This is a genomic window from Amycolatopsis sp. La24, assembly GCF_029087445.1.
In the GTDB taxonomy this organism is placed as follows: domain Bacteria; phylum Actinomycetota; class Actinomycetes; order Mycobacteriales; family Pseudonocardiaceae; genus Amycolatopsis; species Amycolatopsis nivea.
In genome coordinates this window covers 1-56,125 of sequence record NZ_JARACH010000022.1, presented here as the reverse complement: position 1 = coordinate 56,125, position 56,125 = coordinate 1, and the positions used below count along the sequence as shown (strand labels likewise).

General features: G+C 69.5%; 57 protein-coding genes and 1 pseudogene (1 of these 58 cut by a window edge). 36 read left to right on the top strand and 22 right to left on the bottom strand.

All coding sequences use genetic code 11. The annotated features are described in order from the left end of the window. The 11 genes from kdpB to PUT80_RS21675 form a co-directional block, all read left to right on the top strand. Positions 1–1,884 carry the 3' portion of a potassium-transporting ATPase subunit KdpB gene (gene kdpB / locus PUT80_RS21725; RefSeq protein ID WP_275293274.1) on the top strand. Its footprint begins 210 nt before the window's first position, so 1,884 of the gene's 2,094 nt are visible here — the last part of the coding sequence; its start codon lies beyond the left edge, outside the window; it ends in the stop codon at positions 1,882–1,884. A 1-nt stretch (position 1,885) separates the two neighbouring features. Next, complete coding sequence (locus PUT80_RS21720; protein ID WP_275293273.1) at positions 1,886–2,497, top strand: potassium-transporting ATPase subunit C; 612 nt, start codon at positions 1,886–1,888, stop codon at positions 2,495–2,497. Between the two features lie 4 nt (positions 2,498–2,501). Further along, positions 2,502–5,060, top strand: a complete 2,559-nt coding sequence (locus PUT80_RS21715) for a sensor histidine kinase KdpD (RefSeq protein ID WP_275293272.1) — start codon at positions 2,502–2,504, stop codon at positions 5,058–5,060. After that, positions 5,057–5,755, top strand: coding sequence for a response regulator (locus PUT80_RS21710; RefSeq protein ID WP_037810222.1), 699 nt, complete (start codon positions 5,057–5,059; stop codon positions 5,753–5,755). Before PUT80_RS21715 ends, PUT80_RS21710 begins: the two co-directional genes overlap by 4 nt. Positions 5,756–5,832: 77 nt before the next feature. Continuing rightward, the gene (locus tag PUT80_RS21705) at positions 5,833–6,099 is read left to right on the top strand and encodes a hypothetical protein (RefSeq protein WP_275293271.1); all 267 of its coding nucleotides are present in this window, start codon (positions 5,833–5,835) and stop codon (positions 6,097–6,099) included. Between the two features lie 18 nt (positions 6,100–6,117). Next, positions 6,118–6,399 (top strand): hypothetical protein, encoded by a 282-nt coding sequence (locus PUT80_RS21700; protein WP_078870323.1) that lies wholly within the window; start codon positions 6,118–6,120, stop codon positions 6,397–6,399. Positions 6,400–6,670: 271 nt separating this feature from the next. Next, a complete protein-coding gene (locus PUT80_RS21695; RefSeq protein WP_063697666.1) occupies positions 6,671–6,967 on the top strand; it encodes an acylphosphatase in 297 nt (98 codons plus the stop codon). A 179-nt stretch (positions 6,968–7,146) separates the two neighbouring features. Next, a complete protein-coding gene (gene smc, locus PUT80_RS21690) occupies positions 7,147–10,749 on the top strand; it encodes a chromosome segregation protein SMC (protein ID WP_275293304.1) in 3,603 nt (1,200 codons plus the stop codon). Positions 10,750–10,885: 136 nt separating this feature from the next. Beyond that, the gene (locus PUT80_RS21685) at positions 10,886–11,428 is read left to right on the top strand and encodes a hypothetical protein (RefSeq protein WP_275293270.1); all 543 of its coding nucleotides are present in this window, start codon (positions 10,886–10,888) and stop codon (positions 11,426–11,428) included. Positions 11,429–11,589: 161 nt separating this feature from the next. Beyond that, entirely contained in the window at positions 11,590–11,931 is a 342-nt protein-coding gene (locus PUT80_RS21680; protein WP_134668037.1) for a beta/gamma crystallin domain-containing protein, read from the top strand. 135 nt (positions 11,932–12,066) lie between these two features. After that, a complete protein-coding gene (locus PUT80_RS21675; protein WP_275293269.1) occupies positions 12,067–12,570 on the top strand; it encodes a hypothetical protein in 504 nt (167 codons plus the stop codon). Between the two features lie 53 nt (positions 12,571–12,623). On the opposite strand, the gene PUT80_RS21670 is transcribed toward PUT80_RS21675, so the two are convergent. Together PUT80_RS21670 and PUT80_RS21665 are read right to left on the bottom strand one after the other, a co-directional pair. After that, positions 12,624–14,189 carry a sodium:solute symporter gene (locus tag PUT80_RS21670; protein WP_134727895.1) on the bottom strand — a complete coding sequence of 522 codons (1,566 nt, stop codon included), beginning with the start codon at positions 14,187–14,189 and terminating at the stop codon, positions 12,624–12,626. A 9-nt stretch (positions 14,190–14,198) separates the two neighbouring features. After that, the gene (locus tag PUT80_RS21665; RefSeq protein WP_275293268.1) at positions 14,199–15,413 is read right to left on the bottom strand and encodes an anhydro-N-acetylmuramic acid kinase; all 1,215 of its coding nucleotides are present in this window, start codon (positions 15,411–15,413) and stop codon (positions 14,199–14,201) included. Between the two features lie 140 nt (positions 15,414–15,553). On the opposite strand from PUT80_RS21665, the gene ftsY reads away from it, so the two are divergent. From ftsY to PUT80_RS46310, 9 genes and pseudogenes are all read left to right on the top strand, one after another. Next, entirely contained in the window at positions 15,554–16,909 is a 1,356-nt protein-coding gene (gene ftsY, locus PUT80_RS21660) for a signal recognition particle-docking protein FtsY (RefSeq protein ID WP_275293267.1), read from the top strand. Positions 16,910–17,006: 97 nt separating this feature from the next. Then, complete coding sequence (locus PUT80_RS21655; protein WP_275293266.1) at positions 17,007–17,636, top strand: hypothetical protein; 630 nt, start codon at positions 17,007–17,009, stop codon at positions 17,634–17,636. Continuing rightward, positions 17,636–19,039, top strand: a complete 1,404-nt coding sequence (locus PUT80_RS21650) for a putative T7SS-secreted protein (protein ID WP_275293265.1) — start codon at positions 17,636–17,638, stop codon at positions 19,037–19,039. The genes PUT80_RS21655 and PUT80_RS21650 overlap by 1 nt, the downstream gene beginning before the upstream one ends. Positions 19,040–19,067: 28 nt before the next feature. Continuing rightward, entirely contained in the window at positions 19,068–19,568 is a 501-nt protein-coding gene (locus PUT80_RS21645) for a hypothetical protein (protein ID WP_275293264.1), read from the top strand. Beyond that, positions 19,565–20,086, top strand: a complete 522-nt coding sequence (locus PUT80_RS21640; RefSeq protein WP_275293263.1) for a YbaB/EbfC family nucleoid-associated protein — start codon at positions 19,565–19,567, stop codon at positions 20,084–20,086. The genes PUT80_RS21645 and PUT80_RS21640 overlap by 4 nt, the downstream gene beginning before the upstream one ends. Then, on the top strand, positions 20,083–20,826 hold the full coding sequence (locus tag PUT80_RS21635) for a hypothetical protein (RefSeq protein ID WP_275293262.1): 744 nt from the start codon (positions 20,083–20,085) through the stop codon (positions 20,824–20,826). The genes PUT80_RS21640 and PUT80_RS21635 overlap by 4 nt, the downstream gene beginning before the upstream one ends. A gap of 9 nt (positions 20,827–20,835) precedes the next feature. Beyond that, complete coding sequence (locus tag PUT80_RS21630; protein WP_275293261.1) at positions 20,836–21,144, top strand: DUF4333 domain-containing protein; 309 nt, start codon at positions 20,836–20,838, stop codon at positions 21,142–21,144. Continuing rightward, positions 21,141–21,344, top strand: a pseudogene (locus PUT80_RS46315) (GNAT family N-acetyltransferase); the annotation flags it as partial. The gene PUT80_RS21630 and the pseudogene PUT80_RS46315, both read left to right, overlap by 4 nt. Then, positions 21,329–21,634 carry a GNAT family protein gene (locus PUT80_RS46310; RefSeq protein ID WP_343076894.1) on the top strand — a complete coding sequence of 102 codons (306 nt, stop codon included), beginning with the start codon at positions 21,329–21,331 and terminating at the stop codon, positions 21,632–21,634. The pseudogene PUT80_RS46315 and the gene PUT80_RS46310, both read left to right, overlap by 16 nt. Here the strand turns inward: PUT80_RS46310 and PUT80_RS21620 are convergent. Then, entirely contained in the window at positions 21,627–22,391 is a 765-nt protein-coding gene (locus PUT80_RS21620; RefSeq protein ID WP_275293260.1) for an IclR family transcriptional regulator, read from the bottom strand. The two genes, PUT80_RS46310 and PUT80_RS21620, sit on opposite strands and share 8 nt — an antisense overlap. A gap of 108 nt (positions 22,392–22,499) precedes the next feature. On the opposite strand from PUT80_RS21620, the gene aceB reads away from it, so the two are divergent. Next, positions 22,500–24,074 (top strand): malate synthase A, encoded by a 1,575-nt coding sequence (gene aceB / locus PUT80_RS21615; RefSeq protein WP_275293259.1) that lies wholly within the window; start codon positions 22,500–22,502, stop codon positions 24,072–24,074. After that, entirely contained in the window at positions 24,074–25,270 is a 1,197-nt protein-coding gene (locus PUT80_RS21610; protein WP_134668043.1) for an aldolase/citrate lyase family protein, read from the top strand. The genes aceB and PUT80_RS21610 overlap by 1 nt, the downstream gene beginning before the upstream one ends. 31 nt (positions 25,271–25,301) lie before the next feature. Here the strand turns inward: PUT80_RS21610 and PUT80_RS21605 are convergent, their stop codons facing one another. Then, complete coding sequence (locus PUT80_RS21605) at positions 25,302–25,727, bottom strand: nuclear transport factor 2 family protein (protein WP_275293258.1); 426 nt, start codon at positions 25,725–25,727, stop codon at positions 25,302–25,304. Positions 25,728–25,854: 127 nt separating this feature from the next. Here PUT80_RS21605 and htpG point away from each other — a divergent pair, with 127 nt between their 5' ends. Beyond that, positions 25,855–27,741, top strand: coding sequence for a molecular chaperone HtpG (gene htpG / locus PUT80_RS21600; RefSeq protein ID WP_043833106.1), 1,887 nt, complete (start codon positions 25,855–25,857; stop codon positions 27,739–27,741). A 69-nt stretch (positions 27,742–27,810) separates the two neighbouring features. Continuing rightward, positions 27,811–29,148 carry an 8-oxoguanine deaminase gene (locus PUT80_RS21595; protein WP_275293257.1) on the top strand — a complete coding sequence of 446 codons (1,338 nt, stop codon included), beginning with the start codon at positions 27,811–27,813 and terminating at the stop codon, positions 29,146–29,148. A 4-nt stretch (positions 29,149–29,152) separates the two neighbouring features. Here the strand turns inward: PUT80_RS21595 and PUT80_RS21590 are convergent, their stop codons facing one another. Then, entirely contained in the window at positions 29,153–30,547 is a 1,395-nt protein-coding gene (locus tag PUT80_RS21590; RefSeq protein ID WP_275293256.1) for an FtsW/RodA/SpoVE family cell cycle protein, read from the bottom strand. 162 nt (positions 30,548–30,709) lie between these two features. On the opposite strand from PUT80_RS21590, the gene PUT80_RS21585 reads away from it, so the two are divergent. Next, on the top strand, positions 30,710–31,384 hold the full coding sequence (locus PUT80_RS21585; protein WP_275293255.1) for a DUF998 domain-containing protein: 675 nt from the start codon (positions 30,710–30,712) through the stop codon (positions 31,382–31,384). Here the strand turns inward: PUT80_RS21585 and PUT80_RS21580 are convergent, their stop codons facing one another. The 7 genes from PUT80_RS21580 to PUT80_RS21550 form a co-directional block, all read right to left on the bottom strand. Next, complete coding sequence (locus PUT80_RS21580; protein WP_275293254.1) at positions 31,385–31,744, bottom strand: Sec-independent protein translocase TatB; 360 nt, start codon at positions 31,742–31,744, stop codon at positions 31,385–31,387. Positions 31,745–31,780: 36 nt separating this feature from the next. Beyond that, positions 31,781–32,389: a TetR/AcrR family transcriptional regulator gene (locus PUT80_RS21575; protein WP_275293253.1), complete on the bottom strand. Its 609-nt coding sequence runs from the start codon at positions 32,387–32,389 to the stop codon at positions 31,781–31,783. After that, the gene (locus PUT80_RS21570; RefSeq protein WP_275293252.1) at positions 32,386–33,732 is read right to left on the bottom strand and encodes a nucleobase:cation symporter-2 family protein; all 1,347 of its coding nucleotides are present in this window, start codon (positions 33,730–33,732) and stop codon (positions 32,386–32,388) included. The genes PUT80_RS21575 and PUT80_RS21570 overlap by 4 nt, the downstream gene beginning before the upstream one ends. A 25-nt stretch (positions 33,733–33,757) precedes the next feature. Next, on the bottom strand, positions 33,758–34,648 hold the full coding sequence (gene pucL, locus PUT80_RS21565; protein WP_275293251.1) for a factor-independent urate hydroxylase: 891 nt from the start codon (positions 34,646–34,648) through the stop codon (positions 33,758–33,760). Position 34,649: 1 nt separating this feature from the next. Then, a complete protein-coding gene (gene uraH, locus PUT80_RS21560; RefSeq protein ID WP_275293250.1) occupies positions 34,650–34,967 on the bottom strand; it encodes a hydroxyisourate hydrolase in 318 nt (105 codons plus the stop codon). Beyond that, positions 34,964–35,449: a 2-oxo-4-hydroxy-4-carboxy-5-ureidoimidazoline decarboxylase gene (gene uraD, locus PUT80_RS21555; RefSeq protein WP_275293249.1), complete on the bottom strand. Its 486-nt coding sequence runs from the start codon at positions 35,447–35,449 to the stop codon at positions 34,964–34,966. Before uraD ends, uraH begins: the two co-directional genes overlap by 4 nt. 81 nt (positions 35,450–35,530) lie before the next feature. After that, positions 35,531–36,007, bottom strand: a complete 477-nt coding sequence (locus tag PUT80_RS21550; protein WP_043833120.1) for a helix-turn-helix domain-containing protein — start codon at positions 36,005–36,007, stop codon at positions 35,531–35,533. A gap of 108 nt (positions 36,008–36,115) precedes the next feature. Between PUT80_RS21550 and allB the strand changes: the two genes are divergently transcribed. Next, the gene (allB, locus tag PUT80_RS21545) at positions 36,116–37,444 is read left to right on the top strand and encodes an allantoinase AllB (protein ID WP_275293248.1); all 1,329 of its coding nucleotides are present in this window, start codon (positions 36,116–36,118) and stop codon (positions 37,442–37,444) included. A 4-nt stretch (positions 37,445–37,448) separates the two neighbouring features. Continuing rightward, positions 37,449–38,468, top strand: a complete 1,020-nt coding sequence (gene alc / locus PUT80_RS21540; protein WP_037810253.1) for an allantoicase — start codon at positions 37,449–37,451, stop codon at positions 38,466–38,468. Positions 38,469–38,538: 70 nt separating this feature from the next. On the opposite strand, the gene PUT80_RS21535 is transcribed toward alc, so the two are convergent. The 3 genes from PUT80_RS21535 to PUT80_RS21525 all read right to left on the bottom strand — a co-directional run bounded on the left by PUT80_RS21535 (position 38,539) and on the right by PUT80_RS21525 (position 41,051). Continuing rightward, the gene (locus tag PUT80_RS21535) at positions 38,539–40,407 is read right to left on the bottom strand and encodes a hypothetical protein (RefSeq protein ID WP_275293247.1); all 1,869 of its coding nucleotides are present in this window, start codon (positions 40,405–40,407) and stop codon (positions 38,539–38,541) included. Then, positions 40,404–40,736, bottom strand: coding sequence for a type VII secretion target (locus PUT80_RS21530; protein WP_051171583.1), 333 nt, complete (start codon positions 40,734–40,736; stop codon positions 40,404–40,406). Before PUT80_RS21530 ends, PUT80_RS21535 begins: the two co-directional genes overlap by 4 nt. 138 nt (positions 40,737–40,874) lie before the next feature. Next, on the bottom strand, positions 40,875–41,051 hold the full coding sequence (locus PUT80_RS21525; protein ID WP_167441866.1) for a hypothetical protein: 177 nt from the start codon (positions 41,049–41,051) through the stop codon (positions 40,875–40,877). Between the two features lie 69 nt (positions 41,052–41,120). Between PUT80_RS21525 and PUT80_RS21520 the strand changes: the two genes are divergently transcribed. Genes PUT80_RS21520 through PUT80_RS21510 form a run of 3 tightly spaced genes read left to right on the top strand, consistent with a single transcriptional unit; the run spans position 41,121 to position 42,431 of the window. After that, a complete protein-coding gene (locus tag PUT80_RS21520; RefSeq protein WP_134668052.1) occupies positions 41,121–41,285 on the top strand; it encodes a ribbon-helix-helix protein, CopG family in 165 nt (54 codons plus the stop codon). A 1-nt stretch (position 41,286) separates the two neighbouring features. Further along, positions 41,287–41,613, top strand: coding sequence for a glyoxalase (locus PUT80_RS21515; protein WP_037810255.1), 327 nt, complete (start codon positions 41,287–41,289; stop codon positions 41,611–41,613). After that, a complete protein-coding gene (locus PUT80_RS21510; protein ID WP_275293246.1) occupies positions 41,610–42,431 on the top strand; it encodes a class I SAM-dependent methyltransferase in 822 nt (273 codons plus the stop codon). The genes PUT80_RS21515 and PUT80_RS21510 overlap by 4 nt, the downstream gene beginning before the upstream one ends. A gap of 201 nt (positions 42,432–42,632) precedes the next feature. Here the strand turns inward: PUT80_RS21510 and PUT80_RS46305 are convergent, their stop codons facing one another. Genes PUT80_RS46305 through PUT80_RS21485 form a run of 5 tightly spaced genes read right to left on the bottom strand, consistent with a single transcriptional unit; the run spans position 42,633 to position 45,960 of the window. Beyond that, positions 42,633–42,830, bottom strand: coding sequence for a hypothetical protein (locus PUT80_RS46305; protein WP_134668054.1), 198 nt, complete (start codon positions 42,828–42,830; stop codon positions 42,633–42,635). 19 nt (positions 42,831–42,849) lie between these two features. Then, the gene (locus PUT80_RS21500) at positions 42,850–43,326 is read right to left on the bottom strand and encodes a CoA-binding protein (RefSeq protein WP_037810257.1); all 477 of its coding nucleotides are present in this window, start codon (positions 43,324–43,326) and stop codon (positions 42,850–42,852) included. Then, the gene (locus tag PUT80_RS21495) at positions 43,323–44,609 is read right to left on the bottom strand and encodes an O-acetylhomoserine aminocarboxypropyltransferase/cysteine synthase family protein (RefSeq protein ID WP_275293245.1); all 1,287 of its coding nucleotides are present in this window, start codon (positions 44,607–44,609) and stop codon (positions 43,323–43,325) included. Before PUT80_RS21495 ends, PUT80_RS21500 begins: the two co-directional genes overlap by 4 nt. 11 nt (positions 44,610–44,620) lie before the next feature. Further along, a complete protein-coding gene (locus tag PUT80_RS21490; RefSeq protein ID WP_275293244.1) occupies positions 44,621–45,130 on the bottom strand; it encodes a GNAT family N-acetyltransferase in 510 nt (169 codons plus the stop codon). Further along, complete coding sequence (locus PUT80_RS21485; RefSeq protein ID WP_275293243.1) at positions 45,127–45,960, bottom strand: putative RNA methyltransferase; 834 nt, start codon at positions 45,958–45,960, stop codon at positions 45,127–45,129. The genes PUT80_RS21490 and PUT80_RS21485 overlap by 4 nt, the downstream gene beginning before the upstream one ends. Before the next feature lie 174 nt (positions 45,961–46,134). Between PUT80_RS21485 and PUT80_RS21480 the strand changes: the two genes are divergently transcribed. The 4 genes from PUT80_RS21480 to PUT80_RS21465 all read left to right on the top strand — a co-directional run bounded on the left by PUT80_RS21480 (position 46,135) and on the right by PUT80_RS21465 (position 50,702). Further along, complete coding sequence (locus PUT80_RS21480) at positions 46,135–47,502, top strand: ammonium transporter (RefSeq protein WP_238607822.1); 1,368 nt, start codon at positions 46,135–46,137, stop codon at positions 47,500–47,502. After that, positions 47,499–47,837 carry a P-II family nitrogen regulator gene (locus tag PUT80_RS21475; RefSeq protein WP_043827775.1) on the top strand — a complete coding sequence of 113 codons (339 nt, stop codon included), beginning with the start codon at positions 47,499–47,501 and terminating at the stop codon, positions 47,835–47,837. The genes PUT80_RS21480 and PUT80_RS21475 overlap by 4 nt, the downstream gene beginning before the upstream one ends. 3 nt (positions 47,838–47,840) lie before the next feature. Continuing rightward, positions 47,841–50,144: a [protein-PII] uridylyltransferase gene (locus tag PUT80_RS21470; RefSeq protein WP_275293242.1), complete on the top strand. Its 2,304-nt coding sequence runs from the start codon at positions 47,841–47,843 to the stop codon at positions 50,142–50,144. A 180-nt stretch (positions 50,145–50,324) separates the two neighbouring features. Then, the gene (locus tag PUT80_RS21465; protein WP_037810443.1) at positions 50,325–50,702 is read left to right on the top strand and encodes a hypothetical protein; all 378 of its coding nucleotides are present in this window, start codon (positions 50,325–50,327) and stop codon (positions 50,700–50,702) included. 199 nt (positions 50,703–50,901) lie between these two features. On the opposite strand, the gene PUT80_RS21460 is transcribed toward PUT80_RS21465, so the two are convergent. Both PUT80_RS21460 and PUT80_RS21455 read right to left on the bottom strand, forming a co-directional pair. After that, on the bottom strand, positions 50,902–51,354 hold the full coding sequence (locus PUT80_RS21460; RefSeq protein WP_275293241.1) for a MarR family transcriptional regulator: 453 nt from the start codon (positions 51,352–51,354) through the stop codon (positions 50,902–50,904). Positions 51,355–51,363: 9 nt separating this feature from the next. Beyond that, positions 51,364–53,157 (bottom strand): ABC transporter ATP-binding protein, encoded by a 1,794-nt coding sequence (locus tag PUT80_RS21455; protein ID WP_275293240.1) that lies wholly within the window; start codon positions 53,155–53,157, stop codon positions 51,364–51,366. 209 nt (positions 53,158–53,366) lie between these two features. Between PUT80_RS21455 and ffh the strand changes: the two genes are divergently transcribed. Further along, positions 53,367–54,908: a signal recognition particle protein gene (ffh, locus tag PUT80_RS21450; protein ID WP_037810264.1), complete on the top strand. Its 1,542-nt coding sequence runs from the start codon at positions 53,367–53,369 to the stop codon at positions 54,906–54,908. Further along, positions 54,905–55,978: an amidohydrolase family protein gene (locus PUT80_RS21445; RefSeq protein WP_106961147.1), complete on the top strand. Its 1,074-nt coding sequence runs from the start codon at positions 54,905–54,907 to the stop codon at positions 55,976–55,978. The genes ffh and PUT80_RS21445 overlap by 4 nt, the downstream gene beginning before the upstream one ends. The last annotated feature ends 147 nt before the right edge of the window (positions 55,979–56,125 follow it).

The window sequence follows — 56,125 nt, the reverse complement described above, 5'->3', positions numbered from 1 at the left end:
ACCGACCCGAGCGTGTTCTCGATCCTCATCGCGGTGTGGCTGTGGTTCACCGTCGTGTTCGCGAACCTGGCCGAGGCCGTCGCCGAAGGACGCGGCAAAGCGCAGGCGGAATCGTTGCGGCGGAACAAAAAAGAGACCGTCGCGCGGCGGCTCACCGAGGACGGTTCCGAGGAGCAGGTGCCCGGGGTGGACCTGCGGGTCGGCGACCGCGTGGTGGTCGAGGCCGGGGAGGTGATCCCGGGCGACGGCGACGTCGTCGAAGGCATCGCCACGGTCGACGAATCGGCCATCACCGGCGAGTCGGCCCCGGTGATCCGCGAGTCCGGCGGCGACCGTTCGGCGGTCACCGGCGGCACCACGGTGCTGAGCGACCGGATCGTCGTGCGGATCAGCACCAAGCCCGGCGAGTCCTTTGTGGACCGGATGATCGCGTTGGTGGAAGGCGCTTCCCGGCAGAAGACGCCGAACGAGATCGCGCTGACCATCCTGCTGTCGACGCTGACCATCATCTTCCTGCTCGCCGTCGTGGCGCTGCAGCCGATGGCCGCGTACTCCGGCAGCCAGCAGTCGGTGATCGTGCTGAGCGCGCTGCTGGTCTGCCTGATTCCGACGACGATCGGCGCGCTGCTGAGCGCGATCGGCATCGCCGGAATGGACCGGCTGGTGCAGCGCAACGTCCTCGCCACCTCCGGCCGTGCGGTCGAAGCCGCCGGCGACGTCTCGACGCTGCTGCTCGACAAGACTGGAACGATCACCTTCGGCAACCGGCGCGCGACTGAGCTGATCCCGGTCGGCAAGTCCACTATGGACGATCTGGCGCGCGCGGCCCGGCTCTCCAGCCTCGCCGACGGCACGCCGGAAGGACGCAGCATCGTCGAGCTGATCGCCGAGCAGCACGGGCTTCCGGGCGCGGCGGACGACAGCGAGATGCTCGCCGAGTTCGTGCCGTTCACCGCCCAGACCCGGATGAGCGGCGTGGACCTGGACGGCCGCGAGGTGCGCAAGGGTGCGACGTCGGCGGTGCGCCAGTGGGTGCGCGACCGCGGCGGCGACGTCCCGGACGAGACCGAACGCGTCGTGGACGAGATCAGCCAGCAGGGCGGAACCCCGCTGGTGGTCGCGGAAGCGGCGAACGGGACGGCGTTCGTGCGCGGGGTCATCCGGCTGTCGGACGTGGTGAAGCCGGGCATGAAGGAGCGGTTCGAGGAACTGCGCTCGATGGGCATCAAGACGGTGATGATCACCGGCGACAACCCGCTCACCGCACGCGCGATCGCCGAGGACGCGGGCGTCGACGACTATCTCGCCGAGGCCAAGCCCGAGGACAAGATGGCGCTCATCAAGAAGGAACAGGAGGGCGGGCGGCTCGTCGCGATGACCGGCGACGGCACGAACGACGCGCCCGCGCTCGCACAGTCCGACGTCGGCGTGGCGATGAACACCGGGACCATGGCGGCGAAAGAGGCCGGGAACATGGTCGACCTCGATTCGAACCCGACGAAGCTGATCGAGATCGTCGGCATCGGCAAACAGCTGCTGATCACCCGCGGCGCGCTCACCACGTTCAGCGTGGCGAACGACCTGGCGAAGTACTTCGCCATCCTGCCGGCGATGTTCACCGGCATCTTCGCCCAGCTCGGCGCGCTCAACATCATGCACCTGGCGACGCCGAAGTCGGCGATCCTCTCCGCGGTGATCTTCAACGCGCTGATCATCGTCGCGCTGATCCCGCTCGCCCTGCGCGGCGTGCGGTACCGGCCGTCGTCGGCGTCCGCGCTGCTGCGCCGCAACCTGCTCGTCTACGGCCTCGGCGGGATCGTCAGCCCGTTCCTCGGGATCTGGGTGATCGACCTGATCGTGCGCCACATTCCAGGGATTGGCTGACATGAACGTCTTGCTCAAGCAGACCTGGGCGGGCCTGCGCCTGCTCCTCGCGATGACCGTGCTGCTCGGCGTCGTCTACCCGCTCGGCGTGTGGGCGGTGTCCCGCGTCCCCGGCCTCCAGGGGCACGCGGAGGGTTCGGTGGTGACGCTGCACGGCCAGGCCGTCGGCTCGTCGCTGATCGGGATCGACCCGGTCGCTGCCGACCCGGCGCGCGACCCGTGGTTCCACAACCGGCCCTCGGCCAGTTCGAAGGACGTGCTCGGGCCGGGCGACCCGTCGACGTCGGGGCCGTCCAACAAGGGGCCGTACAACGAGGATCTGACCAAAGCCATCGCGCAGCGGCGGGCGCTGATCGCCCAACGCGAGGGCGTCACTCCGGCGGAGGTGCCCGCGGACGCGGTGACCGCTTCGGGCTCGGGCCTCGACCCGGCGATCAGCGTCGCGTACGCCGATCTCCAGGTGCTTCGCGTGGCCCGCAACACCGGGTTGAGCGAGGAGAAGGTGCGGCAGCTGGTCGCGGACAACACGAGCGGCAACGGGATCGGGGTGCCGGGCGTGAATGTGCTCCGGCTCAACCTTGCCGTGCATTCGGCCGCTCCTGGCGCACACTGACACAGTGAGCACCCCTGACACACCCCCGAAGCCGCGCCGAGGCGAACTGCGCATCTACCTCGGCGCGGCTCCGGGCGTCGGCAAGACCTTCGCCATGCTCGGCGAAGCCCGCCGTCGTCTGGACCGCGGCACGGACGTGGTCGTCGGCCTGGTCGAAACGCACGGCCGCGAGAAGACCGCCGACCTGCTCGACGGGCTGGAAGTCGTGCCGCGGCGCACGGTCAGCCATCGCGGGCACGAGTTCGCCGAGATGGACCTCGACGCGGTGCTCGCCCGCGCGCCCGAGGTCGTCGTCGTGGACGAGCTGGCGCACACGAACGTGCCCGGCGGACGGCACGAGAAGCGCTGGCAGGACATCGACGAACTGCTCGACGCGGGCATCGACGTGCTGTCCACGGTCAACGTGCAGCACCTGCAGAGCCTCAACGACGTCGTCGAGCGCATCACCGGCGTCACCCAGCAGGAAACCGTGCCGGACGAGGTCGTGCGCCGCGCGGAGCAGCTGGAGCTGGTCGACATCACGCCGGAGGCGCTGCGGCGGCGGCTCGCGCACGGCAACGTGTACCCGGCCGAGCGCATCGACGCCGCGCTGGGCAACTACTTCCGGCCCGGCAACCTCACCGCTTTGCGCGAGCTGGCGCTGCTGTGGGTGGCCGACCAGGTCGACGTCGCGCTGCAGCGTTATCGCGCCGAGCAGAAGATCACCGATACGTGGGAAACGCGCGAACGGGTGGTCGTGTCGATCACCGGCGGTCCGGAAAGCGAGACGCTGATCCGGCGCGCCAGCCGGATCGCCACCCGGGCGGGTGCGGAACTGCAGGTCGTGCACATCCTGCGCGGCGACGGCCTGGCCGGGCTCGGGCCGACCGCGATGGCCCGCTGCCGCACGCTGGCCGAGGAGGTCGGCGCGACCTTTCACGCGGTGGTCGGCGACGACGTGCCGACGGCGCTGCTCGACTTCGCGCGCGGGGTCAACGCGACTCAGTTGGTCATCGGCACCTCGCGGCGGTCCCGGATCGCGCGGCTTTTCGACCAGGGGATCGGCGCGACGGTGGTGCAGCAGTCCGGGCCGATCGACGTGCACATGGTCACGCACTCCTACGCCGGCGGACGGCTGCGGGCGCGGCTGGGCACGAGCCCGCTGGCCCCGTCGCGGCTCGTGCTGGGCTGGGTGCTGAGCATCGTGGCACCGGTCATCGCGACCGGTCTCGGCGTGCTGTTGCGCGACGCGGTCGAGTTCTCCACCGACGTGATCCTTTACGTGCTGGCCACCGTCATCGTCGCGCTGGTGGGCGGGCTCGGTCCGGCGCTGGTGGCCGCGATTTTCGGGGCCGGGCTGCTGAATTTCTTCTTCACGCCGCCCCTGTACACGCTGAATGTGCACAGTCCGCAGAATGTCGTGACGCTGATCGTGATGATCGTCGTGGCGGTGATGGTGGCGCTGGTCGTCGCTTCCGCCGCGCGGCGGGGGGTGGCGGCGGCGCGGGCTCGCACGGAGGCGTCGTTGCTGGCGTCTTATGCGCGCACGGTGCTGACCAACCCGAACCCGATCGAGCGGTTGCTGGAGAAGGTGCGAGAGAACTTTGGCCTCACTTCCGTGACGCTGCTGGAGAAACGCAATGGCAAGTGGGACAAGGTCGCGCTGTCCGGCGGCGAGCCGTGTGCGGATCCGGATGAGGCCGATGTGGACATTGCGGTGACGGCTGACGTCCACCTGACATTGCGCGGTCGCGCATTGCCCGCGGCGGACCGCCGGGTGCTCGAAGCCGTTGCGGGACAAGCGTTGCTCGCTTTGCGGCAGCAGCGAATGGCAGCGGCTGCGGCGGCCGCCGAACGAAAAGCCGAGGCGACCGAGTTGCGCACGACGCTGCTGTCCGCGGTCGGACATGACCTGCGGACGCCGCTCACGTCCATCAAGGCGGCGATCGGCAGCCTGCGCGCGCCGGATCTTTCGCTGTCCGATGAGGACACTGAGGAACTGATGGAAGCGGTGGAGCTTTCCGCGGACCGGCTCGCCGGGCTGATCGACAACCTCCTCGACTCGTCGCGGCTGGCGACCGGCGCGGTCACCCCGCACTTGCGGCCGGTCGGTTACGACGAAGTGGTCGCGCATGCGCTGTCCAATGTGGACAACTCGCAAAACGTGCAGGTATCGGTGGACGCACGATTGCCGTCGGTGCAAGCAGATCCCGGCCTGCTGGAACGGGTGATCGCGAACGTGCTCGACAACGCTCTCCGACACGGCGGCGGCGACGTTTCCGCGCGGGCCAGCGCGCATTCGGAGTTCGTGGAACTGCGGATTGTCGATCACGGAAAGGGCTTGCGGAAGGGGACCGCGGAGTCCGCGTTCGCGCCGTTCCAGCGGCTGGGCGGCGACCGGGACTCGACGCCGGGCGTCGGGCTCGGCTTGTCGGTCGCGAAGGGGTTCACCGAGGCGATGGGCGGTACCGTTCGCGCGGAGGACACTCCTGGTGGAGGGTTGACGGTGGTGATCTCGCTGCCGGCCTGTACCGGCCGGGAACTCGTGGAAGCCGAACCGGCGGAGGAGGGGGTGGCGCGATGACTGCCGATCCAGCGGCGACGGTGCTGGTCGTCGACGATGAACCGCAGATCGTGCGGGCGTTGCGGATCAACCTCAACGCACGCGGGTACAAGGTGATCACCGCGCACGACGGGACCGCTGCGCTGAAAGCGGTCGCCGAAACGAAACCCGACGTGGTGGTGCTCGATCTCGGCCTGCCTGATCTTGATGGCACCGAGGTGATCGCAGGCCTGCGCGGCTGGACGACGGTGCCGATCATCGTGCTGTCCGCGCGCGGTGATTCGGCGGACAAGGTCCAGGCACTGGACGCCGGTGCGGACGATTACGTCACCAAACCGTTCGGCATGGACGAACTCCTGGCCCGCCTGCGAGCCGCGGTCCGCCGCTCGTCGGTCGGCGGCACGGACGGTGCGGAAGCGGTGGTGGACACCGGCTCGTTCACGATCGACCTGGCCGCGAAGAAGGTGCTGCGCGAGGGACGCGAGGTGCACCTGACCAAGACGGAATGGGGAGTGCTGGAACTGCTGGTCCGCAACCGCGGCCGGCTGGTGGCACAGAAACAGCTGCTGCACGAGGTGTGGGGGCCGTCGTATGAGACGGAATCCCATTATCTGCGGGTGTATCTGGCGCAATTGCGGCGGAAGCTGGAGCCGGAGCCTTCACGGCCGCGGCACTTGCTCACCGAACCTGGGATGGGGTACCGCTTCGAGGCCTGAGCTGCCAGAAAAGCCGTGAGGGGAACCCTGAGGGAATCAGATTCCCTCAGGGTTCCCCTCACGTACTTCAGCGGCTGGTGGAACTCGTCGGGTTGGTGTCCGAAGTGGACGCGCTCGGCGACGAGGACGACGACGGCTGGCCGCCGGTCGAACTGCTGCCAGAGCTGGGCGGCGGGCTGTCCGGAGGCGGCGACGAGGGGGTGCTCGGCGGGGTGGACGGCGTCGTCGAGGCCGTGGAGCTGGTCGGCGGTTTCGGCGTCGTCGGGTGGCTGGTCGGCGGGTCGCTGCGGTCCGACGTCGTGCCCGGCACCGGTTGCCCGCCACCAGGCTGGCCGCCGGGCTGACCGGCGTTCGGCGGAGGAGTGATCACGCTCGTCGTCGGCTTCCCGTCCGGGCCCACCGCCACCACCGTGGTCGGGGTCGGCGGGGAGGTCTGGCCGGGGGTCGGCGAGCCGGGGACGGTCATCGGGCCGCCGGGGACGGCGTTGCCCGGCACGACTACCTGGGAGCTGCCCTGCAGTCCGCCCTGGCCGCCGCCGGTGGTGTTCGTCGCGGTGTCGGTGACCGAGCCGGGGCCGGCGAGTTCGGCGACCGCGGCGAAGGCCGTCGCGACCACGAGGCCGCTGACGCCCAGGATCGCGTAGCCGGAGCGGCTCAGCCTCCCGCTCGCGCCCTTCGGCGGAGCGGTGGGGGCAGCGCTCACCGCGATCTCGGGCGACGCTGAGCTTGGTTCAGGCCCGTCGGGACGGGACATGCAGGCTCCTTAGAAGGGGTCAACGCTCAAGTCGAGGGGCGGCAACGGGGGAGCGGGGCTCCGGCCCCGGATGCCAGGCGGGAGGTTATCACTGCTCAGCACCCGTTCGCGCGACCGAGGGACGGGGCCGTCACCGTCCGCAGCCGGGGGTGTGCGGCAGGATGGGGCCGGTGAACGAGCAGGAATCGCCCGTCCGGCTGGCCGCCTGGGTGCACGGGCAGGTGCAGGGTGTCGGTTTTCGCTGGTGGACCCGGAGCCGGGCGCTGGAACTCGGGCTGACCGGATTCGCCAGGAATCTCCCGGACGGCCGTGTCGAGGTGGTCGCGGAGGGTAGCCGGGGCAACTGTGCGCAGTTGCTGAGCGCGCTGCGCTCCGGAACCTCACCCGGAAGAGTGGATCAGGTAGTTGAACGCTGGACCGCCGCCAAGGGCGGGCTGGACGGGTTCGCCGAACGCTGAGGCGGGTGGGGCGGCTGCGGCTGACGGGGTGCTTGGGGTTGCCGGGGCGGTCGGTCCTGTGCTAGGCGCGCCCGGGCGGCCCGGCCTCCCACGGCGCCGGAGAACCCCCGGGTAGCCTGTCCCGAACCGGGGGAACCGGTAGCCATCCAGTACCCGTGGCCAAGAGGGGTCGGCAGCACGTGCACCTGAAAAGCCTGACGCTCAAGGGCTTCAAGTCCTTCGCCTCGGCGACCACGCTGCGCTTCGAACCCGGCATCACCTGCGTGGTCGGCCCGAACGGCTCCGGAAAGTCGAACGTCCTCGACGCGCTGCGCTGGGTCATGGGCACCCAGGGCGCGAAGGACCTGCGCGGCGGCAAGATGGAAGACGTCATCTTCGCCGGCACCGCGGGACGCGCCCCGCTGGGCCGCGCCGAGGTCACGCTCACCATCGACAACGCCGACGGCGCGCTGCCCATCGAGTACGCCGAGGTCTCCATCACCCGCCGGATGTTCCGCGACGGCGCGAGCGAGTACGAGATCAACGGCGACCGCTGCCGGCTGATGGACGTCCAGGAACTGCTGTCGGACTCCGGCATCGGCCGCGAGATGCACGTCATCGTCGGGCAGGGCCAGCTGTCGGCGATCCTGGAATCCAAGCCCGAGGAGCGGCGCGCGTTCATCGAGGAGGCCGCGGGCGTCCTCAAGCACCGCAAGCGCAAAGAGCAGACCCTGCGCAAGCTCAACAACATGCAGGGCAACCTCGACCGGCTCACCGACCTCACCACCGAACTGCGCCGCCAGCTCAAACCGCTGGGCAAACAGGCCGAGATCGCCCGCAAGGCCCAGTCGGTGCAGTCCGACCTGCGCGACGCCCGGCTCCGGCTGCTCGCCGACGACCTCGTCACCCAGCGCGAGTCCATCCAGCGGGACGAAGCCGACGAGCGCACCGCCCGCCAGCGCCGCGCCGAGGTCGAGCAGGCGTTGGAAATCGTGTCCGCGGAAGAAACCGAGCTGGAGGCTTCGCTCGCCGAGGACGCGCCGCGGCTGCAGATCGCGCAGGAGACTTGGTACAAGCTGTCCGCGCTCACCGAGCGGTTGCGCGGCACCGTGCGGCTGGCCGTCGAACGGCAGCGGCACCTTTCTTCCGACGTCTCCGCGCCTACCGGTGGCCGCGACCCGGAGGAGCTGCTCGCCGAGGCCGAACAGGTCGCGGAGCGCGAGCAGGAGCTGACCGAAGCGGTCATGGAGGCCCGCGAACTTCTCGCGGAAACCGTGCTGCGCCGGGAAGATCTCGAACAGCGGGTGCAGGCCGCGGAGCGCGCGCACTGGGCCGCGGTCCGGGCGATCGCCGACCGTCGCGAGGGCATGGCGAAGCTGACCGGTCAGGTCGAAGCGTTGCGCAGCAAGAACGGCGCGACCGCGGAAGAGGTCGACCGGCTCACCGTCGGGCTGCAGGAAGCCGCCGAGCGCGCGGAAATCGCGGTCGAGGAGCTGGAAGAAGCCAAAGCCGTTGGCGGCACGGAAGAATCCGACGACGCCGAGCTGCAGCAGCGCCACGACCGCGCGGTGGAGGCGAACAACGCCGCCAAGGCTCGCGTCGAAGAACTGGTGAAGGCCGAGCGCGGTTCCGAGCGCGAGATCGCGTCGGAGAAGGCCCGCGTCGAGGCGTTGTCGATGGGGCTCAAGCGCAAGGATGGCGCGGGCGCGCTGCTCGGCGCGTCCGCGGAATTGCCGGGCCTGCTCGGTTCGGTCGCCGCGTTGCTGACCGTGCAGCCGGGGCACGAGGTCGCGCTGGCCGCCGCGCTCGGACCGGTGGCCGACGCGGTCGCGGTGTCCGGCGGCGAGAACGCGCTGTCCGCGCTGAAGTACTTGAAGGAAACCGATTCCGGCCGCGCCGGGATCGTGCCGGCCGGTGCTGGGTCCACTGTGGACACCAGCTCGTGGCCGCCGCTGCCCGAGGGCGCCCGCTGGGCTCGCGAGGTCGTCAGCGCGCCGGAGCAGTTGCGTCCCGCCGTCGAGAAGGCGCTGGACCGCCTCGCGCTGGTGCCGGACCTGGAAGGCGCGCGTCAGCTCGTGGCGCAGCACCCGCAGGTGCGGGCGGTCACCGCTGAGGGCGATGTCTTCGGGGCCGACTGGATCGCCGGTGGTTCCGCCGCTCGCGAGAGCGTGATCGAGGTCCAGGCGGCGGTCGACGAGGCGCAGGAACGTTTGCGTACGGCGGAACGCGCGCTGGAGCAGTACTCCGCCGAACTGGAAGGCGCCCGCGCCGAGCAGCAGTCCCGGCGCGAAGAGGTCGGGCAGGCGAAGGACGCGCTGGGCGAAGCCAAGGTGCGCAAGGCCCGTTCCTCCGAGCGGCTCAACCGGTTGCAGCAGGCGGCGCGGTCCGCGCAGGCCGAGGTCGAACGGCTCACCCAGCAGCGTGCGAAGGTCGAGCAGAGCCGCGAGCAGGCGCTGGAACAGTTGGCAGAGCTGGAAGAACGCCTCGCCGCGGTCGCCGAGCAGCCGGTCGAAGACGACCCGGACACTGCCGAGCGCGACGAGGCTGCCGAGCAGCTTGCCGTGGTGCGGCAGGAAGAAGTCGAAGCGCGGCTCGCGCAGCGCACCGCCGAGGAACGCGCGCGCAGCATCGCCGGGCGCGCGGAATCGTTGCGCCGCGCGGCCTACGCCGAGCAGCAGGCCCGCGAGCGCGCGGCCAAGGCCCGGGAAGCGCGCGAGCGTGGCGCGGAAATCGCGAACGCGGTCGTCAACGCCGGTGAATTCGCGCTGGAGCGGATCGAGCTGTCCGTGCAGCGCGCGGCTGCCGAGCGCGACGAAGCCCAGGCGCAGCGCCAAACCCGCGAAACCGCGCTCACCGCGGTGCGCGCGAAGGTGCGCGAGCTGTCCGGTGAACTCGAGAAGCTGACCGACGCCGTCCACCGCGACGAGGTGCTGCGCGCCGAGCAGAAGCTGCGGCTGGAAACGCTGGAAGCGAAGATCGCCGAGGACTTCGGCATCGGGCTGGCGGACCTGGTCGAGGAGTACGGGCCGAACGTGCCGGTGCCGCCGAGCGCGGGCGAGATGGCCGAGTACGAGGCGGCCAAGGAGCGCGGCGAGGACGTCACCCCGCCGCCGCCGATGCCGTACGACCGCGACACCCAGGCCCGCCGCGCCAAGCGCGCGGAGAAGGACCTGACCCTGCTGGGCAAGGTGAACCCGCTGGCGCTGGAGGAATTCGCGGCGCTGGAGGAGCGGTACAAGTTCCTCTCCACCCAGCTGGAAGACCTCAAGGACACCCGCAAGGACCTCGAGGCCGTCATCAAGCAGGTCGACGAGAAGATCCTGGAGGTCTTCACCTCGGCCTACGCCGACGTGGCGCGCGAGTTCGAGACCGTCTTCGGCGTCCTGTTCCCCGGCGGCGAGGGCCGGATGGTGCTCACCGAGCCGAACGACCTGCTCGCCACCGGCGTCGACGTCGAGGCGCGCCCGCCGGGCAAGAAGGTCAAGCGGCTGTCGCTGCTGTCCGGCGGCGAAAAGTCGCTGGTGGCGGTCGGCATGCTGGTGGCGATCTTCCGCGCCCGCCCTTCGCCCTTCTACGTGATGGACGAGGTCGAGGCGGCGCTGGACGACACCAACATGCGCCGGCTGATCGGCCTGCTGGAGCAGCTGCGCGATTCGTCGCAGCTGATCATCATCACGCACCAGAAGCCGACGATGGAGATCGCCGACGCGCTGTACGGCGTGAGCATGCAGGGCGACGGCATCACGAAGGTGATCTCGCAGCGGCTGCGCACCGCGGAAGAGGAACCCGTCCCGGCTTCCTGAGCGGGGTTGCGCCGTTCAGCCGATCCTGCCCGAACGGGCAGGCCTTGCCGGACTGCTGTCCGATCGGCCAACTGCTGCCGGATCCGTGCGTCTTCAGGGGTGTTCGCAAGCACCACATCCTGGAGGGGATTCGACAATGCGCACCATCGTGGCCCGCACCCTGATTTCCGGTTCGCTGCTCGGCGCCGCCCTCGCGGTCGCCGCGTGCGGCGGCGGCTCGCCGACCGGGCAGGCCGCAGCCGCGCCGACTGCGCTCTCGGCCGCGCCGACCGCTTCTTCCGTGGCCGCACCGACTTCTTCTGCGACGCCCACGCCGTCCGCCCAGGCCCCGGCGCACCAGAGCAAGCCCAAGCCGCACTCGACCCCGGCCAAGGAGCAGCCCGGCGACCGCTTGCCGGGCAAGGGAGAACTCGGCAACGGCGCGGACTGCGGCCCCATCGACGGCCCCGGCGGCAAGGTCGACGTGGTGACCGAGGCGATGCCCGCCGGCACCGTCGGCTGCACCGAGGCGATCAACGTGATGTCCGACTATCTGGCCCAGGCGCCGACCAAGGCCGAGGGCAGCGGGCGTTTCCTCGACGTCGACGGCTGGAACTGCGGATACGACGGCGGAAACGGCGGCAGCAAGCAGATTTTCTGCGGCAGCAAGGGGCTTTCGTTCCACGGCAAGGCGGTGTGAGCGCGGCACTTTTCCCTCGCGCCCCGGGTACGAACGGGTAGAAGCGGGCACCGTGGCTGTCCGCTCGCCGTCCGGGGCTGGCACGGTCGGTCTTGTCCGGCGGCGCGGTTGAGCCGGGCGCACCTTCAAGGCAGCACTGGGAGAAAGGTTCCACAGCGATCATGCCTTCACTCGTCAAGAGACTCGCGATCGGCGGCGCCGCGGCGCTCGCGCTGGCCGTCACCGTTCCGGCCGGTCAGGCGTTCGCCATCGACCGGGTCGCGTGCAACGGCCGCACCGACTTCGTCCAGCTGCGCCTCGCGGGCGGAAGCCCGTGGGACGGCAGCGATGTCGCCTGCTTCGCCAACAGCGGCGCGACGTACGTGGACCTGGGCGGCGTCACCCGGGTCGACTCCGGCAACAACTCCGTCACCCTGTACTGGGACGGCGGCCGGACCGACCTCGGCCGCTGGCAGGGCGGCGACCTGAACTTCGTGCACGTGCGGCAGGTCGTGATCCACTAAGCGATTCCGCCGGCGGCCCGGCTTTCCCGCATCGAGGGGAGGCCGGGCCGTTCGCTGTCACACTGCCGACCCGGCGTTGGCCCCATAGAGTGAATCCGGCCGAACGGCGGCCGAGAGCCGGGGAGGTACTTCTTCATGCGCGCGATGGTGCCCAAAGCCGTTGTCACGGCGTCGATTCTCGCGTTCGGCGCCCTGCTCTCGGCTTGCGGCGGGAGCAGCGACCCGGCGGCCGCCGTCTCGTCCCCGCCGTCGGTCGCGCTCACTGTCACGTCCGTGCCGGCGAGCCCCCTGCCGAGCAGCAAAGCAGCGCCGTCGAGCAAGACGCACAGCCCGGGCGAATCCCAGGACAGCAGCTCGGACGCCGGGGAAACGGTCGGCCCGCCGGTCGACTGCGGCCCGATCGACGCGCCCAACGGAAAGGTCGGCCTGGCCGCCGCCGAGACCAAGGCCGGTCGCCCTGGCTGCACCGAGGCGATCAACGTGATCACCCAGTACTTCGAGGACGCGCCGAAAAAGGCCGAGGGCACCGCGCACGTGCTGAACGTGAACGGCTGGCGGTGCATGGCCGACACCGGCGCGCAGGGCAGCGGCCGGATCGGCTGCGACAAGGACGGCATGGTCTTCTACACGCAGCCGTAAACGTCGTGAGTGGCGTTGCCGGTTCTAACCGGCAACGCCACTCACGAGCCTTGCTAGGCAGGGGTTTCCGCGGGCTCCTCGACCTGCTCGACGTTCGGGTCGGCACCGCGCCGCCGCAGCGACAGCAGCCCGCCCACGATCAGCGTGATCAGCACGCCGGCGAAGGTGTACCAGTAGGTCGCCAGCGGCACGAGCGTCTTCGTCGCCGCGCCGAACTGGATGTGCACCTCGGTGGTCGCCTTGTCGAATTTCACGAACAGGATCAGGAACGCCATCCCGACCACCGAGCAGGCGAACGCGATCACCGCGTCGGACTGGCGGGCCTTGCGCACCAGCAGTCCGAGGAAGAACGACCCGAGCAGCGCGCCGTAGGTGTAGCCGACGATTCCGAGGCCCTGCTGGATCACCGGGTCCTTCGAGTTGGTGAACATCGAGGCGAACACCGCGAACACGGCCGCCCAGATGAGTGTCCACATGCGACCGTGCCGGAGCAGTTTCGCGTCCTCGATCGATTTGTGCGTGAACCGCTGGTAGAGGTCGGCGATCGTGGAGGTGGACAGCGCGTTGAGCGCGGACGCGAGCGCGCCCATGGTCGACGCGAGAATGCCGGCGATCAAGAGCCCGGCGAGGCCGACCGGAAGGTCGTTGACGATGAAGTTGGAGAACACGTCGTCGCCGGACATCTTCCCGGCCGCGACCGCGGTGGCCGTCGAGCCGGTCTTGCCGCCGGTGTAGACCCACAGCATCGCGCCGACGAGCAGGAACAGCGCGAACTGGATGAACACGACGATGGACGAGCCGATCAGCGCGCGCTGGCCGTCGCGCAGGTTCCGGCAGGAGAGCAGGCGGCCGACGATCAGCTGGTCCGCGCCGTGCGAGGCCATCGACAGGAACGCGCCGCCGACTACCGCGCAGAGGAACGCGTACGGGTTGGTGAGCAGGTTCGACGCGAAGTCGGTGAGCTGGAACCTGCCCTGGCTCGAAGCGATCTGCGTCCAGCCGGACGGCAGCTTCGTGGACAGGAAGATCACCGCGCCGATCGCGCCGAGGATGTAGAGCGACCACTGGATGACGTCCACCCAGATCACCGACTTGATGCCGCCGACGAACGCGTAGACCACGGTCAGCGCGGTCAGCAGCACGACGATGTGCCAGTACTCGGTGTGGATGCCGTAGTGGCCGAGGATCGCCTTGATCGGGATCGCCCCGGCGAACAGCCGCAGCCCCTCGGCGAGCAGCCGCGTCACCACGAAGGTGACCGACGCGGTGCCCTGCAGCCCGCGGCCGAAGCGGCGGCCGAGGAATTCGTACGCGCTCACGTAGTTGCCGCGGAAGTAGCGCGGCAGCAGCACGAACGCGGCGATCACGCGGCCGATGATGTAGCCGAACGCGACTTCGAGGAACAGGAAGGCGCTGCCGAACACGAGCCCGGGCGTCGAGATGACGGTGAGCGTGGACGTCTCGGTGGCCACCACCGAGAGCGTGACCGCCCACCACGGCATGCTGCGCTCGCCGACGAAGTAGTCGTTCGCGGACTTCTGTCTGCGTCCGACCAGCACGCCGATGACCGGCATCGCCGCGAGGTACACGATGACGATCACCAGATCGACTGGATTCATGGGGTTCTCCTACCGTGGTTGCCCGGATTCCGCGACCCGGAGCCGGGTCGCGGCGCCCCCCAGCGGGGCGGGGAGATTCAGGGGCGCCGCACCCGGCGTCAGCGCGCCGAGCAGGCGGGGACCGCTCGCGCCGGTGGCCGAGGGCAGCGTCGCCGGGACGCCGCACCAGCTCAGCCAGCCGAGCAGCGCGGTCAAGTAGGCCTCTTTGCCGGAGCCGGGGAGGCCGAGGTCGTCGCTGGTGCGGAGCGCGCCTTCGGGAAGATGCCGCGCCAGCGCGGCCATGGTCGCCGGGTTCGCGACGCCGCCGCCGGACGCGACAACGGTCGCGACGTCGTGCCGCCGGCATTCCGCGGCGACCGTCGCGGCGGTCAGTTCGGTGAGCGTCGCCAGCAGGTCCTCCGCGGACAACGACGGCAGGCCGGACAGGGCTGCGTTCAGGTATCCGCCGTGGAAGTGCTCTTTTCCAGTGGATTTCGGCGGAGGGGCGGCGAAATAGGGGTCGGCGAGCAACCGGTCGAGCAGGTCCTTCCGGACCGAGCCGGCTAGCGCGAGCCGTCCGTCGACGTCGGCGGACAGCTTGCCGTCGCTGACGTGGGCGGCGGCGAGATCGAGCAGCGCGTTGGCCGGGCCGGTGTCGTACGCGAGCACCTTGTCCGACTGCGTGACCACGGTGATGTTCGCGATGCCGCCGAGGTTGAGCGCGGCCACCGGACGTCCGGTGTCCTCGGCGAGGCCGCGCAGCCACATCGCGTCGAGCGTGCTCGCCAGCGGCGCGCCCTGACCGCCCGCGGTGATGTCGCGGATGCGGAGGTCGGCGATCACCGGCACGCCGGTGCGCTCGGCGATCCACGCCGGCTGGCCGAGCTGGAGCGTGCCGAGCGCGACGCCGTTTTCGACCCAGTGGTAGACGGTCTGGCCGAGCGAGGCGATCACGTCCACCGGCCCGTACGCGGCGATCCCGCGCGCGGCCGCGTCCGCGAACGCCTGGCCGACCCGGGTGTCGAGGACGGTCAGCTGCCGCGCGCTGCTCGGCCGCGGCGGGAACGCGTCGAGGAGGTCCGCGCGGAGGTCGGCGGGATAGGGCACGTCGAGCTCGCCGAGCGGGGTGAGGACGACGGTCCCGTCGTCTTCGCGGATTTCGGCGACCGCGACGTCGATCCCGTCCACGGACGTGCCCGACAGCAGCCCGAGGACGCGGAAACAGTGGCCGGCGGGGGTGGTCATCCGATGTGGTCTAGTCAACGCGGAAGGGGTGGCGCAAGACGCTTCGTGGAGTCTTGGCCGAATCGGAACCGTTCGCGTTACTCGTTGGCCTCGCGGTGGGGTGTCCGGTGGCTTGTGCACGCGGATGACAGGATGGTGGCGTGTCGAGCACCTGGTTCTGGATCGTTGTCGTCGCCGTCGTCGTCCTGGTCGCCGTGCTGGTGTCCGGGCTGCTCATCGCGCGCAAGCGGCGGATCAGCATCGCCGAACAGCGCAAGGTCGAGGAGAAGCCGAAGGGCGGCGGGTACGCCGCGAGCGGCGGGATCTCCTTCGCGTCCGGCGGAACGGCCGTCGAGGCGAAACCCGAGCCTGCTCCTTCGCCGGAGCCTTCGCCCGATCCGGTGGTCGAGCACCCCGTCGAGGACCGGCCGGAAGTCGACGGCCAGCCCGCGGTCGGCGACGACGCCGCGGTCCCGCGCGACTCCGACCAGCGCACGGTGCGCGACGTCAAGCTCCCCGAACCGGTCGAGGAAGAAGCTCCCGAAGCGGTCGTGCCGGGAACGGTCGAGCCGATCGAGGAGATCGAGTCCCCGACCGGCCGGCTCGAGCGTCTGCGCGGCCGCCTGTCGAAGTCCCGCTCGGTGTTCGGGCAGAGCCTGCTGGGCCTGCTCGGCGGCGGCGACCTGGACGAGGACTCGTGGCAGGACGTCGAAGACACGCTGCTCATGGCGGACCTCGGCGCCGCCACGACGACCCAGATCGTGGACCGCCTGCGCGACGAACTGAACCGCCGCGCGGTGCGCACGTCGGACGAAGCCCGCGAACTGCTGCACGAGGTGCTGACCGCGGCGCTGTCCACGGACGCCGAGCGCTCGGTCCGGGCCCTCCCGCACGAGGTAGACGGCAAGAAGCAGCCCGCGGTGGTCCTCGTGGCGGGCGTGAACGGCACCGGCAAGACCACGACGACCGGCAAACTCGCGCGAGTGCTGGTGGCCCAGGGCGGCACCGTGGTGCTGGGCGCGGCCGACACGTTCCGCGCCGCGGCCGCCGACCAGCTGCAGACCTGGGGCGAACGCGTGGGCGCCTCGGTGGTGCGAGGCAAGGAAGGCGCAGACCCGGCGGCAGTCGCGTTCGACGCGGTCAAGCAGGGCATCAGCGAGGGCGTGGACACAGTCCTGGTCGACACCGCGGGCCGCCTCCACACGAAGACCGGCCTGATGGACGAACTCGGCAAGGTGAAGCGAGTCGTGGAAAAGCAGGCGCGAGTGGACGAGGTCCTGCTCGTGCTGGACGCGACGACCGGACAGAACGGACTCGCGCAGGCCCGGGTGTTCGCCGAGGTCATCGACGTGACGGGCATCGTCCTGACCAAACTGGACGGCACCGCCAAGGGCGGGATCGTGTTCCAGGTCCAGAAGGAACTGGGAGTGCCGGTGAAGCTGGTGGGGCTGGGCGAGGGGCCGGATGACCTGGCACCGTTCGAGCCTGGGGCGTTCGTGGACGCTTTGCTGGGCTGATTCCCCCAGACGGGTGAAGATCGGCTAAAGCGGACATTCCCTGCAGGGTGGCCTGCCACGGTGGGTAGCGGCGCAGCTACGACCACGAGGGGTGGGCATGTCGGGCGGGTTTGGCGCGGTCCCGGAAGAACTGTTCCGGACGGCGAATTCGATCGGGGATGTGATCGGCAGCGCCGCGGGCCTGCTGTGGCAAGGGCCGAGCGGCGACTACGGGCATCGAGGGGTCCAAGCTGGGTGGGCCGGGTTCGTCGAAGAAATCCAGGCCGAGGTCGCCCGGCTGACCGAGATCGCCGAGGGGCACGGCGACGACCTGCGGACGGCGGCGGGGAAGTACGCGGAGTCCGACGCCGCCGCGACCGGGACGATCGGCAAGTTCGGCTCGGGGCTCGGCGACCTCTTCGGCGACACTGCCGGAGGCGTGACCCCCTTCGCCGGAGCCGAAGCGCAAGCCGAAGCCAAGATCGGCAGCAGGCTCGAGGGCGCTCCGGGCGGAGGGTTCACCGGAGGCCTCACACCGAGCCAGCTGGACGAGCGTCTCGGCGAGCCCGAAGGCGGACTGCACGACGTTCCCGGAGGCGGCTGGACCGGCGGCGCGACCGGACGGATCAGCGGGTCGATCGACGACGACGGGCCGATGCGGATCATGAGCCCGGAGCGTTCCCGGCAGCTCTTCCCCGATTCCTCGGGCAAGCCCGCCGGCCGCGACGAGATCGGGCCGGTCTTCTGATGGGCGCGGAACTCGGGCAGACCACCGACCCGAAAGCCTTGATCCCCGGCGAGCCGCAGCTGCTCTCCGGCGACCTGAAAGACCTGGTGCGCAACATCGACAAGATGGCCGGGATTTCCGAAGGGCTCGGCGGGATCGCCCCTCGGGAGTGGTCCGGCGACGCGGCGGACCGCTTCCGGGAGATCTTCGGGCAGGAGCCGAAGAACTGGATCGAGACGATCGGCGTCCTCGGCAAAGGCGCGACCGCGCTCGCCGACTACGGCGACGCGCTGACGTGGAGCCAGAGCGAGGCGCAGCGGGCGATCGAACTCTTCACCCAGGCGCAAGCGGCCTCGCGGGCCGCGGCCGCGGACCACCAGGTGCAGATGCTGCAGGCCAGCTCGATCGGAGAGGCGATCGCTCCGCTCGTGGATCCCGGCCGGGCCGCCATGTCCGAGGCGCAGCAGATCCTCGAGAACGCGCGCGGCAAGCTCGAACAGGTCGGCGGCATGACCGCGGAGGCCCTCGGCTTCAGTCGCGACGAGGACGGCTCGTACTCGAAGGACGTCGGCAAGGGCAAGGAATTCGGCGCCGACCACCGAAAAATGGTCGACCAGTGGAACGACGAGAAGGGCAAGTTCGAGGAAAAAGACCCGGGCGGGTGGCAGAAGAGCCGCTTCGGCAAGAGCTTCAAGGGCGAATTCGGCAGCCAGTCGGACGGGATGTTCGGCGACAAGATCGGCAGCCTCCTGGAGTCGCTCGGGATCGACACCCACGAATCCACTGTCTCGGCCGAGGCGGGCGTGGACCTGCTCGACGGTTCGCTCGAAGGCAAATTCGGGTCCGAGCAGTTCGGCGGCAGCGGGAAGATCGGGGGCGCGGTGCTCGGCGCGAACGCCGAGGCGCACGCGGGCGCGAGCATCCTGGGCGTCAACGCCGGCGCCTCGGCCGAGGCGTATCTGGCGAAGGGCAGCGCCGAGGGCGAACTGCACCTGTCCGACCACGCGGGCTTGAAGGGCTCCGCCGAAGGCGAGATCGGGGCCAGCGCTTCCGCGGAAGGTTCGATCGGCGTGACCGGAGCCCAGGGCAATGCCGAGGCATTTGTCGGCGCCAGGGTCGAAGGCGACGTCAGCGCCGAAGTCGGCGGCGTGTCGGCCGGTGTGCACGGCGAAGCCTGGGCCGGTGCGGGCGTGGAAGCGAGCGGCCAGGTCGGCATGGGCGACGACGGCAAGTTCCACCTCGGCGCCTCCATCGGCGTCGGTCTCGGCATCGGCGGCAAGATCGGATTCGACATCGCGATCGATCCGGGCGAGGTCGTGGACACGGTGAAGGACGTCGCCGACGATGTCGGCGAGGTGGTTTCCGACGTGGGGAATGGCATCTCCAACGCGGCGGGGGCCGTCGCCGACTTCCTAGGCTTCTGAAAACCAGACCCAGATTCGGAGAAACGCAGTGGCATCCACTATTCCGGTTCCGATCCAGTTCTCGTTGCCCGAGGGCTGGCAATCGGTGCCGCCGGACGAGGTCGGAGCCCCGGGCGCGGCGTTCGTCGCGCTGAAGGCGTCCTCGGCGCGGGACGGGTTCACTCCCAACATCTCGATCACCGGCGAGATCCGGGAAAACGCCGTCCTCACGGAGATCGGCGACGAAGCGGTCGAGAAACTGCGCGCGGCCGGCGCTGCCGACGTCCGGCTCGGCAGGCGGAACGAGGTCGGCTCGGACTCGGATCCCGCTTTGACCCAAGCGGTGAAGCTCACGATCCCGTTGCGGGGCAAACCCGCCGACCTCGTGCAGTTCCAGGTGTTCATGCTGATGCGGGACCAGCGGGAGCCCGAGCGGAGCGCGGTGCTGCACGTGGTGCTGTCCGCGTTGCTCGAGGACCAGTTCGAGCACGTGATCGGCGATTTCCAGAAGTTCCTTGCCACCATCGAACCGGAGAAGCCCACCCGATGAACGAAACAGCCCGGCAGCTGCTCGCCCGGATCGAAGCGATCGATTCCGCGGCGACGGACAACCGGCTGCGCGCCGAGGCCTATCAGCGCATGAACGACGAACTCAAGGAAACTCAAGGACAGGCGACGTCTCCCGACGGCGCGGTGACGGTCGTGGCCGGACCCGGCGGCGGGATCACCTCGATCACCTTCAGCGAGGGTTCGTCCGAAACCGCCAGGGAGGTGCTCGCCGCGGACGTGCTGCGGGCGATTTCCGAAGCGCAGGCGAACGTCGCGAGGGCTCAGGCCGACGTCGTTCGCCGAGGGCTCGGCGACACCGAATTGCTCGACCGCGTCCTGGACTCGGACGAGGAGTTGTTCGGCGCCTCCCGCCCTTCGTCACTCGGCGCCGTGCCCGAGCCGGTCGCTGCGCCGGGCAGTCGGCCGCTGCCTGCTTTCGCCGGCCGGGGCCCGCGCGTGGCGGACGACGAGTTCGAACCGGTCGACATCTTCGATGACGGGGACGAGCGGCGGCGATGAGCGTCGCGCTGATTTTGGTGATCGTCATCGGCGGCACGCTCCTCATGGCCGGGGCGCTCGTCTGGTTCCTGGTCTGGAACAGCCGTTCCTACAAACGCGACCAGGAACAAGCCATGGCCCGGCTGCAGCAGGAGATCCAGCGGCGCGGGTGGCGGTACGAGGAACGCAACGACGCCTATTGCGCCTATTTCGACGAGGGCGACCGCTACATCGAGCGAAACGCGGTGGAGCAGGCGATGAACCCGCTCGGGCCGTACTTGAACCGGCGGGAGATCTACGAGGCGCGCGAGATCGTCACCGGGACTCATCGCGGCAGGCCGTTTCTCGCCGGGGCTTTCCGGGTGCGGACGCCGATGCAGGGCGAGACCAACACCCTTCGCGTGATTTGGGTGCGCGGCCCGGGAACCGGCCCGGCGTTGCAGATCAGCCGCGTCGCTGAGTTGTCCAGCCGGGTCAACGCGCAGATCGGGCAGGGCGACGTGCAGACCGGCGACGCCGAGTTCGACCTCCGGTACGAGGTGCGCAGCGGGAACGCCGATTTCGCCCGTGCCGTACTGAATCCGGTCGTCACCGCGTTCCTCAAAACCGATCCGCGCAAGTTCCGCGGGTTCGCGCTGGTCGGCGGGAAGCTCGACTTCTTCGACCAGGTCAGCGATCACCGAGACCCGAAGGTCCTGCTCCCTGCCCTCGATCTCCGCTGCGACCTTCTCGACCGCATCCCGAATTCCGTCTGGCACTAGGAGAAATCCATGCGTTCCTGGATCCTGCTCGCCGCCTGCGCGCTGGTTCTCGCCGGTTGTTCCGCGCACGTGAGCGTCGGCAAGGAGGTCTCCAAGGAGAACTTCGAAAAGGGCATCTCCGACGCTCTCCAGCAGTCCATCGGCAAGCGGCCGGACACCGTCGCCTGCCCGGGACCGATCAAGGCTGTCGAGGGGGAGTCGATGCGCTGTGTCCTCACCGCGGGTGGACAGAAAGTCGGGCTCACCGCGAAAATCGGCGCGGTGAACGGCACCGAGGTGAAGTACAACGTCCAGGTCGATCAGAAACCCATGCAGTGACCCGCGTAACCCTCCGCCCGCTCACCGAAGCCGACCGGTCGCGAGTGCACGAGATCCTCTCCGCCCCGGAAGTTTCGCAGTGGTGGGGCGATCCCGACGAGGAAACCGACGGGCTTCTCGCCAAGGACGAGGAACACGCCTACGCCATCGAGCACAACGGCCAGACCGTCGGCATCATCCAGAGCTGGGAAGAAACCACCCCCCGCTACCGGCACGCCGGGATCGACCTCGCTGTGCACCCTGGCCACTACGGGCTCGGCTCGGTTCGGAGGCGATCCGGGTCCTCGCCCAGCGTCTGTTCGACCAGGGGCACCATCGGATCACCATCGATCCGGCGGCGGCCAATCACCGTGCGATTCACGTGTACGAGAAGCTCGGTTTCCGCCGCGTCGGGATTCTCCGCGACTACGAGCAAGGGCCGGACGGCACCTGGCACGACGGTCTGCTGATGGACCTCCTCAAAGGCGAACTCAAAAGCGAACTCAAGTAACCGGCAGCTGCTGCGAAAGCTGGTCCGCCACCTTCTGCACCACCGGCGCGATGTGGCTCACCGCGTCCGCTGTCAGGCGGCCGGACGGGCCCGACACCGACACCGCGGCGGGCACTGGCGCGCCGGGGATCGCGACGGCGATGCAGCGCACACCCAATTCCTGCTCTGCCTCGTCGAGGGCGTAACCCTGTCCGGCGATCTTCTTCAGCTCCACCGCCAGCGCGTCCGGGTCGGTGAAGGTGTGCTCGGTGTACGCGGGCATCCCGGTGCGTTCCAGCAGCGACGCGACCTCGTCGGCGGGCAGTTCCGCCAGCATCGCCTTGCCCACGCCGGTGCCGTGCGGCAGGAGACGCCGGCCGACCTCGGTGAACATGCGCATCGAGTGCTTCGAGGGCACCTGTGCGACATACACCACCTCGTCGCGTTCCAGCACCGCCAGGTTCGCCGTCTCGCCGACCTCCTCGACCAGCTCCACCAGCAGCGGCCGTGCCCACGCGCCGAACTGCATGCTGGCGTTCTCGCCGAGCCGGATCAGCCGGGCGCCCAGCGCGTAGTGCCGGTTGGTGTTCTGCCGGACGTAGCCCAGCGACACCAGCGTGCGGATCAGCCGGTGGATCGTCGGCATCGGCAGCCCGGACAGGGTCGCCAGCTCCGACAGGCTGGCCTCGCCGCCGGTGTCCGCCAGGTGCTCCAGCAGCTCGAACGCGCGCTGCAGGGACTGGACGCCGCCGTCTCGTCCGCTCTTCTCAGCCGCCACCAGTGGTCCTCCTCACAGACCCGATTGATGTTCCGCTATGCAGAAACTATAGTCCGTCAGGTAAAAACCGTAGGGACGTTATCCAAAGCACTACTCGGGGTGTTGCGCATGTCTGAGGTCCAGGTTCTCGGCGGGTCCGTCGAGCGTGGGGACGAGATTCTGACGCCGGAAGCCCTCGCTTTCGTAGCGGGCTTGCACGACGAGTACGCCGCGCGGCGCGACGAACTCCTCGTCGCGCGGGGCAAGCGGCGCGAGGAGGCCCGGACCACCGGCCGCCTCGATTTCCTCGCCGAGACCAAGGAGATCCGCGAGGGCGACTGGCAGGTCGCGGGCGCGCCGGAAGCGCTGCGCGACCGCCGCGTGGAGATCACCGGCCCGACCGATCGCAAGATGACCATCAACGCCCTCAACTCTGGCGCCAAGGTGTGGCTCGCCGACTTCGAGGACGCCAACACGCCGCACTGGGCGAACGTGGTGGGCGGCCAGGTCAACCTGTCCGACGCGATCCGCGGCACCATCACGCTCGACCAGAACGGCAAGCACTACGAGCTGAAGCCGGACGTCGAGCACGCCACCATCGTGGTCCGCCCGCGCGGCTGGCACCTCGACGAGCGCAACCTGACGTTCGGCGGCCGCAAGGGCGTCGGCGCGCTGGTCGACTTCGGCCTCTACTTCTTCCACAACGCGCAAGAGCTGCTCAACCGCGGCAAGGGCCCGTACTTCTACCTGCCGAAGATGGAAAGCCACCTCGAAGCGCGGCTGTGGAACGACGTGTTCACGCACGCGGAGAAGGCGCTCGGCATCCCGCACGGCACCGTCCGCGCGACCGTGCTGATCGAGACCATCCCGGCCGCGTTCGAGATGGAGGAGATCCTCTACGAACTGCGCGAGCACGCCTCCGGCCTCAACGCGGGCCGCTGGGACTACCTGTTCAGCGTCATCAAGTACTTCCGCGACGCGGGCGAGAAGTTCGTGCTGCCGGACCGCAACTCGGTCACCATGACCGCGCCGTTCATGCGCGCCTACACCGAACTGCTCGTGCGCACCTGCCACAAGCGCGGCGCGTTCGCGATCGGCGGCATGGCCGCGTTCATCCCGAGCAAGGACCCGGAAGTCAACAAGGGCGCCTTCGACAAGGTGCACGCCGACAAGTCGCGGGAGGCCGCGGACGGCTTCGACGGTTCGTGGGTCGCGCACCCGGGCATGGTCGCACTCTGCAAGGAAGAGTTCGACAAGGTCCTCGGCGACCAGCCCAACCAGCTGGGCCGCACTCGCGACGAGGTGAGCGTGACCGCCGACCAGCTGCTGGACGTCGCCTCGACGCCGGGCAGCGCCACCGCGGCCGGTCTGCGCGCGGCGGTCGACGTCGGCATCCGCTACCTGGCCTCATGGCTGGGCGGCAACGGCGCGGCGGCGATCCACAACCTCATGGAGGACGCCGCCACGGCCGAGATTTCGCGGTCGCAGGTGTGGCAGTGGGTCAAGAACGGCACGCAGCTGGACAACGGCGAGAAGGTCACCGCGGAGCTGGTGCGAGGCGTCGTCGCCGACGTCCGCGGCGAGCTGGCGGCGGAGGTCTCCGACGACCTGCTGAAGCCCGCGGTCGAACTGTTCGAGCAGGTCGCGCTGGCCGACGAGTTCCCGGACTTCCTGACCCTGCCGGCGTACGAGCACATCCAGTAATGGCTGGCGGACGACTCGCCGAGGACGTCTACCGCACCGCCGACGCGCGGTTGGCCGAGGCCGACGCGCGCGTGGCGGCGCGGTACCCCGGCGAGTCTCCGGGCCGTCGTCCGGTGCACACGGTGTACGTGCCGGCGTCGCAGTACCGCACGCGCTTGGTCGCCGACTGGGGCAAACAGGCGATGCGGGTCTTCGTCGAGCACGGCGACCTGCTGAACCTTGACCCGGCGGTGGCCGAGCGGGTCCGCGAGAAGCTCCTCACCGAGCCGATCGAGGACCTCCGCATCGACTTCGAGGACGGTTACGGCCGTCCCGGCGACGAAGCGGAGGACGCGGCCGCCGAGGCCGCCGGGCGCACCCTCGCGACCACCGGCGGCACCCCGTTCGTCGGAATCCGGTTCAAGAGCTTCGAAGCCGCGACGCGGCGGCGGGGCATCCGGACGCTCGACCTGTTCCTGTCCGGCTTGCTGTCCGAAGGATCGCTGCCGGACGGATTCGTGGTGACGCTGCCGAAGGTCACCGCGGTGGAGCAGGTCGAGGTCGCCGCGGAAGTGCTGGGGCGGCTGGAAACCGCGTACGGACTGGCGGACCGCGCGCTGCGGTTCGAGGTGCAGATCGAGACCGCGCAGTCGATCCTTTCGACCGACGGCACGGTCTCGGTCGCGCAGATCATCCAGGCCGCGGACGGCCGGTGTTCCGGGCTGCATTACGGGACCTACGACTACAGCGCGGGTCTCGGGATCAGCGCGGCGTACCAGAGCATGGCGCACCCCGCCGCCGACTTCGCGAAGCAGTTCATGCAGGTCGCGGCTGCCGGAACGGGCGTGCGGCTGTCCGACGGTTCGACCAACCGGCTCCCGGTGGGCGACGACCTGCCGGGCGCGTGGGCCGAGCACCTGCGCCTGGTGCGGCGGTCGCTGGAGAACGGCTTCTACCAGGGCTGGGACCTGCATCCGCACCAGTTGCCGACCCGGTACGCGGCGACGTACGCCTTCTACCGCGAGGGCGCCCCGGCGGCGGCCAAGCGGTTGCAGGACTACGCGTCGAAGACCTCCGGGGGAGTGCTGGACGAGCCCGCCACGGCGGAAGCGCTGGCCCGGTACCTGCTCGGCGGATTCCACTGCGGTGCGCTGGCGGAGTCGGAGCTGCCGTTCGAACCGGCGCGGCTGGATGCGTACGCGCGCCGACAAGCGTGAGTCGTGAGTGGCTAGGCCGGTTAGAACCGGCCTAGCCACTCACGAGGCAGGCACTCGCGATCGCCGCGGTGTCCCAGTAAAACGGCCGTACCTCGGCGATCCGCCCGTTCTCGATCCGGATCGCCTGGAGGATCGGGAACTCGAGGTCCCGCCCGGTCGCCCGCGTCCGGGCGCGCACCTGGGTGAGCACCACCGACGTCGCGCCGACGGAGAGGAACTCCTGGTCGCCGATGTCGAACGACTCCCAGATCCGGCTCATCTCGAGGAAGAACTTCTCCAGCCCGGCGTGGCCGTGCCAGTCGCCGCCGAACGGCAGCCCGGCGGCCTGGTGCAGTACGACATCCTCGGCGAAATACGGGGCCAGCGGGGCAAACGAAGCCGAACCGGGGCCGCCGGCGGCGAAATACTCGGCTTCGGCTTGATACATGCCATTGAGCACGGCTGCGGGATCAGTCACGGGCATCAGCCTGGCCGTCCCGGCCGGGCACCGCTGGCGGCAATCGGACTTCGCGGTCTCCGCACGTTCTGTCGGTCGCGCTGGGTAGACTTCACGCCGGTCTTTTCAGGGGCGGGAAAGGAAACACATGGCTGAGGAAACCGGGACGGTCGAAACGCTGGAGTTCCAGTCCGAGGCGCGCCAGCTGCTGCAGCTGATGATCCACTCGATCTACTCGAACAAGGACATCTTCCTGCGCGAGCTGGTCTCCAACGCCTCCGACGCGCTGGACAAGCTGCGGCTGGAGACGTACCGCGACAAGGATCTGCAGGCCGAGACCGACAACCTGCACATCGAAATCCTCCTCGACGCCGAGGCGCGCACCCTCACCGTGCGCGACAACGGCATCGGGATGAGCCGCGACGACGTCGTCAACCTGATCGGCACCATCGCGAAATCCGGCACCGCAGACTTCCTGCGCAAGCTGAAGGAGTCGAAGGAATCCGCCGGACAGGACCTGATCGGGCAGTTCGGCGTCGGCTTCTACTCGAGCTTCATGGTCGCCGACAAGGTCACGCTGGTGACGCGGCGCGCGGGCACGGACGAGGGCGTCCGCTGGGAATCCACCGGCGAGGGCACCTACACGATCGAGTCCCTCTCCGACGCGCCGCAGGGCACGTCGGTCACGCTGCACCTCAAGCCCGCCGACGACGAGGACCACCTCTACGACTACACGTCGCCGTGGAAGGTCCGCGAGATCGTCAAGCGCTACTCCGACTTCATCACCTGGCCGGTGCAGATGGCCAAAGAAGCCAAGGATGACGAGGAGAGCGGTCTCGAGACCGTCAACTCCATGAAGGCGCTCTGGGCGCGTTCGAAGGACGAGGTCTCCGACGAGGAGTACCACGAGTTCTACAAGCACATCAGCCACGACTGGACCGACCCGCTCGAGACGGTCCGGATGCAGGCCGAGGGCACCTTCGAGTACCAGGCGCTGCTGTTCCTGCCCTCGCGCGCGCCGGTCGACCTGTTCATGCGGGACGCGAAGCGCGGCGTGCAGCTGTACGTCAAGCGCGTGTTCATCATGGACGACTGCGAAGCGCTGATGCCGAACTACCTGCGCTTCGTGAAGGGGGTCGTCGACGCGGCGGATCTGTCGCTGAACGTGTCGCGCGAGATCCTGCAGCAGGACCGGCAGATCCGCGCGATCCGGCGGCGGCTGGAGAAGAAGATCCTCTCCACGGTCAAGACGATGATGACCGAGGACGCCGAGAAGTACGCGACGTTCTGGTCCGAGTTCGGCCGCGCGGTCAAGGAAGGCCTGATCGACGACCCGGAGAACCGGGAGCAGATCCTGGAGATCTCGTCGTTCGATTCGACGCACCACGCGGACAAGCCCACCTCGCTGCGCGACTACGTGTCGCGGATGAAGGAGGGCCAGGAGCACATCTACTACCTGACCGGCGATTCGCGCACCGTCATCGAGAACTCGCCGCACCTGGAAGCGTTCCGCGCCAAGGGGTACGAGGTGCTGATCCTCACCGACCCGGTGGACGAGATGTGGACGGAGTCGGCGAGCGGCTTCGACGGCAAGACGTTCCAGTCGGTCGCGAAGGGCGAGGTCGACCTCGGCGACGAGACGTCCGACGAGAAGAAGGCCGAGTACGAGGACCTGCTGAAGTGGATGTCGGCGACGCTGTCCGACACCGTCAAGGAGGTCCGCCTGTCGTCGCGGCTCACGACGTCGCCGTCCTGCATCGTCGGCGACGCGGGCGATCTGACGCCGACGCTGGAGAAGATGTACCGCGCGATGGGGCAGGAGCTGCCGCCGGTGAAGCGCGTGCTGGAGCTGAACCCGGAGCACGCGCTGGTGACGGGTCTGCGCAAGGCGTTCGCCGAGCACCCGGAGGACACTTCGCTGGCCGAGACGGCGGAGCTGCTGCACGGCATGGCGTTGCTCGCCGAGGGCGGCGAGCTGAAGGACCCGAGCCGGTTCCTGAACCTGGTGGCGGATCGCGCGGCCAAGGCGTTGTGAGGGGTTTCGTGAGTGGCTGCCGCGGGTTCGGGGTAGCCACTCACGAGACCTTCCGGAGGTGAGTGTCGCATGAGGACAGTCGTCGAGAACGCCGCGATCGCGACGGTCAGCGGTCCCGAATACCGCAACGGGCACGTTGTGCTCGAGGACGACCGCATCGCGGCCGTCGGCGACGGCGCCTTCACCGGCGAGGCGGACGAACGCGTAGACGCGAGCGGCTGCCTCGTCACGCCGGGCCTCGTGAACACGCACCATCACCTCTACCAATGGGCCACCCGCGGCCTCGCCGCCGACCACACGCTGTTCGAGTGGCTCGTCGCGCTGTATCCGGTGTGGGCCAAGCTGGACGAGGAGATCACGCACGCCGCGGGTGCCGCCGGAATGGCGCGGCTCGCCCTGAGCGGCTGCACCACGGTCGCCGACCACCACTACGTCTTCCCGTCCGACGGCGGCGACCAGGTGGCCGCGCTCGTCGCCGCGCGGGAGCGGATCGGCTTGCGGCTGCACCTGGTCCGCGGCTCGATGGACCGCGGCGAATCGGACGGCGGGCTGCCGCCGGACAGTTTGGTCGAGACCGCCGACGACGCCCTCCTCGGCACCGAAGCCGCGATCGACCGCTACCACGACGCCTCGCCGGGCGCGCACCTGCAGATCGCGGCGGGCCCGTGCTCGCCGTTCACCGTCACCGAGCGGCTGATGACCGCTTCGGCCGAGCTGGCCCGGCGCAAGGGCGTCCGGCTGCACACGCATCTGGCCGAAACCCAGGACGAGGAAAAGCAATGCCTCGCCGAAACCGGTCTCACGCCCGCGGAGTACGCGGACAAACTGGGCTGGCTGGCGTCGGATGTCTGGTTGGCGCATACCGTGCACCTCGCGCCGGACGCGATCCGCCGCTTCGGCGCGACCGCGACGGGCTCCGCACATTGCCCAACGTCGAACGGCCGCCTGGGCAGCGGAATCGCCCCGGTGCGCGACCTTCTCGACGCCGGTGCTCCGGTCGGGTTGGGCGTCGACGGCGCGGCTTCGAGCGAGTCCGGCGGCTTGGCGGAGGAGTTGCACCAGGCGTTGCTGCAGGCCCGGCAACGCGGCGGGCCGAAGGGATTGACCACGCGAGAAGCGTTGTGGCTGGGCACAATGGGCGGCGCGCGGTGTCTCGGCCGGGAGCGCGACATGGGCTCGGTAGAGGCGGGGAAGCTCGCGGATCTGGCGGTGTGGGACCTGAACGGGCTGAACTACGCGGGCATCGACGACCCGGTCGCGGCGCTGGTGCTGGCCGCGCCGCCGCCGCTGCGGAGGCTGTTCGTGGGCGGGAAAACGGTGGTGGAGACGGGTCAGCTCAGGACGGCCGACGAGACGTCGATTGCGGGCGAGTTGGCGAAGGCGAGTGCCCGGCTGCGCGAAGGCTGACAGCTCACCGAGGCCGGTTGACCAGCACGGTCCCCGCCTCCGCCAGTGGGGCTCGCACCGCCTGCACTGGTTCCGTCGTGCTCGGCTTGCGGGCTGCGTCCGAGATCCGCAGCAGCAGCGCGACCAGGATGTAGTTCGCGAGCAGTGACGAACCGCCCTTCGACAGGAACGGTGCGGTGATGCCGGTTTCCGGGATCAGCTTCGTCACCCCGCCCACGACTACGAAAATCTGCATCACCACGGTGAACGCCAGCCCGCCGCCGAGGAGTTTGCCGAAGCTGTCGCGGACGGCGAGCGCGTGGCGCATTCCGCGCAGGGCGATCAGCAGGTACAGCATCAGCACCGCGGCCAGCCCGAGGAAACCCAGTTCCTCGCCGATGCTGGCGGTGATGAAGTCGCTGTTCGCCTCGGGCACGATGTCCGGCCTGCCCGCGCCCAGGCCGGTTCCGCCCATGCCGCCGGTGCCGAGGCCGAACAGACCCTGCGCGATCTGGTACCCGCCGCCGGCCTGGTCGTAGGTCGCGAGCGGGTCGATCCAGTTCGCGACCCGCTGCCGCACGTGGTTGAACAGGAAGTACGCCAGCACGCAGCCGCCCGCGAACACCGTCAGCCCGGCATACACCCAGACCGCCCGCTCGGTCGCGAGGTAGATCATCACCAGCACGATCCCGAAGAACAGCAGCGAGGCGCCGAGTTCCTTCTCGAACGCCAGCACCGCCACGCAACCGAGCGCGGCGAGCACGATCGGCCCGAGGTCGCGCGCCCGCGGCAGTTCGACGCCGAGCACCTTGCGCCCGGCGACCCGGAACAGCTCCCGTTTCGCCACCAGCGTCGTCGCGGCGAACACGATCAGCAGCAGCTTCGCGAACTCGCCCGGCTGGAGCGACAGCGGGCCGATCCTGACCCACACCTTCGCGCCGTTGGCCTCCGACAGCGACGACGGCAGCAGCGCGGGCAGGATCACCGCGACGATCCCGGCCAGCCCGGCGAGGTAGCCGTACCGGGTCAGCACCCGGTGATCGCGGACGAAACCGAGCACTGCCAGGAACAAGGCCAGCGCCACGACGGTCCACAGCACCTGCTGCCCGGCGACGGCCGAGTACGTCTTGCCCCGCTGCACCGCCTGTTCAGCGAGACCGAGGTCGATCCGGTGGATCACCACCAGTCCCAGCCCGTTCAGCAGCACGGTGCACGGCAGGATCAGCGGGTCCGCGTGCGGGGCCCAGCGCCGGACCGCGAGGTGCGCCGCCGCGACCACCGCGGTGAACGACGCGCCGTAGCCGACGACGGAGAAGCTGAGCCGCGCCAAGGCGTTCGCGTCCACGAGCAGGAACGCGCACCAGACGATCGCCACCGCGAACAGAAGCAGCCGCAATTCCGTACCGCGCGCGGCAGGCATGGATTTCCCGTCGGTAGAAATCAGTGAACCGCCGCGAGGGTAGTCGCGATTTCTGGCAGGACGCTGAGAATGCGCGGCAATTCGGGCGGACTGTCCGAAAGCGACGGGACCGCGGCCGGGATATGCTTTCGGGAAAGCGGGCGGGCGAGCGGAGAACCAGCGGTGACGACAGAACTGACTCCGGTGCTGGTGTCGGCCCCGTCGGCGAAAGCCGCGAAACGCGCGCTCGGCGCGGCGGTGGCCGCGGTGCTGCTCGCCGCGGCGTTCCTGGTGGTGCTGCACGTCGACCGCTACTGGGGCCCGATCGACCCGGTCAGCGCGATGCTCAGCGACTACGCCTGGACTCCCGGCTGGTGGATGTGGGCAGCGGCGATGCTGCTGACGTCGGCCGGTTCGGTCGTGGTGGCCGTGGTCCTGCGCCGCCGCGGGCTGCTGTGCGGAGCGCTGACGGTCGTCGCGATGGCCGCCTGGTGCGCCGGGCTCGCGGCGGTCGCGTTGTTCACGAAGGACCCGCAGGGAAATGCGGTGTCGTGGGTCGGCAAAGTGCATCTCGGCGCGACCGGGATCAGTTGCGTGAGTTTGCCGTTAGCCGGATGGCTCCTCGGCCGGGCACACCGGAATTCGCCGGATTGGCGGGGTTATGCGCGCTGGTCGCGTATTCTGGGGTTGGCGGCCGTGCCGTTCTTTCTGCCGTTTCTCATTCCGTTCGCGGCCAATGTCGCATTCGGGCAGCATCTGCCGACCGTCGCGACCGGGCTCGTGGAACGGCTGATGGCGGTGCTGGAACTCGTCGAACTGCTCGTGCTCGCCGGATGGGCGTGGCGCGCGGCCGGATGATCAGGTGGCGTCGGGATCGACCGGCGGCCGCTCGTTCGCCCGCAACGGAACCGGAGCCGGAACCGGCGGGACCGGCGGCGGCGTCGCGGCCGGGGGAGTGTCGTCGAACAGGTACCTCGTCACGGCCGCCCGGGGGTTGCCCATCCGCAGGGACTGGAGTTCCTGCAACGGTTTCCGCAGCTCCTGGTACTCCGGGCCGAGTTCCGCCTCGAGCTGGGCCTTGGTGCCCGCGGCGAACTCGCGCGCGCGTTTCAGGGCCTGCGCGACCCAGTGCGCCGCCTCGGGCAGCCGCTCCGGGCCGAGGATGAACAACCCGGCGAGCAGCAAAATCACGATGTGGTCGATGCTGAGACCGAACACCGGCCACCTCCTGCGGACCCGGATGCTGGTTCCAGCTTAGCCGCCGGAGGGTCGGCGCTTCCCGTCGTCACCCAGTTCGGTCAGCAGCCGTCGCGCTACGTCGACCACCGCCGCGCCCGCGACCGCCATCGGTTCAGTCGTCCGCATGGAGCGGCACAACACGAACGCGCCCTCCAGGCTGGTCACCAACGCGAGCGTGAGCGTGCGGGCGTGCTCCTCGGGAAGCCCGAACGCGGAGAACCCCTTGGTGCCCGCTTGGGTCCATGCCTCGAACACGTCCGCGGTGGCTTTGCGCAGGGGTTCGTTCGTGGTCGCCACTTCGAGCGCAACGGTCGCGATCGGGCAGCCCTCGACGTAGTCCGTGTCGAGCAGCGTGGTGACCGCGCCCGCGAAGAAGCTTTCGAGACCGGTGATCAGGTCCGGCGCCGGCGCGATGAAAACCTCGAACAGCTGCGCGTACTGCATCCCCGAGGTGCGTACCACTTCTTCGCCCAGCTGCTCCTTGCCGCCGGGGAAGAAGTGGTACACCGACCCGAAGGGCGCGCCGGCCTTCTCGACAATCTGCTTCATGCCGGTGCCCGCGTACCCGCCTTGCCGGAACAGTTCCGCCCCGGCGGCGAGGATCCGGTCCTTGGTGCCAGTCACGACACCGAGGATAGCTCCTGGACAGTAGAGCGTTCTATCAAGCGCGGCCGGAGCACCAGGTTGAGCACCACCGCGGTCACGCAGCCCGCGCTGATCCCGGAGTTGAGCACGACCTGCAGCGCCGCCGGGAATCCGGAGTAGAAGTCCGGCATGGCGATCGGGATGAGCCCGACCCCGAGCGACGCGGCGACGATCGCGACGTTGATCGGATGCTCGAACGACGCCTTCGCGAGCGTCCGGACGCCGCTCACCGCGACGCTGCCGAACAGCACCAGCCCGGCCCCGCCGAGCACCGGCTGCGGCACCAGCGCGACGATCCCGCCGGTCACCGGGAACACGCCCAGCAGCACGAGCACGACGCCGCTGGCCGCGACCACGTACCGGCTGACCATGCGGGTGAGCGACACGAGGCCGATGTTCTGCGCGAACGCCGTGCAGGCGAATCCGCCGAAGATCGTGCCGACGGCGGTGGAGAGCCCGTCCGCGCGCAGGCCGTCGGCCAAGACGCGGCTGGTGGTCGGCCGGTCCACGATCTCGCCGAGTGCCAGCAGGTCAGCGGTGCTTTCCGCCATGATCACCAGCATCACGATGAGCATCGAGACGATCGCCGCGATGTCGAACGACGGCGTGCCGAAATGGAACGGCGTCACGATGCCGAACACCGGGGCCTGCTTCAGCGTCGAGGTGTCGACCTGGCCCATCGGCCACGCCGCCGCGGTACCGGCGACCAGGCCGAGCAGCAGCGCGATCCGGCTCCAGAACCCGGTCAGGAACCGGGTGAAGACCAGCACCGCGACCAGCGTGATCCCGGCCAGCAGGAGCCCGCTGGGCTTGGCCGATTTGTGCTGCGCGGCGATCCACTGCACGGCGACCGGCAGCAGCGAGATCCCGATGAGCGTGATGACCGTCCCCGTCACCACCGGCGGGAAAAACCGCGTCAGCTTGGAGAAAAACGGTGCGGCGAACACGACGAACACGCCGCCGACGAGCGTGGCGCCGTAGACGACGCCCAGCGCGTTGCCGTCGCGATGCTGCGCCGCGATGGACAGGATGGGTGCGACAGCGGCGAAAGTGACGCCGTTGACCAGCGGCAGTCTCGCGCCGAAACGCCAGAAGCCGAGGGTCTGCAAGAGAGTGGCCAGCCCCGCGGTGAACAACGCCGCGCTGATCAGCAGCGCGAGCTGGCCGGGGGAGAGGCCTACGGCCGCGCCGATGACGAGCGGTGGTGCCACCACTCCGGCGTACATGGCCGCTACGTGCTGGATTCCGCCGAGGATCAACTGCGGCAGCGGAGGCGCCGCGTCCACGGGGTGCCGAGAAGGTCGTTCCTGTGCAACTGACATGCGCTCTCCCGGAGGGGACTCGGGGCTAGAGCACGGCGTCGGTCCAGGCCGGGCCGGGCTCTTCGGCTTCGTCGCGGACCACCGTGCCTTCGATGAGGCCGTACGGGCGGTCGGCGGCGTAGAACACCTCGTTGTGGTTCTCGAGGCCGAAGGGGCTTAGATCGACGAGGAAGTGATGCTTGTTGGGCAGGGAGAACCGGATCTCGGCTACTTCCGGCCGTGCCTGCAGCACGGCTTCGCCCATCGCGTACAGGGTCTGCTGCAGCGAAAGACTGTGCTTGGTGGCGAACGTCTCCAGGAGCGTCCGCCGGATCTCCCGATGGCTCTTGGCCCAGTCGATCCCGGTGAATCCCTCGTAGCGCCAGCGCGCGGTGACGGCGGTGGCGAGAATGCGGTCGTCGGTTTCGACGAGCGTGGTGTATTCGTCCTTCGGGTACCCGTGGAATTCGGACCCGGTGGACTTGAGCACCACCAGACCGTCTACTCCGGACACCACCCAGGCGCGGTCGGCGTGCACGGTGACGGTCGTGGTGCGGCGTTCGCCGCCGGAGCTGCTGAACGAGTGGTCGTGCGGCGCGCCGTCCACCGTGATGCGGTCCCATTCCTGCTCTTCGACGGAAATCCGCGCACCGGTGATCTTTTCCTGCGTGCCGACGAAGTGCCGGCCGAGCCGCAGCGCGAAGTCTTCGATCTCGCCGACGTCCTGCTGCTTGGCGAACGCGTACACCGTGTTCTTCTGCGTGTCGGTGGCCAGCACGGCGGAGTTGTCGCCGGTGAGGTGCGTGGCCGACAGGTCGCCGCGCAGGGCCGAGGACACCGTGAGGTCGCGCAGGTGGTGCACGCCGCCGGCGCGCCGGACGGTGACGAGGCGGACCTCGGCCTTGCCGTACTGGTTGGGGCCCAACGAGATTCCCATGTCAGCTCCCGCGATAGGTGGAATAGGCGAACGGGCTCAGCAGCACCGGCACGTGGTGGTGCGACGTGCCGTCGACGATCCGGAAACCGATCGTGACGTCGGGGAAGAACGCCTCCGGGCCGAGGTAGCTCCCGGTGTCGAAGATCAGCCGGTACACCCCGGGGTCGAGCGTGTCCGGGCCGAGATCGCGGATGCGGCCGTCGTCGTCGGTCTTGCCTTCGGCGACGAGCGAGCCGTCCTGGCGCTCGAAGCGCACGGCGATCCCGGCGGCGGGTTTCCCGGTCGCGGTGTCGAGGACGTGCGTGGTCACAAGACTCATGCTGTTACCGCTTTCGCGAGGCGCAGTTGCGCGATCTTGGCCAGCTCCGCGCCGGCGACGTCGAGTTCGGTGTCCGGGTCGTTGCCGAGCCGGGAGCGCAGGTTCGCGAGCAGTTCCTCGCCGCTGCGCCCGCTCGCGCACACCAGGAAGACGTGGCCGAAGCGGGCTTCGTACTCGGCGTTGGCGGCGGCGAATTCGTCCGCGTTGTCCACGCCGGACTGCTCCGAACGCGACCAGTCGGCGTCGCTGCCCTTGCTGGTCGGGCGTTCCCCGATCCTCGGGTGTGCGGCGATCGCGTCGCGGATCTCGTTGCGGCGCAACGGGGTCGCGCTGTCCGCGCTCTTGCTCAGCGCGGCGAAATCGGCGTACGGACGGCCGTCGAGCACGGTGTCGACCCAGCGCGGCACAGCCAGGCAGGCGCTGAGCGTCGGCCGGAGTTCGGCGGCGGATGCGGAGTTGAACTCGGCGAGTGCGAGCGGCAACGGAATCTCCTCCGGGGAGGTGGTGTTCCGCTGACCGTACGGCCGGGTCGAGCGTGCGTCAACACTTTGTTGAATCGCGGCTCAGTCGGCTTCCCGGTTGAGGTAGTTGTAGACCGTGAACCGCGTGACGCCCAGTTCCTCGGCGACCGCCGAAACCGATTTCCGCAGGTTGAAAGCCCCGCGCTCGCGCAGGAGGCGGACCGCGCGCTGCTTTTCCGGGCGGTCGAGATCGCGGAGTTTCGAGCCGAGTTCGCGTTCCACGTCGGAGATCAATCGCGACAGCGCGCTGTTGAGTTCGACCGCCGGAACGGTGTCGGAATCGTCGGTTCGGCGCAGTTGCAGCGTCACCCGGGTGGCCCCGCCTTCGAGGGCGGCGCGGGCGATCGAGGGCAGCGCGGCGAACAGCTCGTCGGCGGTGCCGCGGGCCAGGGTGCCGAGGGGGCCGAAGTCGGTGTCGAGCCCGGCCGCGTCGGCGGCGTCGCGGGCGCGGACGGCGTGCTCCGGCGGTGCGCCCTCGCCGCGAAACGGCTCGCTGGTGAACTCGGCTTCCAACTCCACCTGGTGACCGTAACGTGGGAGGGACGGCGTTGACGAGCCGGGAAGGACGTGTCTAATCTCGGTGAGCGAAAGAGTATTTCCGTAACGTGGAAGTGGAGGAGACCGTCGATGGACCTCGTGGTGCGGGCCGCGCGTGCGGTGACCCCCGCCGGTCTCGGGCCGGCGACGATCGGCGTGCGGGACGGCCGGATTGTCGCCGCGGAACCCGGCGTTGTCGAGATGCCGGGCACGCGGCTCGTCGAGCTGGCCGAGGACGAGGTGTTGCTGCCCGGTCTCGTCGACACCCACGTGCACGTCAACGACCCCGGCCGGGCCGAGTGGGAGGGTTTCGAGACCGCGACGCGCGCGGCCGCCGCCGGTGGCGTCACCACGATCGTGGACATGCCGCTCAACAGCCTGCCGCCGACGGTCGACGTGGCCGCGCTCGAGGTCAAGCGCAAGGCGGCGAGCGGTCGCGTGCACGTGGACGTCGGGTTCTGGGGCGGCGCGATTCCGGGCAACGAAGGCGATTTGCGCGGGCTGCACGACGAAGGCGTCTTCGGTTTCAAGTGCTTCCTGCTGCACTCCGGCGTCGACGAGTTCCCGCCCCTGGACGCGGACGGCCTGGAATCCGCGCTGCGCGAGCTGAAATCGTTCGACGCGCAGATGATCGTGCACGCGGAGGATTCCGACGCGATCGACGCCGCTCCCGACCCGCACGGCGAGAAGTACCACGACTTCCTCGGTTCCCGCCCGCGCGGCGCGGAAAACCTGGCCATCACGCACGTGATCGAAGCGGCGCGGCGCACCGGCGCCCGCGCGCACATCCTGCATCTGTCCTCTTCGGACGCTCTGCCGCTGATTGCCAGCGCCCGCCGCGAGGGTGTCGCGCTGTCGGTGGAAACCTGTCCGCATTATTTGTCGTTCGTCGCGGAGGAAATCCGGGACGGGGCAACGCAATTCAAGTGCTGCCCGCCGATCCGCGAGGCGGCGAACCGGGAATTGCTGTGGCAGGGTTTGGCGGACGGCGTGATCGACACGATCGTCAGCGACCATTCGCCGTGCACGCCGGAGCTGAAACGCTTCGACACCGGCGATTTCGGTCTTGCCTGGGGCGGTATTTCCAGCCTGCAGCTCGGTCTGCCCGCGATCTGGACGCAGGCCCGCCAGCGCGGCTTCGGTCTGACTGATGTCGTGCGGTGGATGGCCGAGCGACCGGCCGCGCAGGTCGGGATGACGCGCAAGGGCAAGCTGGAAGTGGGCTGCGACGCCGATTTCTGCGTCTTCGCGCCGGACGAGGCTTTCGTCGTGGACGTCGCGAAGCTCAAGCACCGCAACCCGGTGAGCGCGTACGACCAGCGTCCGCTGGCCGGCGTCGTGCGCGGCACGTGGCTGCGCGGCGAGCCGGTGACCGGCGGCGAACCGAGGGGGACTCTGCTGACCCGGGGCAATTGCTGAAGAGATGGAGGAGCACGTGTCCGACCGTCCGGAGTGGACTACCCAGCCCGATCTGGCCTCGCGCCTGTTCGGGGGCACCGTGATGTGGGCGAGCGACGAACTGTTCGCCGAGAAGGAAAACCTGGTCAACCCGTGGCGGCCGGCGCACCGCGCCGAAACGTTCGGCCCGAAAGGCCAGGTGTACGACGGCTGGGAGACCCGGCGGCACCGCGAACCCGGCGACGACCACGCCCTGATCCGCCTCGGCCTCGGCGGCGTGGTGTCCGGGGTGGTGGTGGACACGGCGTTCTTCAAGGGCAACTACCCGCCGTTCGTGTCCGTGGCGGCGACGTCCGTCCCCGGCTACCCGAGCGCGGCCGAACTGCAGGACGCCGACTGGGACGTCCTGGTCGACCACGAACCGGCGGTCGGCGACTCGGAGAACTACTACAAGGTGACGTCCCCGCGGCGCTACACCCACGTGCGCCTCACCCAGCACCCCGACGGCGGCGTAGCCCGACTGCGCGTACACGGTTCGCCGGTTCCCGACCCATCGCTGCTCGACCCGCGCTCCCTGGACTTGGCGGCGCTGGAGAACGGCGCGGTCGTCACGGGTTGCAGCGACATGTTCTATTCGTCGCCGAACAACATGCTGTCGCCGGGCCTGGCCGCGCACCAGGCGGAGGGCTGGGAAACCGCCCGCCGCCGCGACGACGGCAACGACTGGGCGACGGTGTCCCTGGCGGGCGCGGGCTTGGTCCGGTTCGTGGAACTGGACACCAGCAACCTCAAGGGAAACGCCCCCGGCTGGGCGTCGGTGAGCGGCCGCCTGGACGAGGGCGAGTGGGTGGAACTGTTGCCGCGCACCAGGTTGCAGCCCGACACCCGGCACCGCTTCGCCCTGGCGGACGACGGCCCCGAGGTAACGGAAGTCCGCCTGGACATCTACCCCGACGGCGGCCTCGCCCGGCTGCGCCTGTTCGGCGAACTGAGCAAACGCGGCAGGGAAGCCATGACGGCACGGTTCGCGGAGACGTCCGACTGACCTTTCGGCTCGGTCACAGCCGTGCGGGTCACCCTGGAATTCCTTCCGGGTGACCCGCACGGTTTTTTCGTTACTCCGCGGTGCTTCCTTCGGCGGCCGGATCCGGATGCTCCTTGCGCCACTCCTCGTCGGAGGTCTTCCAGGCTTCCTCGGCCTGCATGTGGATGTCGGTGATCGCCTTGTCGAAGTTGATCGCGTCCTTGCCGATCCAGCCCACGAAGTTCTTGCTGCTCTTGGCGTCGGCAAGACCCTTGAGGAAGGGGTAGAGCTTCGGGTGCGTCTTGAAGTACTCGTCCGGGGCCTTGACGATGTCCTTCCAGACGTTCTTGCCCCCGGTGTACTTCTGAACCTGGGGGAGGTCGCACATGTTCTCGAGCCAGCTTTCGTGCTTCTTCATCCAGCTGAACTCGTAAGGCTTGAGCGGCGACTGCGGGCCTGGGGGACGACCGGATCCGCCTCCGTTGCCCTGGGTGTTGCCGTGCTCGCCGCCTTGGTTGTTTTCCTGGTGATTGCCGCCTTGGTTGCCTTCTTGGTGATTGCCGCCTGCGTTGTCGCCGTGATGGTCGCCGTTGGTCTCGTGGTTCTGGTTCCCGCCCGGGTTGTCGTCGTGGTGGTTGTTCCCGCCGGGAGTCTCATCGTGCGGCGTGTTGCTGCCGCCAGGGGTGTCGTGGTGCTGGTTGTTCCCGCCGGGGGTGTTGTCGTGGCCGCCCGGCGTGTTCTCGTGGTTGCCGCCCCCGCCCGGGGTGTCTTCGTGGTGCGGATTGCCGCCAGGACTGTCGTGGGGGCGGTTGGGCGGCGGGTTGAAGTGCTGATCCGCGGCCAGCCAGGTGTCGAACGGATCGTCCTCGTGCGGCTGGTTGTTCGGCCGCTCTTCGTGCGGGGTGTTGTTTCCGCCGGGGGTGTCGTCGTGGTGGTTGTTGCCGCCTGGCGTGTCGTCGTGCGGGGTGCTGTTGCCGGGGGTGTCGTCGTGCGGGGTGTTGTTCCCGCCGGGCGTGTCGTCGTGGTGGTTGTTGCTGCCACCCGGCGTGTCGTCATGCGGCGTGTTGTTCCCGCCGTGACCACCCTGCCCGCCCTGACCGCCACCGCCGCCACCGGTCCCGCCGCCATGGCCGCCGCCGTGGTTGCCGCCCAGGTCGGTCATCTCGTGGTTGTTCCCGCCGCCGTGCGAGCCGCCGCCGCGTCCGGGTTTCACCTTCTCCGCCAGTTGCGCCAACCGGCTCGCGGTCCGCCCTCCCAGGCCGACCACCCGGGCGATCTTGGACGCCATCGTCAGCGCCAGCGAAATCCCCGACCGGATCACGTTGCCGACCCCGACCACGATCGACGCGCCGAACGTGAACGCCGCCATCGCGAGGGCGATCAGCATCGTCGCGATGACGTCGCCGAGGAACGTCGTGATCAGGTCGCGGATCAGCGAGCGCACCACGGTGACCAGGGCCATCGTCGTCTCGACGACGTAACCGGCGACGTCGACCGCCTGTCCGGCGCTGTCGATCTGGCCGCGCCGGTCGCCGATGTTCTTCTTGAACGCCTCGGCGCCGTCGCCCTGCCAGTCGGTGACCGTTTTCTGCAGCGTGGTGTCGAGGTCCTTCGCCGCGTTGCGCAGGTTCTGCGCGGTCTTGTGCAGTTCCTCGGCCATTTTCTTGATCGCCGCGGGGTCGCCGGCGAGCTTGTCGAGGCCCTCTTTGAGGAACGAGATGTGCTCGATCAGCCAGCCGAGCCCGGCCGCGATCAGTTTGCCGAACGGGTCGAGGACGAAGGCCGCGGTGTCCGCGATCGCGCCGACGATCGAGACGCCGATCTCGACCCCCACCGCGGCCGCGTCGGCGCCGTGCAGGTGCTGGATTTCCTGGATCGACGAGACGACGCTGTGCCAGCTGTCCGCGACCCCGGCGCCGGTGGTGCTGTTCGCATCGGTGATGGGCTCGACGACGCTCATTTCACCTGCTCCGGCTTGAACTTGTCGAACGCCTTCGCGAGGTCCTGGTCGCCCTTGCTGTACTGCTCGCTGGCCTGTCGCGTCTTGTCCGCGCTGTCGGTCACGTCCTTCGCGACGCCGTGCAGATTGTCGGAGACGGCCTTCAGCGCGATGCGCGCCGGAATCGCGAGCACCTGCGCGAGCACGACGCCGAACGCGTCGATGTCCCCGCCGTTGGCGTCGTCCACCGCCTTCGCGGAGTCGTTTACCGTCGGCACGGTGGTCTTGTCCAGGTACTCGCTGAATGTGTGCAGCTCGTCCGGGTGGACGGTGAAGCCGTTCCCTGCCACCAACACTCCTTCGCCTGCCGCGATCGGGCCGCGCCGAGTAGAGCAGCGGCGGCTGAACCGGAGGCGACGTGCGTGCGGACGAAGGCTGAACGAGACGATCTTCCTGCCCGAGCGTGCGGGCCGGAAGGGACGGACGGGTCAGCCGCGCGCGCTGGGGCGGTTCAAGTAGGCGGAGAAGGACGACAGCAGAGCCGCGACGCCGACGATCGCGGTGACCCACCACGGGCCGCCGGTCACCAGGTTGAACACGAACGCGGCAGCCATCAGGACGGCGGCGATGATGTTCCTGATCTGCAGCCCGGAGGGTTTCGCCATGCCTCCACCTTCTCACGAGCGCCAGGGGCGGGCCTTGTCCGCCGCTGGCTAGATTGCTAGCATCCTAGGATGGCCGGTGAAGAGGTCAAACAATTCAACGTCTACCTGCCGGTCGAGCTGATCAAGCAGGTGAAGTACCGGGCGATCGAGACCGAGCAGTCACTGTCCGCGCTGGTCACCGCGGCCTTGCGGGCCTATCTCGGCACCTCGCCCGACCAACGAGAGGACGGCTGACATGAGCGACGGCATCACGATGTTCGTCATGGAGACGCACAACTGGGGCAAGACCGCGAAGTTCCTGCAGCGCGTGGGGTTCAGCCTCGATTTCGAGACCGACCACAACTCGGGCCAGCTCTCGAACGGCGACGGCGCACCGGTGTTCGTCGTCGAGGTGCCCGAAAACCAGGAGCCGCGCACGGCCGTGGTGGTGGCGGTGCCGGACGAGTCGGTCGACGCGGAACTCGACGTCGTCACCCCGTTCGAAGACACTCACTACGGCACGCGCGAGATGACCGTGCGGGACCCGGACGGCCGGATCTGGACCCTGCGGGCCCCGAAGTGAGCGAGCCGGACCACACCGCGGTGCGCGTCGCGTTGTGGCGCGCGCTGCACGTGCTCGCCGATCCGCCGCCGCACGCGCTGGCCGACGAGATCGGGCTCCAGTTGGCCGATCCCGGTCCGGACTGGCGCTCCCGGCCGGACATGGACCTGGACTTCACCCGCCGGTTCCGCGCGGGAATCGCGTTGCGCAGCCGGTTTGTCGAAGATCTGGTGCGCGAACGCGGGGTCTCGCAGTACGTCCTGCTCGGCGCCGGGCTGGACACGTTCGCGCAGCGGGAACCGGAGCTGGGCGTGCGGGTGTTCGAGATCGACCAGCCGGGCACGCAGGAGTGGAAGCGCGCACGGCTGGCCGAACTCGGGCTGCCCGCCCCGTACCGGTTCGTACCGGTCGACTTCGAATCCGGCGAACAGTGGCCGGAACGTTTGGCTGCCAACGGTTTCGAGCTGGAGAAACCCGCCGTAGTGGCGTCGACGGGAGTCAGCATGTATCTGACTCGCGAGGCGAACGCCGCGACATTGCGCGCGCTCGCCGGTTTCGCGCCGGGCACCGTGGTGGCGATGACGTTCCAGATGCCGGAGGAGTACCTGGACGAACCCGATCGCGCGGCCCGGGCAGCGGCGATGAAGGGCGCGAAGGCGGCGGGGACGCCGTTCGTGAGCTTCTTCGCGCCGGACGAGATGCTGGATCTCGCGCGGGAGTGCGGTTTCCAGGACGTCCGGCACGTCAGTGCGGCCGAGCTGAACAAGCGGTATCTGTCCGGTCGGTCGGACGGGCTGGAGACGTCGGGGGAGGAGTTCCTGGTGGCGACGGTCAGCTGAACTCGGCGTCGCGGTATTCGACCGGAAACCCTTCGGCGGTAAGGAAATCGTGCAGCTGCGCGGCCAGGTCGTCCTTCTCCGCGCCAGCCTCCATCGTGGTCGTGACGGTGGCTTCCCATTCGCCGTAGACGGAATGCCGCCACGGCCGCAGCGTCCAGGCCAGTTCGACGCGGCCGCCGGAGTGGTGGGTCGCGGAGACGATCAGGTCGCGGTCGGCGTTGACCCAGCGTCGCTCGCCTTCCCAGCCGCGGAAGTCGAGCCCGTCGAGGAACCGGGCGAGGCCGCGGCTTCGCCGAACCGCACCGAGACCTGGTCGCCGCGGAACACGACTTCCCGGTCGTCCAGGCAGGTCATCTCGGTTTCCGGCCGCGGCCAGCCGTGCGGGCAGTTCGGGTTCACCTCGCCGAACCTAGCCGGTTCAGGGCGCGGTTTGCCGCCGCGAGCTGATCACCCCGGTGTTGAACCCCGCGAGATGCAGCCCGCCCGCGAACCGCGCGTGCTCGATCTTCACGCAGCGGTTCATCACCACGTCCAGCCCGGCTTCGCGGGCGCGGTCCGCCACCGGTTCGTGCCACAGGCCGAGCTGGAGCCACAACGTCCGCGCGCCGGCCTCGATGACCTCCTCGGCGACCCCGGGGAGGTCGTCGTGCTTGCGGAACACGCTCACCAGATCCAGTTCGCCCGGCACGTCCGCCAGTGACGGATACACCGGCCGCCCGAGCAACGTGTCGAGCCGCGGGTTCACGAAGTTGACCTCGTACCGCGTCGAAGACAGCAGATACGTCGCCACGAAGTAGCTCGGCCGCGCCGGATTCGCCGACGCGCCCACGACCGTCACCGATTTCGTGCGCCCGAGAAGACGCCGTCGTTCGACCGCCCCGACGTCGTAGCTCACGCGTTCACCGCCTTGTCGAGAGCCTGGTCGAGGTCCCACAACAGATCCTCGACGTCCTCCAGCCCGACCGACAGCCGGATCAGGTCCGCGCCGACGCCCGCCGCGGCGAGCTGGTCCTCGGACAGCTGCGCGTGCGTCGTCGAGGCCGGGTGGATGACCAACGTGCGCGCGTCGCCGACGTTCGCCAAGTGCGACAACAGTTCCACCGACTCCACGAACTTCTCGCCCGCCGCGCGTCCGCCCTTGACCCCGAACGAAAACACCGCGCCCGGCCCCTGCGGCAGATACCGCGCCGCCCGCTCGTGATCCGGGTGATCGGGCAACCCCGCGTAAGACACCCACGCGACCCGCGGGTCCGCGTTCAGGTACTCCGCGATCGCCTGCGCGTTGACCACATGCGCGTCCATCCGCTGCGGCAGCGTTTCCACGCCCTGCAGCAGCAAAAACGCGGAATGCGGCGACAGCACCGCGCCGATGTCGCGCAGTTGCTCCGCGCGCAGCCGCGTGCAGAACGCGTACTCGCCGAAGTTCTCCCAGTACTTGAGCCCGCCGTAACTGTCGACGGTCTCGGTCATCCGGGGGAACTTTCCGTTGCCCCAGTTGAAAGTCCCGGCCTCGACGACGACCCCGCCGAGCGTCGTGCCGTGCCCGCCGAGGAACTTCGTGGCCGAGTGCAGGACGATGTCCGCGCCGTGCTCGATCGGGCGGCAGAGGTACGGAGTGGCGAGCGTCGCGTCGACCACGAGCGGGATGCCGTGCGAATGCGCGAGATCGGCCAGCCCGGCGAGGTCCGCGATCGCGCCGCTCGGATTGCCGATCACCTCGGTGTAGATGAGCTTCGTGCGGTCGGTCACCGCTTTGGCGTAGTCCTCGGTGCCACCGTGCACGAACGTCGTCTCGACGCCGAACCGCGCGAGCGTCCCGGTGAGCTGCGTGACCGTCCCGCCGTACAGCCCGGCGGCCGACACGATGTGGTCGCCGGCCTCCGCGAGCGCCGAGAAGGTGAGGAACTCCGCCGCCTGCCCGCTGGCCGTCGCGACCCCGCCGATGGCCCCTTCGAGACTCGCGATGCGCTCCTCGAACGCCGCGACGGTCGGGTTGCCGATCCGGCTGTAGACGTTCCCGTACTTCTGCAGCGCGAACAGATTGGCCGCGTCGGCCGCGTCCTCGAACACGAAGCTGGTCGTCTGGTAAATCGGCACCGCACGGGCCCCGGTGGTGGGGTCGGGAGTGCCGCCGGCGTGCAGGGCGCGGGTGCGGAAGCCCCAGGTACGTTCGCTCATCGACGGCCACGCTAACCCAGCGGCGGCGGTGGCGGCCATTCCTCCCGGAGAGTGATCGGGCGGGCGCGCCAGACCACGGCGAGCGCCGGATCGCCAGCGGGGTCCGGCTCGATCCGCTCGACGGCGAATCCTTCCCGTTCGTAGAACGCCGCGGCCCGCTCGTTGGCGGCGAAGTGCTCGATGCGCAGCCGGTCGACGCCTTCTGGCAGGTGGCTGGCGAGGGCGTCGAGCAGTTGTGGGCCCAATCCGTGGCCGCGGTGTTCCGGATCCAGGTAGAGCTTGTAGACGACGTGGTCGGGTCCGCGCTGTCCGACGCCGACGATGCGCCCCTCAGTTTCGGCGACGACCACGCGCCCGTCGGTCACGGCGGCGCCGATATGCGCTTCGTTCCACCACCGGCGGACTTGGCGCTGGGCTGCCGCTTCGCCGATGAGCGGGGCGTAGTGCGGTGGGATGTGCATCTCGCCGAAACGGCAGATCGCCTCGACGTCGCTCAACCCGGCCACTCGCACCCGGCTCACGGCCCGTCGTCCCTCTTCCGCCACGTGCTCACCGAAACCGCCAGCGTCACGTCCCGACCCGCCGCCGCTTCGAGGCGCTCCCGCCGTCCGTCCCGGTCCAGATGGAAGCCTGCGGGCCCCATCGCCACCACATCCCGCACCTGCGCCGCGCTGAACTCCTGCGTCCGGACCACCTCAACCCCGGACTCCCGCTCGAACAACCCGCCCAGCGCGGCCTCAAGCCGTTCTTCCTTCCGCGCGTCCACCGCGAGCACCAGGTCGCCCAGCTCCGCGAGATGCCCCGGCAACGGCGACGCCACCACCAGCTTCCCGCCCGGCGCGAGCACCCGGTGGAACTCCGTGGCGTTCCGCGGCGAGAACACGTCCAGAACCACCGAAGCCACCCCGTCGCCCACTGGCCACGGCTCCCACAGGTTCCACACCGCCGCACCCAGCCGCGGATGCGCCCGCGCGGCCCGTCGTAGTGCGATCGCCGACACGTCCAGTGCGAGCCCGACCGCGTCCGGCGCGGCGTCCAGTGCTCGCGAGAGGTAATAACCCGGCCCGGCTCCGGCGTCGATGATCAATCCGGGAGCAGAACCAACCTCAGCGACCGCCTCGGCGAGCGGTGCGTACGCCTCGGAAGACAAAAACGCCGCCCGCGCGTCCACCATCGGCGCGGTGTCGGCCGTTCCCGCCGGGATGCGCGCGTGGAGAAGGTTGACGTAACCCTGCCGGGCCAGATCGAACGAATGCCGCCGTTCGCAGCGCAGCGTCCGGCCGGTCAGCGAGACCGGCTCCGCGCACACCGAACAGCGCAGTGCTTCGATCACCCGATCAGGCAAAGACATGGCGCTATTCGACCATGAGGTTGCCTGACCGGACATTTCACCCCGGCTCCCCGGAAACGTCCCCGTAACAACCCACGTGCCGGAGTTCACGCGAGGGAAACGTGAACCGAAGCCTGGTGAAACACCCGCGGCCAACACTTCCTCTGCAGTTGCCCACGGCACGGGAGGACGATTGTGCTGAACGCCGGAGACACCGCCTGGGTGCTGATCAGCGCCGCGCTGGTCATGCTCATGACCCCAGGCCTCGCGTTCTTTTACGGCGGCATGGTCCGCGCGAAGAGCGTTTTGAACATGTTGATGATGAACTTCATCGCACTCGCGATAGTCGGGGTGCTGTGGGTGCTCTTCGGGTTCTCGCTGTCCTTCGGCGACGACGCTTTCGGCGGCCTGGTCGGGAACTTCGACTACGCCGGCCTGACGGACGCGTTCGGCAAGCTCGTCGGCCTCGCCAGCGCGGGCCCGCCCGCCGTCCCGTGGCCCGGCCCGGACGCGTTGCCGCTGCTCGCGTTCTGCATGTTCCAGCTGATGTTCGCGATCATCACCCCGGCGCTCATTTCCGGAGCCATCGCGGATCGCGCGAAGTTCTGGGGCTGGACGCTTTTCGTGACGATCTGGGTCATTGTCGTGTACTTCCCGGTCGCGCACTGGGTGTTCTCGTTCGACGGATTCACCGGCAAGGATTCGGTGGGCGGCTGGATCGCCAACCAGCTCAAGGCGCTCGACTTCGCGGGCGGCACGGCGGTGCACATCAACGCGGGCGCCGCGGGTCTCGCCCTCGCGCTGGTGCTCGGCAAGCGCAAGGGCTGGCCGAAGGACACCGGCCGTCCGCACAACGTCCCGTTCGTCCTGCTCGGCGCGTCGCTGCTGTGGTTCGGCTGGTACGGCTTCAACGCCGGTTCCGCGCTCGGCGCCAACGACCTCGCGGGCGTCGCGTTCACCAACACCACCGTCGCGACCGCGGCCGCGGTGCTCGGCTGGCTCGTCGTGGAACAGCTGAAGTTCGGCAAGCCGACCACGCTCGGCGCGGCGTCCGGTGCGGTCGCCGGCCTGGTCGCGATCACCCCCGCCTGCGGTTTCGTGAGCCCGCTCGGCTCGATCGCGATCGGCGTGATCGCCGGGGTGCTGTGCGCGCTGGCCATCTCGCTGAAGTTCCGCTTCGGCTTCGACGACTCCCTCGACGTCGTCGGCGTGCACCTCGTCGGCGGTCTCGTCGGCACCGTGCTGATCGGGTTCTTCGCCACCAAGAGCGTGAACCCGGCGGGCGCGGACGGGCTGTTCTACGGCGGCGGCTTCAAGCAGCTGGGCATCCAGGTGGTCGCCGCGCTTGCGGTGCTGGGCTACTCGTTCATCATGACCTTGATCATCGGCTTCGCGATCAAGAAGGCGGGCGGGTTCCGCGTCAGCACCGAACACGAGGTCAGCGGCATCGACGAGGGCCAGCACGCGGAGAGCGCCTACGACTTCACCGGCATGGGCGGCCTCGGCCACTCGGCGACGTTCCCGGCCAAGCCCGTCACGAAACTCGAGGAGACCAAGGCATGAAGCTCATCACCGCGATCGTCAAGCCGTTCACGCTCGACGACGTCCGCTCTTCGCTGGAGCAGCTGGGCGTGCTCGGGATGACGGTGAGCGAGGTCCAGGGCTACGGCAGGCAGAAGGGCCACACCGAGGTCTACCGGGGGGCCGAGTACTCGGTGGATTTCGTGGCCAAGCTGAAGATCGAGGTCGTGGTGGACGACGTCGTGGTCGAGAAGGTCCTCGACGCGGTCACCACCGCCGCGCACACCGGGAAGATCGGCGACGGGAAGGTCTGGGTGACGCCGGTGGAGACGGTCATCCGGGTCCGCACCGGCGAACGCGGCACGGACGCGCTGTAGCCGATGACCGACGGGGGCGAACTCGCCCGAGCCACTGCGCTGCTGCTCGAAGGACGGCACGGAGCTCCCGCGCTGCGGAACTCCCTGGTCGATCTCTACGAGTTCTGGCTCGGGAAAGGAGCGACGGCGGCCGGCGTCGACACCGCGGACCCAGGTGTCGCGCTGGTCGCCGTTGGGGGGTTGGGACGGCGCGAGCTGGTGCCGTACTCCGATCTCGATTTGGTGTTGCTGCACAACGGAAACAACCAGGTCGGGGAGATCGCCGATGCGCTGTGGTACCCGTTGTGGGACGCGCGGGTCGGCCTCGACCATTCGGTCCGCACGCCCGGCGAGGCGCTGAAAGTCGCCGCGGAGGACCTGCGTACCGCGCTCGGTCTGCTCGACGCCCGGCATCTCGCCGGCGACCCGGGCCTCACCGAACGCCTCGCGTCCGCCGCCCGCGACCAGTGGCGGCGCATCGCCCGCAAACGCTTGCCGGAGCTGGCTGAATCCGTCCACGGACGATGGCGGCGCAGCGGCGAGATCGCCCAATCCGCCGAGCCGGACTTGAAACACGGCCGCGGCGGTCTTCGCGACTTCGGCGTGCTGGAAGCCCTCGCGGCCGGACAGCTCACCGCGCGACCGGGCGAAGAACTGTTGGCAGCCAAGCAACTCCTGCTCGACGTCCGCACCGAACTCCGCCGCGAAGCACGTCGCGAACGAGACATTCTCAGCGCGGCCGATGCCGACGTCGTAGCGCACGAACTGGAGCTGGGCGACCGATTCGCCTTGGCGCGCAAGCTTTCCGGCGCGGGCCGAACCATCGCGTACGCCGTCGATGTCGCTCTTCGGTCCACTGTGGAGCAACCACGTCCACTCTTCGGCCGACGCCCGGTTCGCCGCCCGCTGGCGGAGGGCGTCGTACTGCACGGCGACGAGGTCGCGCTGGCCCGAGACGCACTCCCCGCCCGGGACCCCGCGCTTCTGCTCCGTGCCGCAGCGGCCTCGGCTCGGACCGGAAAACCCATCTCACCAGGCACTTTGCGTACCCTCGCGGAGTCCGCCCCGGAACTGCGTGAACCGTGGCCGGACGACGCCCGCAACGCCCTCGTCGAGCTGCTGGGCGCGGGGGAGGGACTGGTCGACGCGGTCGAAGCCCTCGACCGCACCGGCCTGTGGGCCCGGCTGTTCCCGGAGTGGGGCGCCGTGCGCGACCTGCCGCCGCGGTCGCCAGTGCACCAATGGACCGTCGACCGGCACCTCGTCCAGGCGTGCGTCGAAGCAGCGAAACTGACCACCACCGTGTCGCGGCCGGACCTGCTGCTGATCGGCGCACTGCTGCACGACATCGGCAAGGGCCGCGACGCCGACCACTCCGAGCTGGGCGCGAAGATCTCCGCCTCGGTAGCGCAACGCCTGGGCCTGCCGCCCGCGGACGTCGCGACGGTCTCCGCGATGGTCCGCCACCACCTGCTGCTGCCGCACACCGCGACCAGACGCGACATCGGCGACCCCGCGACCATCTCGCGCGTGGTGAAAACCCTGGACCGCGACGTCGTCCTGCTGGAACTCCTGCACGCCCTCACCCGCGCCGATTCGCTGGCCACCGGACCCGGCGTCTGGACCGACTGGAAGGACCGCCTGCTCGCCGAGCTGGTCAGCGGCTGCGAGGAAGCCGTGCACGGCAAGGGTTTCACGCCGCCGGAGCCCTTGGACGACGACCAACGCGAGCTGGTCGCCGAAGCCACCCGGACCGGCGTCGGCCAAATCCGGATCTCCGCACACGGCAAGGTCGTCACGGTGCTCCTCGCCGTCCCCGCAGACCGCGAACTGCTCGCTCCCGCGGCCGGGGTGCTGGCGCTGAACTCCCTGGAGGTCCACTCGGCGGTCCTGCGCGAGCATTACGGCCGGGCGGGCGTGTTCACCGCGTCGCCGAAGTTCGGGTCGCTGCCGGATCCCGCGCTGCTGCGGGAACAGTTCGCCCGCGCGGTCGCCGGGACGATGCCGCTCACCCAGCGGCTGGCCGCGAAGGAACGCGACTACGCGACCGCGTCGCCGGTCGTGGTCAAGCCGGTGGTGCGCTGGTTCGACGACGAAACGAGCGGTCCCGACGCTGTCGTGCTGGAACTGCGCGCCGCCGACCGGATCGGCCTGCTGTTCCGCGTGGCGAGCGCCCTGCGCCGCGCGGAGGCCGACGTCCACTGGGCGAAAGCCGCGACCCTGGGCGGCGCCGTCGTGGACTCGTTCGCCCTCTCGCCGCGCACCGGCCACGTCACCCCGTCGTGGCGCACCGCGATCACCGACGCCGTCCTAGCCGCCGTCTCCTGACCGTCCGTGAAGGACTCCTTGAAGGAATCTGATTCCCTCAAGGAGTCCTTCACGGACGAATGACCAGGGCAGACCCGGCCGCATTGCGCCATCCGGGCTCACCCGTCCGGGGTGTCGGCGGCGCCGACCCCGGTTCCGATGGCAGGATGGCAGGTCCGGGCAAGGGGCGAGGTGAACGCGATGCGAGGGCACGAGAACCTGCCGGAGCTTTCGCTGCCCCCGACAGTCGTGGCCGGGCACCTTCGCACCTGCGCCGAGGAGCTCTCCGCCCTGCTCCGCGGCGACGGATCCGCCGCCACGCTCGGCGAACTCTCCGAGGTGGTCACCCAGCTGGTCGCGGGCCAGCACGCGCTGTCCCACGCCCTGGCCGGTCTCGCCGGGCGCATGGACGTCCGCAATCCCGCGCTCGCCACGGTCTCGCCGTCCGAGGTCGAGGTCCTCACCGAGGTCCTGCAAGCCGCCGCGTGCGCGGTCAGCTGCTCCGCCGAGGAACTCGCCGACGCCGAACCGCTCTTCGAGTTCGCGAGCGACTCCGCGGGACCCGACACCCGCGTTTGAGTAGTCCTACTCAGTCCGGATTGGGGGACTTCACGCTGCCGCGCGCCCGCCCCCGGACGGCAGACTTCTCCCCAACGCCGGGCGGCCGAGGGGGAACCGCTCCGCGTGCCCGCGGCGGAAGGCCTCCTGGGGAGGTGAGCTCTTCCGCCACGGTTCCGGGGACGGCCGTGGGGAGCGGCCGCCCCGGAACTCCCGGGCCTCAGGAATCCGCGATCCGCGTCAGCAGCCCGGCCGCGAGCCGGAGCAGTTCCTGTTCGGTGGGGCTCAGCGTCCGTTCGACGGCCGCGGCCAGCCAGTTCTCCCGCGCGATCGAGTAGGTGCGCAGTTCCCGCAGCCCGGCCGGGGTGATCTCGATCAGCGACCGCCGCCCGTCCGCCGGATCCGGGGTGCGCGTGATCCACTCGCGTTCGGCCAGCGAGGCCAGGATCCGCGTCAGCGACTGCGGATGGATCCGCTCGGCCTCGGCCAGCTCGCCCGGCGTGTGCGTGCCGCCGCGGTACAGCCGCGACAGCACCGCCAGCGCGGCCGGTCCCGGTGCGGGCGAGCCCGCCTCGGAGCGCATCCGCCAGTTCAGCCGCCCGACGCCCTCGCGCACCGTCCGGGCCAGCGTCGCCAGCTCGTCGGCCCGGTGCGCGTCGGGTTCGGTCTCCATGCGGCCACATTAGGCGGTTTCTCCCCGCACCAGCGCGGCATACCTGCCGCCGGAGGCGAGCAGCTCCGCGTGCGTCCCCCGTTCGACGATCCGTCCCGCGTCCAGCACCGCGATCTGGTCCGCGTGCTCCACAGTGGACAGCCGGTGCGCGATCGCGATCGTCGTGCGGCCCGCGGCGAGCCGGTCCAGTTCCGCCTGCACGGCGCGTTCCGTGCGGTTGTCTAGCGAGCTCGTCGCCTCGTCCAGGATCAGCACCGGCGGATTGCGCAGCAGGATCCGCGCGATCGCCATCCGCTGCTTCTCCCCGCCGGAAAACCGGTAGCCGCGTTCCCCGACGACGGTGTCGTATCCCTCCGGCAGCGCGGCCAGCGTGTCGTGGATGTGCGCGGCCTTCGCGGCGTTCTCCAGCTCCTCGTCGGTGGCGTCCGGCTTCGCGAACCGCAGGTTCTCCCGCACCGACGCGTGGAACAGATACGTCTCCTGCGACACCAGCCCGACCCCGGCGGCCAGCGACGCGAGCGTGACATCCCGGACATCCGTCCCGTCCACGCACACCTTTCCCTCGGTCACCTCGTACAACCGGGCGACCAGGTAGGCGAGCGTCGTCTTCCCCGAACCCGTCGAGCCGACCAACGCCGTCGTCGTCCCCGCCGGCACGTCGAGGTCGATATCGCGCAACGTCCACGGCCCCTCGTCGTCGTAGCGGAACGAGACTCCGCGCATCGAGACCGCCCCGCCGCTCGGATGCAGCGTCCGCGCACCCGGCCGGTCGTCGATCTCCACCGGCAGATCGAGCACCTCGAAGATCCGCCCGAACAACGCCTTCGCCGACGAGACGTTCTGTCCCACCGTCTGCATCGCCGTCGCAGGCGCGAGCAGCCGGTTCAACATGCTGGTGAACGCGACGACCGTGCCCAGCGAAATCGGCGCCGCGCCCCCGGCGAGTTCCAGTCCGGCCGCCCAGTAGACCAGCGCCGGGATGATCGTCAGGCTCATCGACCGCGCCGCCCGCTGCCACCGCCCGGCCAGCGCGGCGCTGCGTTCCAGCGCCGCGACCTCGCGCGATTCCTCGGCGAACCGGTCGCGCATCAGCTCCGCGTTGCCCATCGTCTTGGCCAGCAGCACGCCGGTGACCGACAGCGATTCCTCGACGATCGTGGTCAGCCGCGCCATCCGCCGGGTCCGGCCGCGGGCGAGCTTCCGCTGCTTGCCGCCAAGGCGCAGGGTGAACAGCAGGAACAACGGCACGACGACCAGCGACAACAGCGCCAGCTGCCAGTCCATCACCAGGATTGCCACCGCGATCGCCAGCGCTGTCGTGCCGTTCTGCACGATCGACGCGGCGGTCCCGGTGACGACGTTGTCCACGCCGCCGATGTCGTTGAACACCCGCGACAGCACCTCGCCGGTCTTGGTCCGGGTGTAGAAGCCCAGGGACATCCGCTGCAGATGGCTGTACACCGCGACCCGCAGCTCGTTCATCACCCGCTGGCCGATGGTGTTGGACAGCCCGGTGGTCCGCACGCTCAGCGCGCCCGACCCGAGCGCGGCGGCGATCATCCCGGCCGCCAGCAGGCTGACCAGCAGGGTGTCGCGGTGCGGCAGCGCGTCGTCCAGCATCTCGCGCAGCAGGAACGGCGAGGTGACGCCCAGCCCGGCCTGCACGACCAGCAGCGCGCACAGCCCGGCCAGCGCCCGCCGGTGCGGCCGGAAGAGGCCCGCGATGCGGCGGAACGGGACCTGGTCGTCCTCGTCCCCTGCCGGTTCGGCGAGCGTCGGACGCCGGGCAGTAGCTGATGTCATACGCCTATGTTTACTTAATTCCCGACGCCGGTCGAGCGGTTTTCGCGTGGTTGAGCTGTTGTCGTGTGGTCAATTACTACGCTTACGCGTAGTACCCTTCCCGTACCCGTGAAGGCCGGGTGGCCGGGGCGGCTACCCTCGGAAGATGCCGGGGGTGCCGAGCACCGCCCGGCACGCGAACTTTCGACCCAGCTGGAGCGTGCACCCCCGTGTTCGACACCCTCTCCGATCGGCTCACCTCGGCCCTGCAGTCGCTCTCGCGCAAGGGCCGGCTGTCCGACGCCGACATCGACGCCACCGCGCGCGAGATCCGCATCGCGCTGCTGGAAGCGGACGTCGCGCTCCCGGTGGTCAAGGCGTTCATCGCGAAGATCAAGGACCGCGCGAAGGGCGCCGAGGTCTCCCAGGCGCTGAACCCGGCGCAGCAGGTCGTGAAGATCGTCAACGAGGAGCTCGTCGGCATCCTCGGCGGCGAGACGCGGCGGCTGAACCTGGCGAAGAACCCGCCGTCGGTGATCATGCTCGCGGGTCTCCAGGGTGCTGGCAAGACGACGCTGGCCGGCAAGCTGGCGATGTGGCTGAAGAAGCAGGGCCACGCGCCAATGCTGGTCGCCTGTGACCTCCAGCGGCCGAACGCGGTCACCCAGCTGCAGGTCGTCGGCGAGCGCGCCGGTGTCGTCACGTTCGCGCCGGAGCCGGGCAACGGCGTCGGCGACCCGGTCGACGTCGCCCGCCGCGCGATCGAAGAGGCCAAGCACGCGCAGCACGACATCGTCGTGGTCGACACCGCGGGTCGCCTCGGTGTCGACGAAGAGCTGATGAAGCAGGCCGCGGATATCCGCGAGGCCGTGCAGCCGGACGAAGTCCTGTTCGTGGTCGACGCGATGATCGGTCAGGACGCGGTCACCACGGCCGAGGCGTTCCGCGACGGCGTCGGCTTCACCGGCGTGGTGCTCACGAAGCTCGACGGCGACGCTCGCGGTGGTGCCGCGCTGTCGGTCCGCGAGGTCACCGGCCAGCCGATCCTCTTCGCGTCCAACGGCGAGAAGCTCGAAGACTTCGACACGTTCCACCCGGACCGGATGGCCTCGCGCATCCTGGGCATGGGCGACGTGCTGACCCTGATCGAGCAGGCCGAACAGCACTTCGACCAGGAGCAGGCCGAACAGGCCGCGCAGAAGCTCACCAGCGGGCAGCTCACGCTGGAGGACTTCCTCGAGCAGATGCTCGCGGTGCGCAAGATGGGCCCGATCGGCAACCTGCTCGGCATGCTGCCCGGCGCGGGCCAGATGAAAGACCAGCTCGCCGCGGTCGACGACAAGCAGCTCGACCGGCTCCAGGCGATCATCCGCGGCATGACGCCCGCCGAGCGCGCCGACCCGAAGATCATCAACGGCTCGCGCAGGCTGCGCATCGCGAACGGCTCCGGCGTGACCGTCCGCGAGGTCAACGACCTGGTCAACCGCTTCTTCGAGGCGCGCAAGATGATGGCGCAGATGGCGGGCCGGTTCGGCTTCGGCGGCGGAGGCGGCGGGAGCAAGAACCGCAAGGGCAAGAAGGGGAAGAAGGGCAAGAAGGGCCCCACGCAGCCGAGGATGCGCGGCGGGATGCCCGGCGGCATGCCGATGCTGCCCCCCGGCGGCGGGATGCCCGGCGGGATGCCGGACCTGTCGCAGCTCGGCGGCATGAACGACGTGCCCGGCTTCGACCCGTCCAAGTTCAAGCTGCCGAAGGACCCGAAGAACAATTGAGCCCGCTGCACCTGCACGGCACCGTCCTGCCCGACGGCGAACCGCGTGACCTCTGGATCCAGGACGGAAAGCTGTCCTTCGAGCCGGTTCCCGGCGCGGAAACGCTGTCCACCGGCGGATTCGTGGTCCCCGGGCTCGTCGACGCGCACTGCCACCCTGGCCTCGGCCCGAGCGGCGGACTGTCGGTGGAGGAGGCGGCGGACCAGGCCGCGACCGACCGCGACGCGGGCACTCTGCTGATCCGCGACTGCGGCCTGCCGCTCGACGTCCGTCCGCTGCAATCGCGCGCCGACCTGCCCACGATCATCCGCTGCGGACGCCACCTGGCGCTGCCGAAGCGGTACATCCCCGGCTTCGCGATCGAACTGGACGACCCGGCCCTGCTGCCGGAAGCAGTCGCCGAACAGGCCCGCGACGGCGACGGCTGGGTCAAGCTCGTAGGCGACTGGATCGACCGCGGCCAAGGCGACCTCGCGCCGCTCTGGCCGGACGACGTGCTGGCTGAAGCCATCGGCATCGCCCACGACCTCGGCGCACGCGTCACGGCACACGTCTTCGGCGAAGCAGCGCTGCCAGGCTTGATCGGCGCGGGCATCGACTGTCTCGAGCACGGCACCGCGTTGTCGCCGGATCAGCTCGCCGAACTCGCGCGCCGCGACGTCGCGTTGGTGCCCACGCTCATCAACATCGAGAACTTCCCGGGCATCGCGGACAAGGCAGGCAAGTACCCGACGTACGCGGCCCACATGCGCGCACTGCACGCCGGTGTCGGCGAGATGGTGTCCTCAGCGGTCGAAGCGGGCGTACGCGTCTTCGCGGGAACGGACGCGGGCGGCATGGTCGCGCACGGCCGTATCGCCGACGAGGTCGAAGCGCTCCACCGCGCGGGCATGTCGCGTACGCAGGCTCTCGCGAGCGCTTCCTGGGAGGCGCGCGAATGGCTGGGCCACCCCGGCATCGAACACGGCGCCCCGGCGGACCTGATCGTTTACGCCGACGACCCGCGCACCGACCTGGCCGCCCTGCACCACCCGACCCACATCGTCTTGGGCGGCACGGTCTTCCACTGACCACCCCAATGTGGCATTGGTTGCGCTGAACGCACCCAATGTGGCGTTGGTTGCATGCGACGCACCCAATGTGGCGTTGGTTGCATGCGACGCACCCAATGTGGCGTTGGTTGCATGCGACGCACCCAATGTGGCGTTGGTTGCATG

What these genes read in the sequence shown, in the direction of transcription:
- PUT80_RS21720 (WP_275293273.1), top strand. Translation starts at nt 1,886, where the DNA reads ATGAACGTCTTGCTCAAGCAGACCTGGGCGGGCCTGCGCCTGCTCCTC.
- PUT80_RS21710 (WP_037810222.1), top strand. Translation starts at nt 5,057, where the DNA reads ATGACTGCCGATCCAGCGGCGACGGTGCTGGTCGTCGACGATGAACCG.
- PUT80_RS21695 (WP_063697666.1), top strand. Translation starts at nt 6,671, where the DNA reads ATGGGGCCGGTGAACGAGCAGGAATCGCCCGTCCGGCTGGCCGCCTGG.
- PUT80_RS21685 (WP_275293270.1), top strand. Translation starts at nt 10,886, where the DNA reads ATGCGCACCATCGTGGCCCGCACCCTGATTTCCGGTTCGCTGCTCGGC.
- PUT80_RS21680 (WP_134668037.1), top strand. Translation starts at nt 11,590, where the DNA reads ATGCCTTCACTCGTCAAGAGACTCGCGATCGGCGGCGCCGCGGCGCTC.
- PUT80_RS21675 (WP_275293269.1), top strand. Translation starts at nt 12,067, where the DNA reads ATGCGCGCGATGGTGCCCAAAGCCGTTGTCACGGCGTCGATTCTCGCG.
- PUT80_RS21670 (WP_134727895.1), bottom strand. Translation starts at nt 14,189, where the DNA reads ATGAATCCAGTCGATCTGGTGATCGTCATCGTGTACCTCGCGGCGATG.
- PUT80_RS21665 (WP_275293268.1), bottom strand. Translation starts at nt 15,413, where the DNA reads ATGACCACCCCCGCCGGCCACTGTTTCCGCGTCCTCGGGCTGCTGTCG.
- PUT80_RS21655 (WP_275293266.1), top strand. Translation starts at nt 17,007, where the DNA reads ATGTCGGGCGGGTTTGGCGCGGTCCCGGAAGAACTGTTCCGGACGGCG.
- PUT80_RS21650 (WP_275293265.1), top strand. Translation starts at nt 17,636, where the DNA reads ATGGGCGCGGAACTCGGGCAGACCACCGACCCGAAAGCCTTGATCCCC.
- PUT80_RS21640 (WP_275293263.1), top strand. Translation starts at nt 19,565, where the DNA reads ATGAACGAAACAGCCCGGCAGCTGCTCGCCCGGATCGAAGCGATCGAT.
- PUT80_RS21635 (WP_275293262.1), top strand. Translation starts at nt 20,083, where the DNA reads ATGAGCGTCGCGCTGATTTTGGTGATCGTCATCGGCGGCACGCTCCTC.
- PUT80_RS21630 (WP_275293261.1), top strand. Translation starts at nt 20,836, where the DNA reads ATGCGTTCCTGGATCCTGCTCGCCGCCTGCGCGCTGGTTCTCGCCGGT.
- aceB (WP_275293259.1), top strand. Translation starts at nt 22,500, where the DNA reads ATGTCTGAGGTCCAGGTTCTCGGCGGGTCCGTCGAGCGTGGGGACGAG.
- PUT80_RS21610 (WP_134668043.1), top strand. Translation starts at nt 24,074, where the DNA reads ATGGCTGGCGGACGACTCGCCGAGGACGTCTACCGCACCGCCGACGCG.
- htpG (WP_043833106.1), top strand. Translation starts at nt 25,855, where the DNA reads ATGGCTGAGGAAACCGGGACGGTCGAAACGCTGGAGTTCCAGTCCGAG.
- PUT80_RS21595 (WP_275293257.1), top strand. Translation starts at nt 27,811, where the DNA reads ATGAGGACAGTCGTCGAGAACGCCGCGATCGCGACGGTCAGCGGTCCC.
- PUT80_RS21590 (WP_275293256.1), bottom strand. Translation starts at nt 30,547, where the DNA reads ATGCCTGCCGCGCGCGGTACGGAATTGCGGCTGCTTCTGTTCGCGGTG.
- PUT80_RS21570 (WP_275293252.1), bottom strand. Translation starts at nt 33,732, where the DNA reads ATGTCAGTTGCACAGGAACGACCTTCTCGGCACCCCGTGGACGCGGCG.
- pucL (WP_275293251.1), bottom strand. Translation starts at nt 34,648, where the DNA reads ATGGGAATCTCGTTGGGCCCCAACCAGTACGGCAAGGCCGAGGTCCGC.
- uraH (WP_275293250.1), bottom strand. Translation starts at nt 34,967, where the DNA reads ATGAGTCTTGTGACCACGCACGTCCTCGACACCGCGACCGGGAAACCC.
- allB (WP_275293248.1), top strand. Translation starts at nt 36,116, where the DNA reads ATGGACCTCGTGGTGCGGGCCGCGCGTGCGGTGACCCCCGCCGGTCTC.
- alc (WP_037810253.1), top strand. Translation starts at nt 37,449, where the DNA reads ATGGAGGAGCACGTGTCCGACCGTCCGGAGTGGACTACCCAGCCCGAT.
- PUT80_RS21535 (WP_275293247.1), bottom strand. Translation starts at nt 40,407, where the DNA reads ATGAGCGTCGTCGAGCCCATCACCGATGCGAACAGCACCACCGGCGCC.
- PUT80_RS21525 (WP_167441866.1), bottom strand. Translation starts at nt 41,051, where the DNA reads ATGGCGAAACCCTCCGGGCTGCAGATCAGGAACATCATCGCCGCCGTC.
- PUT80_RS21520 (WP_134668052.1), top strand. Translation starts at nt 41,121, where the DNA reads ATGGCCGGTGAAGAGGTCAAACAATTCAACGTCTACCTGCCGGTCGAG.
- PUT80_RS21515 (WP_037810255.1), top strand. Translation starts at nt 41,287, where the DNA reads ATGAGCGACGGCATCACGATGTTCGTCATGGAGACGCACAACTGGGGC.
- PUT80_RS21495 (WP_275293245.1), bottom strand. Translation starts at nt 44,609, where the DNA reads ATGAGCGAACGTACCTGGGGCTTCCGCACCCGCGCCCTGCACGCCGGC.
- PUT80_RS21485 (WP_275293243.1), bottom strand. Translation starts at nt 45,960, where the DNA reads ATGTCTTTGCCTGATCGGGTGATCGAAGCACTGCGCTGTTCGGTGTGC.
- PUT80_RS21475 (WP_043827775.1), top strand. Translation starts at nt 47,499, where the DNA reads ATGAAGCTCATCACCGCGATCGTCAAGCCGTTCACGCTCGACGACGTC.
- PUT80_RS21470 (WP_275293242.1), top strand. Translation starts at nt 47,841, where the DNA reads ATGACCGACGGGGGCGAACTCGCCCGAGCCACTGCGCTGCTGCTCGAA.
- PUT80_RS21465 (WP_037810443.1), top strand. Translation starts at nt 50,325, where the DNA reads ATGCGAGGGCACGAGAACCTGCCGGAGCTTTCGCTGCCCCCGACAGTC.
- PUT80_RS21460 (WP_275293241.1), bottom strand. Translation starts at nt 51,354, where the DNA reads ATGGAGACCGAACCCGACGCGCACCGGGCCGACGAGCTGGCGACGCTG.
- PUT80_RS21455 (WP_275293240.1), bottom strand. Translation starts at nt 53,157, where the DNA reads ATGACATCAGCTACTGCCCGGCGTCCGACGCTCGCCGAACCGGCAGGG.